Source organism: Ralstonia chuxiongensis (genome assembly GCF_024158925.1).
In the GTDB taxonomy this organism is placed as follows: Bacteria; Pseudomonadota; Gammaproteobacteria; order Burkholderiales; family Burkholderiaceae; genus Ralstonia; species Ralstonia chuxiongensis.
In genome coordinates this window covers 208,035-265,705 of sequence record NZ_JAMYWC010000007.1, presented here as the reverse complement: position 1 = coordinate 265,705, position 57,671 = coordinate 208,035, and the positions used below count along the sequence as shown (strand labels likewise).

At 63.1% G+C, this 57,671-nt stretch carries 48 protein-coding genes (1 of these 48 only partly in view); 15 read left to right on the top strand and 33 right to left on the bottom strand.

All coding sequences use genetic code 11. The annotated features are described in order from the left end of the window. Nucleotides 1–289: 289 nt before the first annotated feature. The 5 genes from NKG59_RS22450 to NKG59_RS22430 all read right to left on the bottom strand — a co-directional run bounded on the left by NKG59_RS22450 (nucleotide 290) and on the right by NKG59_RS22430 (nucleotide 5,230). Nucleotides 290–2,677, bottom strand: a complete 2,388-nt coding sequence (locus tag NKG59_RS22450; protein ID WP_253541599.1) for a heavy metal translocating P-type ATPase — start codon at nucleotides 2,675–2,677, stop codon at nucleotides 290–292. Nucleotides 2,678–2,894: 217 nt separating this feature from the next. Then, on the bottom strand, nucleotides 2,895–3,839 hold the full coding sequence (locus tag NKG59_RS22445; RefSeq protein WP_253541596.1) for a copper resistance D family protein: 945 nt from the start codon (nucleotides 3,837–3,839) through the stop codon (nucleotides 2,895–2,897). Beyond that, nucleotides 3,839–4,207, bottom strand: coding sequence for a copper resistance protein CopC (locus NKG59_RS22440; protein WP_045203377.1), 369 nt, complete (start codon nucleotides 4,205–4,207; stop codon nucleotides 3,839–3,841). The genes NKG59_RS22445 and NKG59_RS22440 overlap by 1 nt, the downstream gene beginning before the upstream one ends. A gap of 57 nt (nucleotides 4,208–4,264) precedes the next feature. Further along, the gene (locus NKG59_RS22435; protein WP_253541798.1) at nucleotides 4,265–4,558 is read right to left on the bottom strand and encodes a copper-binding protein; all 294 of its coding nucleotides are present in this window, start codon (nucleotides 4,556–4,558) and stop codon (nucleotides 4,265–4,267) included. A 372-nt stretch (nucleotides 4,559–4,930) separates the two neighbouring features. Then, nucleotides 4,931–5,230 carry a hypothetical protein gene (locus tag NKG59_RS22430; protein WP_253541593.1) on the bottom strand — a complete coding sequence of 100 codons (300 nt, stop codon included), beginning with the start codon at nucleotides 5,228–5,230 and terminating at the stop codon, nucleotides 4,931–4,933. A gap of 237 nt (nucleotides 5,231–5,467) precedes the next feature. Between NKG59_RS22430 and NKG59_RS22425 the strand changes: the two genes are divergently transcribed. Both NKG59_RS22425 and NKG59_RS22420 read left to right on the top strand, forming a co-directional pair. Beyond that, on the top strand, nucleotides 5,468–6,721 hold the full coding sequence (locus NKG59_RS22425) for an Hsp70 family protein (protein ID WP_253541590.1): 1,254 nt from the start codon (nucleotides 5,468–5,470) through the stop codon (nucleotides 6,719–6,721). A gap of 1,200 nt (nucleotides 6,722–7,921) precedes the next feature. After that, a complete protein-coding gene (locus NKG59_RS22420; RefSeq protein WP_315862607.1) occupies nucleotides 7,922–8,941 on the top strand; it encodes a GGDEF domain-containing protein in 1,020 nt (339 codons plus the stop codon). A 379-nt stretch (nucleotides 8,942–9,320) separates the two neighbouring features. Here NKG59_RS22420 and NKG59_RS22415 read toward each other — a convergent pair whose 3' ends face one another. After that, nucleotides 9,321–9,716, bottom strand: coding sequence for a hypothetical protein (locus NKG59_RS22415; RefSeq protein ID WP_045203380.1), 396 nt, complete (start codon nucleotides 9,714–9,716; stop codon nucleotides 9,321–9,323). A gap of 258 nt (nucleotides 9,717–9,974) precedes the next feature. On the opposite strand from NKG59_RS22415, the gene NKG59_RS22410 reads away from it, so the two are divergent. After that, nucleotides 9,975–10,706: a helix-turn-helix domain-containing protein gene (locus NKG59_RS22410; RefSeq protein WP_253541587.1), complete on the top strand. Its 732-nt coding sequence runs from the start codon at nucleotides 9,975–9,977 to the stop codon at nucleotides 10,704–10,706. Nucleotides 10,707–10,773: 67 nt separating this feature from the next. Here the strand turns inward: NKG59_RS22410 and NKG59_RS22405 are convergent, their stop codons facing one another. Then, on the bottom strand, nucleotides 10,774–11,091 hold the full coding sequence (locus NKG59_RS22405) for a hypothetical protein (RefSeq protein WP_253541585.1): 318 nt from the start codon (nucleotides 11,089–11,091) through the stop codon (nucleotides 10,774–10,776). A 334-nt stretch (nucleotides 11,092–11,425) separates the two neighbouring features. Here NKG59_RS22405 and arsD point away from each other — a divergent pair, with 334 nt between their 5' ends. The 3 genes from arsD to NKG59_RS22390 all read left to right on the top strand — a co-directional run bounded on the left by arsD (nucleotide 11,426) and on the right by NKG59_RS22390 (nucleotide 16,881). Beyond that, entirely contained in the window at nucleotides 11,426–11,794 is a 369-nt protein-coding gene (arsD, locus tag NKG59_RS22400) for an arsenite efflux transporter metallochaperone ArsD (protein WP_045203383.1), read from the top strand. Between the two features lie 12 nt (nucleotides 11,795–11,806). After that, complete coding sequence (gene arsA / locus NKG59_RS22395; protein ID WP_253541583.1) at nucleotides 11,807–13,594, top strand: arsenical pump-driving ATPase; 1,788 nt, start codon at nucleotides 11,807–11,809, stop codon at nucleotides 13,592–13,594. A 626-nt stretch (nucleotides 13,595–14,220) separates the two neighbouring features. Continuing rightward, nucleotides 14,221–16,881, top strand: a complete 2,661-nt coding sequence (locus tag NKG59_RS22390; protein WP_253541580.1) for a diguanylate cyclase domain-containing protein — start codon at nucleotides 14,221–14,223, stop codon at nucleotides 16,879–16,881. Between the two features lie 145 nt (nucleotides 16,882–17,026). Here NKG59_RS22390 and NKG59_RS22385 read toward each other — a convergent pair whose 3' ends face one another. Beyond that, nucleotides 17,027–17,413, bottom strand: coding sequence for a hypothetical protein (locus NKG59_RS22385; RefSeq protein ID WP_045203385.1), 387 nt, complete (start codon nucleotides 17,411–17,413; stop codon nucleotides 17,027–17,029). A 155-nt stretch (nucleotides 17,414–17,568) separates the two neighbouring features. Then, nucleotides 17,569–18,021 (bottom strand): hypothetical protein, encoded by a 453-nt coding sequence (locus NKG59_RS22380; RefSeq protein ID WP_082076019.1) that lies wholly within the window; start codon nucleotides 18,019–18,021, stop codon nucleotides 17,569–17,571. Between the two features lie 690 nt (nucleotides 18,022–18,711). Between NKG59_RS22380 and NKG59_RS22375 the strand changes: the two genes are divergently transcribed. From NKG59_RS22375 to pdeM, 4 genes are read left to right on the top strand one after another with little or no spacing between them, the layout of a single operon-like run. After that, a complete protein-coding gene (locus NKG59_RS22375; RefSeq protein WP_253541562.1) occupies nucleotides 18,712–19,758 on the top strand; it encodes a ligase-associated DNA damage response exonuclease in 1,047 nt (348 codons plus the stop codon). Then, a complete protein-coding gene (locus NKG59_RS22370; RefSeq protein ID WP_253541558.1) occupies nucleotides 19,755–21,401 on the top strand; it encodes an ATP-dependent DNA ligase in 1,647 nt (548 codons plus the stop codon). The genes NKG59_RS22375 and NKG59_RS22370 overlap by 4 nt, the downstream gene beginning before the upstream one ends. Further along, a complete protein-coding gene (locus NKG59_RS22365; protein ID WP_253541555.1) occupies nucleotides 21,398–24,013 on the top strand; it encodes a ligase-associated DNA damage response DEXH box helicase in 2,616 nt (871 codons plus the stop codon). The genes NKG59_RS22370 and NKG59_RS22365 overlap by 4 nt, the downstream gene beginning before the upstream one ends. Then, nucleotides 24,010–24,669, top strand: a complete 660-nt coding sequence (pdeM, locus tag NKG59_RS22360; RefSeq protein WP_253541552.1) for a ligase-associated DNA damage response endonuclease PdeM — start codon at nucleotides 24,010–24,012, stop codon at nucleotides 24,667–24,669. The genes NKG59_RS22365 and pdeM overlap by 4 nt, the downstream gene beginning before the upstream one ends. Nucleotides 24,670–24,711: 42 nt before the next feature. Here pdeM and NKG59_RS22355 read toward each other — a convergent pair whose 3' ends face one another. The 3 genes from NKG59_RS22355 to NKG59_RS22345 form a co-directional block, all read right to left on the bottom strand. Continuing rightward, a complete protein-coding gene (locus NKG59_RS22355; protein ID WP_253541549.1) occupies nucleotides 24,712–24,954 on the bottom strand; it encodes a DUF6566 family protein in 243 nt (80 codons plus the stop codon). Continuing rightward, a complete protein-coding gene (locus tag NKG59_RS22350; RefSeq protein WP_253541546.1) occupies nucleotides 24,954–25,124 on the bottom strand; it encodes a hypothetical protein in 171 nt (56 codons plus the stop codon). The genes NKG59_RS22355 and NKG59_RS22350 overlap by 1 nt, the downstream gene beginning before the upstream one ends. A gap of 100 nt (nucleotides 25,125–25,224) precedes the next feature. Beyond that, nucleotides 25,225–26,094: a manganese catalase family protein gene (locus NKG59_RS22345; protein ID WP_253541543.1), complete on the bottom strand. Its 870-nt coding sequence runs from the start codon at nucleotides 26,092–26,094 to the stop codon at nucleotides 25,225–25,227. A gap of 142 nt (nucleotides 26,095–26,236) precedes the next feature. On the opposite strand from NKG59_RS22345, the gene NKG59_RS22340 reads away from it, so the two are divergent. Continuing rightward, a complete protein-coding gene (locus tag NKG59_RS22340) occupies nucleotides 26,237–27,532 on the top strand; it encodes an Nramp family divalent metal transporter (RefSeq protein WP_253541539.1) in 1,296 nt (431 codons plus the stop codon). A gap of 33 nt (nucleotides 27,533–27,565) precedes the next feature. Here the strand turns inward: NKG59_RS22340 and NKG59_RS22335 are convergent, their stop codons facing one another. Then, a complete protein-coding gene (locus tag NKG59_RS22335) occupies nucleotides 27,566–28,435 on the bottom strand; it encodes an NmrA family NAD(P)-binding protein (RefSeq protein WP_253541536.1) in 870 nt (289 codons plus the stop codon). Nucleotides 28,436–28,560: 125 nt separating this feature from the next. Next, complete coding sequence (locus NKG59_RS22330; RefSeq protein ID WP_253541534.1) at nucleotides 28,561–29,763, bottom strand: DUF2252 family protein; 1,203 nt, start codon at nucleotides 29,761–29,763, stop codon at nucleotides 28,561–28,563. Between the two features lie 190 nt (nucleotides 29,764–29,953). On the opposite strand from NKG59_RS22330, the gene NKG59_RS22325 reads away from it, so the two are divergent. Beyond that, nucleotides 29,954–30,379, top strand: coding sequence for an HU family DNA-binding protein (locus tag NKG59_RS22325; RefSeq protein WP_004631552.1), 426 nt, complete (start codon nucleotides 29,954–29,956; stop codon nucleotides 30,377–30,379). Nucleotides 30,380–30,505: 126 nt separating this feature from the next. Here NKG59_RS22325 and NKG59_RS22320 read toward each other — a convergent pair whose 3' ends face one another. From NKG59_RS22320 to NKG59_RS22305, 4 genes are read right to left on the bottom strand one after another with little or no spacing between them, the layout of a single operon-like run. After that, nucleotides 30,506–31,138: a DUF2894 domain-containing protein gene (locus NKG59_RS22320; protein WP_420804048.1), complete on the bottom strand. Its 633-nt coding sequence runs from the start codon at nucleotides 31,136–31,138 to the stop codon at nucleotides 30,506–30,508. After that, complete coding sequence (locus NKG59_RS22315; protein ID WP_045203396.1) at nucleotides 31,125–31,796, bottom strand: OmpA family protein; 672 nt, start codon at nucleotides 31,794–31,796, stop codon at nucleotides 31,125–31,127. The genes NKG59_RS22320 and NKG59_RS22315 overlap by 14 nt, the downstream gene beginning before the upstream one ends. Further along, nucleotides 31,793–34,099 carry a DUF802 domain-containing protein gene (locus tag NKG59_RS22310; protein WP_253541530.1) on the bottom strand — a complete coding sequence of 769 codons (2,307 nt, stop codon included), beginning with the start codon at nucleotides 34,097–34,099 and terminating at the stop codon, nucleotides 31,793–31,795. Before NKG59_RS22310 ends, NKG59_RS22315 begins: the two co-directional genes overlap by 4 nt. An 18-nt stretch (nucleotides 34,100–34,117) precedes the next feature. Then, nucleotides 34,118–34,852: a DUF3348 domain-containing protein gene (locus tag NKG59_RS22305; protein WP_253541528.1), complete on the bottom strand. Its 735-nt coding sequence runs from the start codon at nucleotides 34,850–34,852 to the stop codon at nucleotides 34,118–34,120. A gap of 299 nt (nucleotides 34,853–35,151) precedes the next feature. On the opposite strand from NKG59_RS22305, the gene NKG59_RS22300 reads away from it, so the two are divergent. Next, nucleotides 35,152–36,297, top strand: coding sequence for a methyltransferase (locus tag NKG59_RS22300; protein ID WP_253541526.1), 1,146 nt, complete (start codon nucleotides 35,152–35,154; stop codon nucleotides 36,295–36,297). Between the two features lie 9 nt (nucleotides 36,298–36,306). On the opposite strand, the gene NKG59_RS22295 is transcribed toward NKG59_RS22300, so the two are convergent. Beyond that, complete coding sequence (locus NKG59_RS22295; RefSeq protein WP_253541524.1) at nucleotides 36,307–37,569, bottom strand: BaiN/RdsA family NAD(P)/FAD-dependent oxidoreductase; 1,263 nt, start codon at nucleotides 37,567–37,569, stop codon at nucleotides 36,307–36,309. Between the two features lie 217 nt (nucleotides 37,570–37,786). Here NKG59_RS22295 and NKG59_RS22290 point away from each other — a divergent pair, with 217 nt between their 5' ends. After that, nucleotides 37,787–38,629, top strand: a complete 843-nt coding sequence (locus tag NKG59_RS22290) for a class I SAM-dependent methyltransferase (protein ID WP_253541522.1) — start codon at nucleotides 37,787–37,789, stop codon at nucleotides 38,627–38,629. A gap of 63 nt (nucleotides 38,630–38,692) precedes the next feature. On the opposite strand, the gene NKG59_RS22285 is transcribed toward NKG59_RS22290, so the two are convergent. Then, on the bottom strand, nucleotides 38,693–40,165 hold the full coding sequence (locus tag NKG59_RS22285) for a sensor domain-containing diguanylate cyclase (protein ID WP_253541519.1): 1,473 nt from the start codon (nucleotides 40,163–40,165) through the stop codon (nucleotides 38,693–38,695). An 83-nt stretch (nucleotides 40,166–40,248) separates the two neighbouring features. Then, nucleotides 40,249–40,437, bottom strand: coding sequence for a hypothetical protein (locus NKG59_RS22280; protein WP_156158365.1), 189 nt, complete (start codon nucleotides 40,435–40,437; stop codon nucleotides 40,249–40,251). Nucleotides 40,438–40,732: 295 nt separating this feature from the next. Between NKG59_RS22280 and NKG59_RS22275 the strand changes: the two genes are divergently transcribed. Then, nucleotides 40,733–42,973, top strand: coding sequence for a M1 family metallopeptidase (locus NKG59_RS22275; protein ID WP_045203403.1), 2,241 nt, complete (start codon nucleotides 40,733–40,735; stop codon nucleotides 42,971–42,973). 116 nt (nucleotides 42,974–43,089) lie between these two features. Here NKG59_RS22275 and NKG59_RS22270 read toward each other — a convergent pair whose 3' ends face one another. The 12 genes from NKG59_RS22270 to NKG59_RS22215 all read right to left on the bottom strand — a co-directional run. After that, a complete protein-coding gene (locus NKG59_RS22270; protein WP_045203404.1) occupies nucleotides 43,090–43,413 on the bottom strand; it encodes a P-II family nitrogen regulator in 324 nt (107 codons plus the stop codon). Continuing rightward, nucleotides 43,410–46,559: an efflux RND transporter permease subunit gene (locus NKG59_RS22265; RefSeq protein WP_253541516.1), complete on the bottom strand. Its 3,150-nt coding sequence runs from the start codon at nucleotides 46,557–46,559 to the stop codon at nucleotides 43,410–43,412. Before NKG59_RS22265 ends, NKG59_RS22270 begins: the two co-directional genes overlap by 4 nt. Continuing rightward, nucleotides 46,556–47,776 (bottom strand): efflux RND transporter periplasmic adaptor subunit, encoded by a 1,221-nt coding sequence (locus tag NKG59_RS22260; protein WP_253541513.1) that lies wholly within the window; start codon nucleotides 47,774–47,776, stop codon nucleotides 46,556–46,558. Before NKG59_RS22260 ends, NKG59_RS22265 begins: the two co-directional genes overlap by 4 nt. Beyond that, nucleotides 47,773–49,119, bottom strand: a complete 1,347-nt coding sequence (locus NKG59_RS22255; RefSeq protein WP_253541510.1) for a TolC family protein — start codon at nucleotides 49,117–49,119, stop codon at nucleotides 47,773–47,775. The genes NKG59_RS22260 and NKG59_RS22255 overlap by 4 nt, the downstream gene beginning before the upstream one ends. Nucleotides 49,120–49,232: 113 nt before the next feature. Continuing rightward, nucleotides 49,233–49,760, bottom strand: a complete 528-nt coding sequence (locus tag NKG59_RS22250; RefSeq protein WP_253541506.1) for a hypothetical protein — start codon at nucleotides 49,758–49,760, stop codon at nucleotides 49,233–49,235. Between the two features lie 64 nt (nucleotides 49,761–49,824). Further along, on the bottom strand, nucleotides 49,825–50,226 hold the full coding sequence (locus tag NKG59_RS22245) for a winged helix-turn-helix transcriptional regulator (protein WP_253541503.1): 402 nt from the start codon (nucleotides 50,224–50,226) through the stop codon (nucleotides 49,825–49,827). A gap of 76 nt (nucleotides 50,227–50,302) precedes the next feature. Next, a complete protein-coding gene (locus NKG59_RS22240) occupies nucleotides 50,303–51,772 on the bottom strand; it encodes an NAD-dependent succinate-semialdehyde dehydrogenase (RefSeq protein ID WP_253541500.1) in 1,470 nt (489 codons plus the stop codon). A 26-nt stretch (nucleotides 51,773–51,798) separates the two neighbouring features. After that, nucleotides 51,799–52,887, bottom strand: coding sequence for a tartrate dehydrogenase (locus NKG59_RS22235; RefSeq protein WP_253541498.1), 1,089 nt, complete (start codon nucleotides 52,885–52,887; stop codon nucleotides 51,799–51,801). 17 nt (nucleotides 52,888–52,904) lie between these two features. After that, entirely contained in the window at nucleotides 52,905–54,542 is a 1,638-nt protein-coding gene (locus NKG59_RS22230) for an ABC transporter ATP-binding protein (RefSeq protein ID WP_253541495.1), read from the bottom strand. Nucleotides 54,543–54,544: 2 nt separating this feature from the next. Further along, nucleotides 54,545–55,450, bottom strand: a complete 906-nt coding sequence (locus NKG59_RS22225; protein ID WP_253541795.1) for an ABC transporter permease — start codon at nucleotides 55,448–55,450, stop codon at nucleotides 54,545–54,547. Between the two features lie 28 nt (nucleotides 55,451–55,478). Continuing rightward, complete coding sequence (locus NKG59_RS22220) at nucleotides 55,479–56,435, bottom strand: ABC transporter permease (protein ID WP_253541492.1); 957 nt, start codon at nucleotides 56,433–56,435, stop codon at nucleotides 55,479–55,481. Nucleotides 56,436–56,477: 42 nt separating this feature from the next. Then, on the bottom strand, nucleotides 56,478–57,671 hold the 3' portion of the coding sequence (locus tag NKG59_RS22215; RefSeq protein ID WP_045203414.1) for an ABC transporter substrate-binding protein. The gene runs 426 nt beyond the window's last position; only the last 1,194 of its 1,620 coding nucleotides appear in the window; its start codon lies beyond the right edge, outside the window — the gene reads right to left on this strand; the stop codon is at nucleotides 56,478–56,480.

The following is a 57,671-nucleotide window of genomic DNA, read 5'->3' as shown; positions in this document are numbered from 1 at the left end:
CTTGATGAGAGTTCGTCGCCCCAAGGCGGTCTGGGTTGGTTGACGAGGGTCAACCTGCGGAATTTCCCAAAGCCAATACTGAGAATTCGAGGTTGTTGCAATGGGCTGGCGGAATGCCAGCCGATCCGACTGACGACAAGCGCGTTGCTCGGCTGACAGTTATCAAGGATATGCTGCACCGCCTCCACTATGCCGGCAAGGACGACAGCTTGGTTCAGCCCCAGGCCGACGTTGTGTTTCCATATGACAAAAGCATCTGCACAGCGGTGCCATCGCCAAATAGCTCGAATCAGATTTCTGTACGCCTCAAGCGCAGGGCGTTGGAGACGACGGATACTGAACTCAGGCTCATAGCAAGGGCGGCAATCATCGGGGACAGAAGCAGGCCTGTCGCACTGTAGAGCACGCCTGCCGCCAGGGGCACGCCCAACGCGTTGTAGACGAAGGCGAAACCGAGGTTCTGCTTCATGTTTGCGATAGTGGCTTCGGACAACTGACGCGCTCTTGAAATGCCTCGCAGGTCGCCTTTGACCAAGGTGACCTGTGCACTGTTCATGGCCACATCTGTGCCGGTCCCCATGGCGATGCCAACATCGGCTTTGGCCAGCGCGGGAGCATCGTTGATACCGTCGCCGGCCATGGCAACCACGCGGCCCTCGCTTTGGAACTTGCTCACCAGCGCCAGTTTGTCCGCAGGCTTGACCTCGCCATGGAACTCGGAGATGCCGAGTTTTTCGGCGACGGCCTTGGCGGTTACCACACCGTCTCCGGTCGCCATCACGACACGGATGCCTTTCTCCTTGAGGTGCTTGAGCGCTTCTTCAGTGGTCGCCTTGACCGGGTCAGATACCGCCAGCAGCCCCGCCAGCGTCCCGTCAACGGCCAGATACATGACGCTAGCCCCGTGCGACCGTAATTCGTCGGCAGGTTGGGTCAACATGGCAGCCGAAACTCTCTCGGCTTCCATCAGTGCGGTATTGCCCAGGGCTAGCTTCTTCCCCGCGACGGTGCCACGCACGCCGATACCAGTGCTCGATTCGAAGTTCTCGGCCTTGTCGAGCGCCAGGTTCTGCTGGCGTGCCGCTTCTACAATCGTGGCGGCCAATGGGTGTTCGCTTCCCTGGTCCAGGCTGGCGGCGAGCCGCAGAACCTCAAGGTCAGAAAACCCATTGGCACCAATACTGCGCTCGAAGGCTGGCTTGCCTTCAGTAAGCGTTCCTGTTTTGTCGACGATGAGCGTGTCGACCTTGCGCAAGTTCTCAATGGCTGCGGCGTCGCGGAACAAGACGCCGTTGGTCGCGCCTTTGCCACTGGCAACCATGATGGACATGGGTGTTGCAAGACCTAGGGCGCAAGGGCAGGCAATGATGAGCACCGCAACGGCGTTGATGAGGCCATATACCCAACTCGGCTGAGGCCCAAAAATGCCCCAGGCGAAGAACGTGAGTACGGCAATGGAAACCACCGCAATCACGAACACACCGGCTACCTTGTCGGCCATCCGTTGCATGGGTGCCTTCGACCGCTGTGCCTGGGCCACCATCTGCACAATCTGGGACAGGACAGTTTGAGAACCGACTTTCTCGGATTCGATCACCAGACTGCCAGAGGCATTCATCGTGGCGCCAATCACATGGTCGCCTACCCGTTTGGTGATAGGGATGGGCTCGCCTGTAATCATGGACTCGTCAAGCGAGCTGGTGCCTTCAATGACGACACCATCGACGGGGACTTTTTCGCCTGGCCGCACGCGCAGTCGGTCGCCAACATGCACGTGGCTCAGGGGAACGTCTTCCTCGCTACCGTCCGGCTTGATGCGGCGTGCTGTTTTCGGTGCCAAACCAAGAAGAGACTTGATGGCGGCGGAGGTTTGGGAGCGCGCCCGCAGCTCGAGTACCTGTCCGACCAAGGTCAGCGAGATGATGACTGCGGCGGCTTCGAAATACACGCCGATACGCCCGTGAGCTGCAAAGGTTTCTGGGAATACGCCCGGAGCGACCGTCGCAACCACGCTGTATACATATGCAGCGCCGGTACCAAGCCCGATGAGCGTCCACATATTCGGACTGCGCTGGATAAATGACTGCACACATCGCTGAAAGAACGGATACCCGGCCCAGAGCACGACGGGCGTTGCCAGTACCAGTTCCACCCAGCTCTGAACAGACGCTTCCATCCAGCCATATCGATGTCCGAACATGGCCAGAATGAAAACGACAGCGGTCAGCGGCAGGGTCCACCAGAAGCGTCGCTGGAAATCCGCGAGCTCTGGGTTCTCTTCCTCATTCAGCTCCGGGATAACCGGCTCAAGTGTCATCCCGCAGATGGGGCAATTGCCAGGGTGGTTCTGCCGGATTTCCGGGTGCATCGGGCAGGTGTAGATGGTCCCGTCTTGGTCTTGCGCTGGTATCGCTGCTCCAGCCGGCGGCGACACATACTTCTGTGGCTCAGCAACAAACTTACCTTCGCATTTTTCGCTGCAAAAGCGATAGGTTTTGCCTTGGTGCTCGACACTGAACTGCGAATTGGCGCTGACCGTCATGCCACACACGGGGTCTTTCTCGGCCTGTTCAGTCGGCTTGGCTTCGTGCTCGTGATATTCGTGCCCGGCGTGCGAATGGCCGCCATGATGCATGTGGCTGTGTCCCTCACCTTGAAGGTGACGATGCTCTTCCATTGCGCGCAACTCCTCTTGGTTTGAAACGCCATCGCATGTGAATCAGCGCCGCATAACGATTATAGAAACGGTATCGTCCGTGCCTTGCTGCCGATTGGGAGGCGGCTTCGTTCTTTGACCCAAAACAGATGATTGACCTTCCTACGCAGGGAAGGTCAAGCCCGGCTGCTGCGCCGCGTCGCACGTACCCTGACAAGTCGCGCCCTCGTGATGAGCGTTACTCGGTTCCCGGCAAAGGGCTCGCGACCAGGACAGCGGCGACGAGAATGGCCGCTGTCAGTACGACCGCTTCAATGCGCAGTACGCCAACAAACCGCTGGTTGGTTCGCGCGGTATCGACGGCGCTTGATTGCTTGAGCGCTGCAAGGAGGTCGGGCATCTCGAAAAAGCGGTTGTGCGCACCGAGCGCCGCCGCGCTGAAAACAAACGCAAGCTTCAACAGCAGCAGTCTTCCGTAGGTTGTGCCTAGCAAGTTGGCGGGTTGGTCAACACTTCTCCACCCGTTATATGTTCCTGTGACAACGAGCACGGCGAGCGCATAAGTGGCCGCATTCGACAGTGCCTGGACATACTTTGCGCCGTTGGTCCGGTCAGCTGCTGACTGGCCAATGAGACGAGGCATCACAATGAACGCCGCAGCATAAACGAGGCCTACCCATGCGCTGATTGCCAGCAGGTGTGCCCAATCTATCCAGACGGGCAGGCTGAATGCGCCAGCATCAACTGGATGGCCGCCGTGGCTGCGCGCTAGCGCTGCACCCAAAAGTGCCATCCACAGTGCACCACGAAGGCTTGGCGATTGGCTCTCCCATGGGAGAAAGGCCAACGCCACCACGGTGAGCAGGAGAAGTGCTGAGGCTACCCACGCGTACCCAAACTCGGTTGCACGCAGCATAGAGACGACGGCCGGCCACGCTTGCCAAAGCGGTGCATCTGCCATCTGGGCGCAGTGAATCCAAAAATAGAGAACGCTGGCTGTGAGCGCCGCAATGGCGGCGACCCGGAACGTCATCGCAAGCGTCAGGGTGACACCCGCTTGCCAGGCGGACGGACTACGCTTAAGCCAGCTATCGCTGAACAGAGTGCCGACAAGCACTGCAAAACCGAGGTTCTGCAGTGCCGTCAACCCAAAGCGCGCTGCGTTCAAGGCGCCTTCATCCATCACTTCACCGTGAAGTTGTACTTGCCCTTCGTTTTGTGGCCGTCGTGCGTCATGACGGCCCAGTCGACTGAATACGTGCCGACTGCGAGCTTCGGTACGCCCAGAGTTAGGGACCGGGGATTGGCGCTATCGACCTTTGCTTTTTCCGTACTGACAGCACTTCCTTTTGCGTCCGTCACACGTGCTGTACTGAAAGCTGGTTCCAACTCCTCGTTAAAGGTCATGCGCAACGGGCTGGTGACCGATGACACCGTGCTGCCGGGGGCGGGCTCGGCGCTTTCAAGTTTCCCGTGTGCGAAAGCGATAGCGGGGGCGATAGCGATGGCAGCGGTCAAGCTGACCAGTGATTTCTTGAAATGGGCGTTCATATTTGTCCTTTAGTTGGTGGCCTTTGGAAGACAGGTCGGCTCGAGCCGGCCTGCCGATTACTTGCTCTTTTGCATCTTGACCACAGTTAGCGCACCGTTGACCTGTTCGGCAACGAAATCAATCTTGTCGCCGACCGAGACCTGCTCAAGCATGGCTGGGTCTTTGACGCGGAAGACCATCGTCATGCCGTCCATGCCCAGGTTCTCCAGAGCGCCGTGCTTAATGGTCAGCTTGCCCGCCGAAGTGTCGATTTTCTTGATTTCTCCGTGTGACATCTTTTCGCTCGCTGGTGCTGCTGCGGTGACGGTTGCGGAGCCGGCTTCAGCAGCGAATACGGGCGTCGCGGCCAAGAGCGCGAGTGAGCCAAGAATCGGGGTGCATTTCTTCGTGATGAGATAACTCCTAATTAGCGAGAGTGCGGTGGACGGAATGGCAGCAATTCGTAGAAAGAACTGGCCCAACCAAACATGAGTTGTTCCCTGGCGTCGGTGACGCCCGCCGCTCTGCCATACCTGCGTTCTGTGCGTTGACGGCACGACTGGGGCCGTTAAGCATAAAGTGACCATCTGGACAGGTTATGGTCGTTTACCTGATCGGCCACGTTATGCTTTATCGGCACGGCGCAACTTGACGGGCAAGTCCTCAAACGGTCACAAAATCGACGGGCAAAAAAGCCGGCCAATTGCCGGCTTTTGTCTTGAACTCTTACTCTCCGGTGACCTTCAGTCCGCCTCCATACGACCCCGCGCTTCCTGCAACAAAGTGATAACGCCTTTAACGCTGCCAAGCACCTCTTGCGGAACACGCTTTCTTATCTCGCGACGATTGATCGCCTTCCTTTCACTGAGGATGTCCTGACATGCAGCATCAATCGCGTCTCGGGCCCTTTCCACGCTCTGCTCGCCCCGGCCTCGCCTATGCTGCCGCCAGCGCTCCGCCAGCACGCGAGCTTCCTTGTTTGCGTTCTGGTAAATCTGACGTACATCGACATTGAGACGCCGCGCCGCCTCAACCACGCTCACGGGTACCAGGTCCCCTGCATCGCAACAAGTCGACTACGAATATCGCCCCAGCCCAACGTTCGACGCGGGGCGCGCTGCGTTGTGCGATGAGACAGCATGGCCACTTGTTTGCAGGTGTCGGCCGGCGGGAATCCGTCGCACAAAACCACTACAATAGCGCCCCTTCACCGGTGGCGCCCGCTCCTGTTATCCCGTGCAGGCGCATGCCTCCGGCTGCACTCGAAAAGCCACAATCCTATGATGTCAAACGCTTGCGGCGTTGATTTCGGCACGTCCAACTCCACCGTCGGCTGGCTGAGATCGGACGCACCCACCCTGCTGCCGCTCGAAGACGGCAAGGTCACCCTGCCTTCCGTCATCTTCTTTCACGCCGAAGACCCGCTGGTCAGCTACGGCCGTGCCGCGCTGACCGACTATCTTGCCGGCTACGAGGGCCGCCTGATGCGCTCGCTCAAGAGCCTGCTCGGCACGTCGATGATGGACGACAGCACCGAGGTCATGGGCCAGGCCATGCCCTTCCGCAAGCTGCTGGCGCATTTCATCGGCGAACTCAAGAGGCGCGCCGAGCGCGCCGCCGGCCATGAATTCCGCCGCGCCGTGCTGGGCCGCCCAGTGTTCTTCATCGACGAAGATCCCAAGGCCGACCAGCTCGCCGAAGACACGTTGTCGGAAATCGCGCGCGACGCCGGCTTCGACGAGATCGCCTTCCAGTACGAGCCCATCGCCGCCGCGTTCGACTACGAGGCCGGCATCAGCGGTGAAGAACTTGTGCTGGTGGCGGACATTGGCGGCGGTACGTCGGACTTCTCGCTGGTGCGCCTGTCGCCCGACCGCGCGAAACGCCTTGACCGCCGCGACGACATCCTCGCCAACGGCGGCGTTCACATTGGTGGCACCGACTTCGACCGCGCCTTGAGCCTAGCCAGCGTGATGCCGCTACTGGGCCTGAACAGCACGCTGCGCAACGGCAAGGCGATGCCGTCCGGCCAGTATTTCGACCTGGCAAGCTGGCACACCATCAACCACGTGTACACGCGCAAGGCGTGGACGGTGGTGATGGACAATTACCGAGATGCTGCCGACACCGAAAAACTCGACCGCCTCATCCGCCTGATTCGCGAGCGCGCCGGCCACTGGCTGGCCATCCAGGTGGAAGCCGCGAAGATCGCGCTGTCGGACGCCCCGGTGGCGGAGATCGACCTGCACCGCATCGCGCCCGAGCTGAAGCAGCCCGTCACGCGTGAGGACTTCGACCAGTCGATTGGGAAGCTGGTCGGCAAGACGGTTTCGACGGTGCAGGCGATGCTGAAGACGGCGGGCGTCGCAGCGGAAACGGTCGATACCATTCTCTTCGCCGGCGGCTCCAGCGGGGTGCCGTTGCTGCGCGAGCAACTGGCGCAAGTGCTGCCGTCGGCGCGGCGCGTCGAAGGCGACCTGTTCGGCGGGATCGGTTCTGGCCTGGCGCGCGATGCGGCGCGCAAGTTTGGCTGACGGGCTGAAAGGCTGAGGGGCGGCGGGACGTTTCGAGCGTAGTCGACATGCTGACTTTGGAACCCCGCAGATGTAGCTCACCTTGAGACTGGGGTGGTCACCGGCGCGGCGAACATCCGCAGCCGGTAGGAGTCATTGATCGGTGGTACGCGGGCATAGCAGACATTGCCTAAACAGTCTGCAAACCGCTTCCGTCACTCGACGGTGTTAGCTGGTGGCTGTAACCCGCATCTAATTGTTCAGCCAATCGGGCAACACGTGTAAGGGCTGGCCACTGGTGCACCTGCTGTCTAATAGACAACGTCACTGTCTATTAGCGAACGCCAAAGTAGACCATTCGGCACCTTCCTACGACCCGAAACTCAATTCATTGGAAGGGTCGGACGCAGCTCGATTAGGGCCAAAAATTTCAGCCCCGCGCGTGGCTCTATGCCCTACCGCCTGATCCGAGCAGCAGCATGCGTCGTCATGATCCGTAGGTAGACGGTCCAATGACGAACTCGCGACTCGGGGAGCTCTGCTACGACCTCCCAAGACCCGCATTGCGCGCGCCTCAACGGGAAGAAATCCGTTTGGACAGGTTATGCCTTATTCCGTCCCGATCGGCCAAGTTATGCTTTATTGGCACGACGGCCCTTAACGTGGCGGGTCCTCAAACGGTCGTAAAACCGACGGAAAAAAAAGCTGGCCGATGGCAGCCTTTTGTCTTGCGCGCTTACTCTTCGGCAACCTTCAGTCCGCCGCGATACGTTCTCCTTCGAAGCCGCGTGCGTGACTGCGCGAACGGCTCGAAAATCATTTCTAGGAGAACTGCGGAATACTGTTCCCCCTGTGGCCGCAGACCGTTTCGAGACAAATGACGGCGCGCCCGATAGCAGAACTTGCCGCTTCGAATTGAACGGCATTTGAATTGTCAGCAGGCACTTCGAGCACGTAGTCCGCGCTTTCTCGCATCTCCTTGCCGCGCTCCCGATCAGACGAAATCGCTGACGAACTCGCACTTCAGAGGAGTCGTACGTACGACTGGACCCGGATAAACAGCGCGCGTCTGCACGCGTGCGCAACCCCACCAATTAACTACGTCGGCAGATGAACTTCAGCGCCCACGCATCAACTACACTCGACTAAAACGAGAAAGGTTGTGGCTTGCGAGTTGATATGAGATGGGCAGACTTACTTGGCGTTAGCGGAGGCCGGCACTTGAGCACCGTTGAAAGGCTGCCGGAATATGAGCAAGCGATGTTGCGGATCTACCTGGGCCCGCTACCCTTCCTGGCCTATGGAGTCGTTGCGCTCATCCAACCAACGCCTGAGGCCTACCGAACGCTATTGGCATGTCTTTTTTATGTCGCATTCAGCGTCGGTACATATTTGGCTGTCAATGCACTGTCTGGCCCATCGCGCACACGGTTAGTCACGACCACCGTCATGGATCAGGCTTCGGTGGTGATGATTCTTGCCGCAGGAGGCCGGATAGCATTGCCCATGCTCTGGGCTTTCTTCTGGTTTTTGGTAGGCGCAGGGTGCCGCCATGGCAAACGCATGTTGGCACTCTCCTGCACTGTCGCGCTTGCTGGCATTGCGGCGCTCATGCAATGGGCACCGTGGTGGGAGGAGAATTTTTCCGCCGCGCTGGGCATCGCCTTTGGCGTTACCGCCACCTCCATATATTTGTCAGTGTTGGTCAACAGGCTTGAGAAGCGAGCCGCTACTGACCCTTTGACTGGTCTGAACAATCGCAAGAGCCTTGAGAAGGCCATCGCGCGCGTCCTTCTTGGTCAAGATGGCGAAGCGGAACGAACGGCTCTGTTACTCATTGATTTGGACGGGTTCAAACAAGTCAACGATGCATATGGGCACGGAGTAGGAGACTTGCTGCTGCAACGTTTTGCCCAAGCCTTGCAAGCTCGCATGCGCCGGGGCAATACGCTCTCCCGCCTGGGAGGCGACGAGTTTGTGATTTTGGCGCGCGACCTTTGTAGCAAGACAGACGCGCAAGCCATTGCAGATGATGTCCAATCGGTACTGAATGCGATTCAAACCGTTGATGGGCATCCTGTTTCTGTGTCGGCCAGCATCGGCATCTATCTGTTCTCAACCGACATGCAGGGCGAGCCGCTCGACATTCCTGCCATCTTGCGTCGCGCAGATAGTGCGATGTATCGCGCGAAGACCTCCGGCAAGAACCAAACCGTGTTCACCGACGAGCGGCTCCTGTGAGATGGTGGGTGAGCGGAAAACGCGCTCGCTTCCAAATGCGATCCGCTGCCGTTGCCTGATCTCTATGGGCCCGAACAGGCGAAGACATCCACCGTCGTAGATTTCAAGTAATCCCATGAGGGAAAGTCTACTGCCCTAAGAGAGGGTGCACTTTTGCACCTGCTGTCAAATAGACAACGTCACTGTCTATTTGACAACGCCGAAGTGGACCATTTGCCGCCTATCTACGGCCCGAAGGTTAATTCACCAGAAGGGTCGCGCGTAGCTCGGACCGTCTACGTACGGATCATGACGACGCACGCTGCTTGTTCCGCTCAGGCACATGAAGCCACGTGCGCAGGAGTGAAATCTTTGGCCCGAATCGTAAGCAAGGCCGGTTCTACTGCAAGGTGTTGGAGCAACCGGACTCGTCGACGAAGAACGCTGAAGGCGCAACGGCGTCAATATCAAAGCCTTTGTCCCAAAGCATGTCCGCAGCCTGCAATTCCAGCCGAATACTCAACCAGTCGGCAACTCGACGACACGCCTCTTCGCGTTTGCGCTCACTGAAATGTGTGTAGGTCGATATCTCTGCGCCCGTGAAATGAAGCGCAAGCGTGCAATTGGCTGTGAGCCCATAAGGACCGCTGGTTTGCCATTCCGCTTCGACGTCGTAGCCGCCGGATTTTGTGCGAAATGTCCTGACAAATGCACTTCGCGGCAACGTTGCTGCGACCACGGCGCCCAACTCCCGTTCGGCGGCGCCTCCAGTCTCTTCCAGTTGTGCATTCAGCATTGCGTTCCCCGCGTTCCGAAGCAGGCAGGTATCGAGCTGTCCGAGCGTACCTGCCACATCTGCTTAGACACTGACGCGGATCAACGCCCCCGATATCTCGACACACCTGCGCAACGAATTTGGGTGCTGCGCCTGATCGATCACACCGAAAGCGCAAATGACCACACGTTTGAGGGCTTTATCCGATATCTGACGTGGCAACATGAAGTTCTGTGAGCGGCGGCCGATAACACTATTCTCATCCCCCAAATGCCCCCCATGTCCGAGAACGCCCCCAATCAAGGCTGTACCACGTGTCGGAACGGTCACCTTTGCCTTTCGCGCGGTTTGAACGCCCGTGAAGCCGCACTGGTAGAAGACATCGCACAGCGAAAAATCCGGGTAAAGAGAGGCGAGTCAATCTTCCGCTCTGGCGATCCCCTGGATGAAATCTACGCGGTGAAATACGGCACGTTCAAGCTGACGCTTGGCACAGCCGAAGGCCGCGAGATGATTGCCGCGTTCTACCTGAGCGGCGACATATTCGGCGCGGACGGTTTCGAATCGGATACCCGAACCTCAACCGCGATTGCATTGGAGGACTCGGAGGTGTGCGCCGTATCGTGGAAGCACCTTGCCGAGTTAGCACAGCAAGAAGGTGCGATTCAAAAACTGGTTACGCAGATCTTCAGCGCGCGCATCGGCCGCAAACAACGGCTGATGCTCTGTCTCGGATCCATGCGCTCGGAGGAACGCGTCGCCAGTTTCTTGCTCGATCTTTCGGAGCGTCTGAAAGAGCGGGGCTTTTCCGATCGGCACATTATTCTGCGCATGAGTCGGGAAGAGATTGCCGAGCACCTAGCCATGCAGCTCGAGACCGTGAGTCGAATTTTCAGTTCGCTCGCGCGCGAGGGCATTTTGCGAGTCAATCATCGCGAAATTCAGATATTGGACATCCAGGCACTGGCGACGGTTTCACAGGCGGGTGTTCAGAAAAATCGTGCTTTCTAAGATCGTTTGCTGGCGGGTTATGCCCCCGGCGCTACCTTCGCCAGCCACTTGGGGGCTGCCCACAGCCTCAATGGTCACGAATCCCTTCCCTTGACTGCCGCCGTTCCAGCGCAGCCCGCGTAGTCAAAACTTCATCAAAGAACGCATCGCTGTATGCGGGCAATGATCCGAACTCAGCAGCCAGCGGGATCGCCTCTTCGAGGCTTTCGTTGAACGCTTCGAGCGCGGCATCCGCGGCTGCAGGAGACAGACAAGGCAATACCGCGTCGCGAAACTTCATCAGCACCACCATGCGCGCCGCAATTGCGCCCGTGGAAGCCAAGTTCCGCCGGAGAACTGCTTTGACTTGAATGAGCTCGTCCGGATTTTCTGGTTCGTTTGTCATAGGTCTCCCCTCCCGCACCACAAAGCTGTACGCCATCAGAGCGCTCGCCAAACGACCGCCTTCAGTCAAGTTAAGTACGACTCGCTCTTTTGGACAGCGGACGGTCGTGCGCGAAGTTGATCCCGCTCAACTGCCGAAGAGGCAATGTCTGCACAGTTCGCTTTGCAGATCGATTGATCGTTGCTGCGTGCTTTAACCAATACATTTGCCGGCATCTTCCAAGGCGATGCACCAGAATTTGTTGCCGCTCAACACCTTGGCGCGTTGGTCGCTCCATGCTTATTTCACTGACGTGTGCCAGTGCCCCAAGACGGCTTCTTGAGATGAGGACATCATGATGAAACTGGAAATTTTTGATCCGGCGATGTGTTGCTCGACCGGCGTCTGCGGCGTCGACGTCGACCCGGTGCTGGCGCAATTCGCCGCCGACCTGAAATGGGTTGAAGGACACGGCGTGACGGTGGCCCGCTACAACTTGGGCCAGGAACCGCAAGCGTTTGCGGCAAACCCCGCCGTCGTCAAGGAGATGGAAGGTGGCATGGACCGCCTTCCGATCGTTGTCATCGATGGCCGCATTGTCTCCTCCGGCATGTACCCCTCACGTCAACAACTGGCGCAGAAGCTCAACATTGCGCTATCGACGCAAGAGAAGCCGCGCGTCAAAGCCGGAGGTTGCGGCTGCGCGCCAGGCTCTTGCGGCTAAAGCGGTGGCGTCATGACATTGCCCTCGATCCGTACCCGTTATCTGTTCTTCACCGGCAAAGGCGGTGTCGGCAAAACCTCGCTGTCCTGTGCCACCGGCCTGGCACTGGCAGAGTCCGGACGGTCGGTGCTCATCGTCAGCACCGACCCTGCGTCCAACCTCGACGAAGTGCTGGGTGTCAGCCTTGGCCAGGTACCGACGGCCGTACCAGGCGCAAGCGGTTTGTTCGCGCTGAACGTTGATCCAGAGGCGGCTGCGCACGCTTATCGTGAGCGCATGGTGGCGCCTTACCGCAGCATCCTGCCGGCGGCAGCGATTCAGAGCATGGAAGAGCAATTCTCCGGTGCGTGCACTGTCGAGATTGCGGCGTTTGACGAGTTCTCGAAGCTCCTGGGTGACCCGGCTTCTACCGCTGAGTTCGACCATGTCATTTTCGACACGGCGCCAACCGGCCACACGCTGCGGCTGCTGACCTTGCCTTCTGCATGGGATCAGTTCATTTCCTCATCGACAGGCGGTGCCTCTTGCCTTGGCCCGCTGGCTGGTCTTGAAAAACAGAAGGCGCTGTATGCCGCAACCGTCCAGCGGCTCTCCAGTTCGGACCAGACCACCGTTGTTCTGGTCGCTCGCGCCGACGCCGCGTCGTTGCGCGAAGCGAATCGAACACGCGGCGAACTCGCCGACCTCGGGATACAGAACCAGACTCTGGCGATCAACGGATTGTTCACGGATACCACCTCCGATGACCCGATCGCGAATGCGATGGCGCAGCGCTCGGCCGAAGCATTGGCGAACATGCCTGCCGAGCTGGCTGTGCTACCGCAGACACGCATTCCCTTCCTGCCGCGCGGCACCGTTGGACTGGACGCGCTGCGGGAGATGGCGCACCCCGAGACTGTCGCGTTGCCGACCCGCCGCGACATGCCCAAAACCCGCTTGCCGCCCGGTTTGAGCAGATTGGTCGAAGACATGGCAGCCGCCGACCACGGCGTCATCATGACAATGGGCAAAGGCGGTGTCGGCAAGACCACCGTTGCTGCGGCCATTGCCGTGGCGTTGGCCCAGAAGGGGCATCGAGTCGTCTTATCAACCACCGACCCGGCCGCGCATATCGCCGCCACCATTGACGGCGTCGTACCAGGCCTGACCGTGACCCGCATCGACCCATCCCAGGAAGTGCGGCAATACACCGAAGACGTTCTCGCCAAGGCTGGCCAGCAGCTCGACGCCGGCGGGCGCGCAATGTTGGAAGAAGACCTGCGCTCGCCGTGCACCGAGGAGATCGCCGTCTTCCGAGCGTTTGCCCGCACCGTGGACGAGGGCAAGAGCGGTTTCGTGGTGCTGGACACCGCCCCCACGGGCCACACCATCCTGCTGCTTGATGCTGCCGAGGCTTATCACCGGGAAGTCATGCGTACGCAAGGAGACATGCCCGAGGCGGTGCGGCAGTTGTTGCCCCGGCTGCGCGCCGCCAGTTTCACGCGGGTGCTCATCGTCACCCTGCCGGAGGCCACTCCCGTTCACGAGGCGGAGCGCCTTGCCAAAGACCTGGTCCGCGCGGGCATCAAGCCCTATGCGTGGGTCATCAACCAGTCGCTTCTGGCGAGCGGGACAACCCATCCCGTGTTGAGCGAGCGCGGGGCCTACGAGGTGCCCTTTATTCGCCACGTCGCCGACGACCTTGCACATGACTGCGCACTGATCCCGTGGCTCGCAGAGCCCCCCGTCGGCGTCGCGGGTCTCACGCATCTGATCGCCCAGAACCCTCCTGTCGAAACGGATTCATCCGCTGACGATTAACACAAGGACGACACGTCCCGTCGCTTGGCTGCGGCGCGTTTCAACAGGGCAAGCCTGCCCAGAGCGCCGCCCCAATGCTGTAGGCCCGTTCAAACTGCATGATCAGTGAGACGGTCTTGGGTTGTCATGATGCATCGTGCTGGGGAAGTTGGAACAGCATTGCTGGATACATACGCTGATCGACTTCCTGGTTGACCGGTTCGCAGTACGGCCGCTCAGAAGTGAAAGTGCACAGGCTGGCAAAAGCCAGTGAGTGGCTGCTTACCGCCAGCGAACACGCTCGCGCGACTTGACGCAGATCAAACAATTCGCTCGCCCTGCTAAGGTTTTCGTTGCTTGCGTCGATTGAAGCAGGGGCACACCACAAGCACGAGTTGTGGTGCCCGCCACCATGTCGAGGTGCAGGCAGATCTGGCGAAGAATCCATCGAGGGCCCATTCCTCTCCGCAACGGAAGAACCGCTGGCGCAGTAAATCTAGGCGCCAATCTGCACATCTGACGCAACGCGCGACCCGCGCGTATGAGTGGTGCCAGACCGAAGTCCATCGGGTCCGCAGTCGGACAGAGCCCTTGAGCAAGAAGCACTACGCATGATCCGGCCCACTCTCAAATTTCAAGCCGCGTTCTTGGCCACCATCCTCGTGGCGGCCCTGCTCTGCATCGCTTTCCTGGCCGAACGGACGAAGTTCCGCTCAGACATTCAGGTACTCATCCAGAAGCATCAACAGGCGCTGGTAAAGGATGCCGCGACTGACCTCAGGCAGCGCATGGACGATTACCTCGACATCGTTCAACGCACTGCAGCTCAGACCCGCACGGTCCACTTCGGATCTCTGCAAGACGCTCGCCGATACTTTGCGTCCATAGCGCCGACTGCCGGAATGTTTGACAGCGTGTTCCTTGTTGGCATGGACGGCAAAGTCACGGCCGTCTCCCCATACGTAGAACAGGTGGTCGGCGTCGACGTTCATGACCGCGACTACTTCAAGCAAGTCGTTGTGGTAGGACAGGCCGCCGTCTCGGCGCCGTTGCGTAACCGTATCGGCGGCGCGCCAAACATCGTGTTTGCGGCACCGGTCTCTGACGACGCAGGCCACATGGTCGGCGTGCTCTGCGCATCGTTGGGCCTGCTTCGCCCGAACTTCCTTGGCGACATGCGGACCACCCGTATCGGTGAGCACGGTTATCTATTCGTCGTTCAGCGCGGCAATGCCCCGGTATTCGTCATTCACCCGGATGACGCAAAACTCTTGGCCAATACCAGTGCGGAGCCGGACATCGAAAAGGCGCTTGCCGGACAGCCACTGGACGAGACAGCCCCGATGATCACGCTGGAGAACGTCATTGCCACGGGGTGGACGCTGGGTTCGGTCATCCCGAGAAGCGAAGTCGATGCCCCCTTCGCCGTGATGCGGCATCGACTGGGATGGGCCTCGCTGTTCCTGATTGCCCTGGTCGCATGTTCCGTCTGGGGTGGCATGCAGTTGCTGCTGCGTCCATTGCATCGGCTGCACGTGGCTTTGCGTCGGGCCGATCACTGCGAATGGGATGGGCTCACCACGCTCGACGTCGGACATGCATCCCCTGAAATCGACTCTATCGTGCGCGGCCTGCGCGCCCTCATGAGACAGGTCGTACAGCAGCGGGCGGAACTCGAAGCAGTCAACGACGCGTCACCGCTTGGATTTTTCCGAACACGCAACGATGGCCGCACGACATACGTCAACAATGCTTACTGCCGCATCCTGGGCCTGTCCAAGGAAGACGCGCTTGCAGACTCATGGCGTGACAGGCTCGCTCCAGAAGACAAAGAGCGGGCAGAGCGCGCATGGGATGCTTCCAGGGAAGCCGGCCTCGTCTTTCGCGACCTGCAGCGCTTCTCCATACCGGGCGAGCCAGAGCGCCAGATATCGGTGACGGCTGCACCTGTTGTGGTTGACGGGGCAGCCCAAGGATATGTCGGGGTCATCGAAGACATCACACAACGTGTCCGTGCCGAACAAGCAATCGGCGCACTGATGTCGATTCTGGAAGCCACGCCGGACTTCATCGCCCAAACAGACCGTTACGGGCAGCTGACCTACATCAACCCCGCTGGGCGGGCCTTCGCAGGCATACCGGCCGACAAGGCCATCAGCGAAACAACCATTACCGACTACCACCCGCCAGAAACAGTACAGTTCCTGAAGGACGTCGTGGTTCCCACCGCCCTGAGATCCGGCATGTGGATGGGGGAAACGCTTGCATACAACGCCAAGCGTGAATTGGTTCCCGTGGCCCACACCGTCATCGTTCATCGAGACTCCGCCGGCAAGCTAGACCACTACTCCGCCCTCATGCGGGACATTCGTGCCGAAAAAGCGGCGAAAGAAGCCGTCCAACGCAACGCGGAGACTTTGCAGACCGTCACAGACGCAATGCCGGGGCAAGTGCTGTTCGTGGGCGCTGACGGTCAATACGAGTTTGTGAACGCCGCCTATGCGAGCGAGATGGGCATGTCACGTTCGAGTCTTGTAGGTAAGACCGTTGCCGAGGTCGTGGGCCTGGCCGCGTACGAGCGCCTGCGCGAGCCATTGGAAAAGGCGCTGGCGGGTAACCCTCAAAGATTCGAGCGCGAGGAGCGCATCGGTTCCTCGCTCACGTACCAGGAGGTTCAGTATGTTCCACAGTTCCGGGCCGACGGCACTGTCATCGGCGTGCACATCCTTGTCACGGACATCACCGCCCGCAAAGAGAAAGAGGTCCGCCTGAAAGCCCTGTCGATGACGGACCACCTCACGGGTCTGCTGAACCGGGCCGGTTTTGACAACCAGATGGAGAAAGCACTTTCTTCCGACAACCGCCGCGAACTGGGCGCCCTGCTCCTCATCGACCTCGACGGGTTCAAGCGCGTCAACGACACTTACGGGCACGCAACAGGCGATGAGGTGCTGCGTGCATTTGCCGATCGCCTGCGCACCGTCACACGTCCATCCGATTTTGTTGCGCGCTTCGGCGGCGACGAATTTGCCGTCATCGTCGGGCCGGTGAACGACGACGCGTTACATAAGCTCGCCGGCCGAATCGTTTCAATTGGCGCACGGCCCTACAAGTTTGGCGAGGTCGTCATTGAACTCGGCTGCAGCGTTGGCGTGGCACGGCTGAGCCACAACGTCGATGGGGCCGTGGTGTTTTCGGCCGCAGATGACGCGCTCTATCGCGCGAAGGGCCACGGCAAGGGTCGTTACGAATTCTCCGACGACGTTGCTGTCACGGAAACCGCATCAGAGAGCAGCGAGGCTCCATAGCAACGGCGAATCTGGGTTTTTACCGCAGTCACGTGCTTCCGCTGGTGGGAAAAAATTGCCCTGCCAACGCCTGGAAAAAGCGATTCAACCTGCACGGTGGACACGGCTGCAATGACAAAGCCGGTATCGCCCTCCAATCGCGCCATCAGGACCGCTGTAGATCAACGCTCGGACGAAAGATGCCTCCCGGTACAAGCGCGCAGATATCGAAGCCCATATCGTTGTCGCCAGTCTCTTCTGCGCCCTCGAGCGCCCAGTTCGCCCAATCCTTCAATCGCCCGCAGGTACTTGCTCGAGCGTCGCTGGACTGGTGAAAGTAGACCTGCAACATCAACTCCGTCAGGTGAAATGAAAATGAATTGACCTGCTTGTCGCCTCGCGGGCCTTCTACTATCCACCACGCGTGTACATCTATTCCGCCCAGTTCGTCGCCTTCAAGCCGCAAGACGGCCCGACGAGGCAGCGTTTCTGTTAGCGCATCTTGGAGTTCACGTAGACAAGTCCTTTCGGCTTCGTTGATCCGCTCGCGCATAAGGCCTCCGCATTTCCGCGCGCCCACACTCACGGGCCGCTATTCGAAGGTAGCCGCTGCGCGCTCCTATGCCTTGACGGCGCACAATCAACCGGCGTTTAGAAAGCCGATCGGTGGACAGACACACCTCAAAAACCTGTCGATAGAACTGCCGCTCAAGTCAACGGCGGCAGGGATGCGCCCCGATGGAGGGAAAAATCGTGTTCTCGGTCCTGCCGCCCCACACGAATGGCGTCTCTCTCATCAAGAAAGAAGGCATTTGGCACGGTGAGCACCAGGTCGTAGCCCGTGTCTGCGCACTGTTCTCCGCCCTGGAATTCCAACTGGACGGACAGCCATTCGCTGACCCGCCGACAGATCTCTTCCCGTCTGGGATGATTCAGTCGGCAGTACGCCTTGGCCTCAGCCACACCGAAATGCACCGCTAACGTGCATTCCTGCCGATTGCCACGGACTGTCGACATCGTCCACTTCGCTGCCACATCGTAGCCACCGCAATTGGCACGAGCCGAATTGACGAGCGCCCCTCTGGGTAATGCACGGGACACTGAGGACTCCAGTTCCCAAAGCGTGGCGGCGACCACTTCGTCTGGTTGTTGTTCAAGCATGACGTTTCCCCGTTTTCAGCCTATTGGATGGCTTTTTCTAATAGCCCTCCACGGTAAGCCGATGCTGCCCTTCGCTGGCTGATACAGATCAACCTCTAAATCTGTCGCGCAGCACGTGAGAGATGACGCTCACGGGTTTTCCAGCGCTCCAAGGCCGCCGATCGTCCTTTTTTCCCCCTCCATTGAAGAAATGGCCAACCGCCGCCGCTGCCTGGCAGCCAACCGCTCCGCGCCACCGGCGAGGAACCCTGGCATGCCGGCTGCTTCCGCCCACGGAGCGCAACGGAGGCCACGCATGCATCACGCATTACGAGTGACAAAGCGAACTGCAGCAGGTTGGCTGTTCTTCCTGGCATCGACGGGCGGCAGCGGACTTTCGCTTGCGCAGCCTACTGAGCCGCGCCCGGCATCGCCAGACGTCGCTCCAGCGGCCCTAGCGAAGACCGCAAAACGCTCCTTGTCGCGATATCCGGACACCATGCCGGCCTCAGCGCCTGATCTGTCTACGCCGCAGGCCGCGTCTCCTTCCCCAGGATCGGGCGGGGCTGCGGACATCACTGGGCCTTCGGGCAACAGTGCCGCCGCAGGCCCCGGCGGCCCGGCCGACATGCGTGGCGAGCCTGCGCATAAGCAGCCATTGCGTTAATGTTGTCGCCAAAACCTGATAGGGGTCTCAAATGAGAGCGAGTGATGACCAGCGCAGCAGAACTGATCGTGACAACGCCCAAAGGCCTGTACTGCCCAGTAGGCGACTTCTACATTGACCCTTGGCGGCCGGTTGACCGAGCCGTCATCACGCACGCCCACAGTGACCACGCCCGCATCGGGCACCAGCATTACCTCGCTGCCGCCCCTGGTGCGGGTGTGCTGCGTGCGCGCCTGGGTGACGACATCCCCCTGCAGACGCTGCCGTACGGGGAATCCATCGTCCATCACGGCGTCCGGTTGAGCTTTCATCCGGCGGGGCATGTACTCGGGTCCGCGCAGGTGCGGCTGGAATACGGCGGCGACGTGTGGGTCGTGTCCGGCGACTACAAGGTCGAGGCGGATCGCACCTGCACGCCGTTCGAGCCGGTGCGCTGCAACACATTCATCACCGAATCCACATTCGGACTGCCGATCTACCACTGGCGGCCACAGACCGAGATCTTCGCGCAGCTCAACGCATGGTGGCGCGGCAATGCCGAAGCTGGCCGCGCGAGCGTCGTGTTCTGCTATGCGTTCGGCAAGGCCCAGCGCATTCTGTCGGGGCTCGATACCGGCATCGGGCCGATTGTTTCGCACGGCGCCATGCTGCAGTTAGACACCGCCTATCGGCACGCGGGCGTGGCGCTCCCACCCACGCAACTGGCGACCGACGTGCCCCGCACTGAATTGCGACGCGCGCTCGTGCTGGCGCCACCCTCCGCCCAACGCACGCCGTGGATGCGCCGTTTTGGCGACTATGCCGATGCCTTTGCCAGCGGCTGGATGCAGCTTCGCGGGGCACGCCGGCGGCGCGGCGTCGACCGCGGCATCGTGCTGTCCGATCACGCAGACTGGCCTGGCTTGCAGCAAGCCATTGATGCCACGGGCGCCACGCGGGTCTATGTCACGCACGGGCAGGTGGCGCCGATGGTGCGCTGGCTGTGCGAGCGCGGCCTGGATGCGCGCGCCTTCGCCACCGAGTATGGCCACGAAGGCGAAGAAGCCGATGCAGCCGAAGCAGTCGAACCAGCGGACCCGCCCGCGCCATGAAAGCCTTTGCCGATCTATACGCGCAGCTCGACGCCACCACATCGAGCAACGGCAAGTTGGCCGCACTGGTGGCCTACCTGCGCACCGCGCCCGATGCCGATGCCGCCTGGGCGGTCTACTTCCTGGCCGGCGGCAAGCCCCGCCAGTTGGTGCCCGTGCGTGTGCTCGCCAGCTTTGCCCAGACCACATCCGGCCTGCCCGAATGGCTGTTTGACGAGTGCTACCAAGCCGTAGGCGACCTGGCGGAGACGATCGCCCTGGTCCTGCCCGATGCGGATCATGCAGACGACACCAGCCTGGCCGAGTGGATGGAAGCGCGCCTGCTGTCATTGCGTGGTCAGCCGCCCGAGCAGGTACTGCCTCGCCTTGCCGAACTGTGCCGGGGCCTTCCGCTGCAAGCGCGGCTGGTGTTGATGAAGCTGATCACGGGGGCGTTTCGTGTAGGGGTGTCAAAACTGCTCGTCACGCGCGCGCTGGCCGAAGTGGGTGGCACCGATCCCAAGCACGTGGCGCAACGGCTGATGGGCTATACCGACATCGGCCAGGCACCCACCCCCGAGCGCTATCGCGCACTGCTGGCCGATGCCAGTGCCGATGGCCATGTGCTCGATACCGGGCACCCGTATCCGTTCTTTCTTGCGCATCCGCTGCAGGCCGACGCGCAAGCCTTCGACACACTGCTCGGCCCTCCCACTGAATGGCAAATCGAATGGAAGTGGGATGGCATCCGCGCGCAACTCGTTCGCCGCGCCGACAGCGCATGGCTGTGGTCGCGTGGCGAGGAACTCATCACCGACCGATTTCCCGAACTGTCCACCATGGCGGGGGTATTGCCCTCCGGAACCGTCCTCGATGGCGAGATCGTGGTGTGGCAAGAGGGCCGCGTGCAGCCCTTTGCTCTGCTTCAGCAACGCATCGGCCGCAAGACGCTGAACGCGCGCGTGCTGCGAGAAGCGCCGGCAGTGCTGCTGGCGTATGACCTCCTCGAATGGCAGGGGCAGGACCTGCGCGAGCGCACGCAAAGCGAGCGGCGCGTGCAACTTGAACGCGTGATTGCCGAATACATTCATCCGGCGCTGGAGCTGTCTCCGCTGCTTCACGGCGAAGATTGGCACCACCTTGCACGCCAGCGCGAAGCCTCGCGCGAGCTGGGCGTCGAAGGGCTGATGCTCAAGCGGCGCGACGCGCGCTACGGCGTGGGCCGCACCAAAGACGTGGGCGTGTGGTGGAAATGGAAGATCGATCCGTTCTCGGTCGATGCCGTCCTCATCTATGCGCAGCGCGGCCACGGCCGGCGCGCGAGCCTGTATACCGACTACACCTTTGCCGTATGGGACGCGCCGCCCGAGGTGCCCGAGCGCAAGCTGGTGCCCTTTGCGAAGGCGTACTCCGGCCTGAGCGACGCAGAGATCCGACAGGTCGACGCGCTCATCCGCAAGACCACGGTTGAAAGTTTTGGCCCCGTGCGCAGCGTGACCCCGACGCTGGTGTTCGAACTCGGCTTTGAAGGCATAGCGCGCAGCACGCGCCACAAGAGCGGCATCGCGGTGCGGTTTCCACGCATGCTGCGCTGGCGCCATGACAAGCCGGTCGCAGAAGCCGATACCTTGCAGACACTGGAAAGCCTGCTGCCGCCGTCATGAACGAACCCGCAATGCCCGATCTTGATGCATGGTTTGCCGCGCGCGGCTGGGCGCCAATGCCGTTCCAGCGCGCCGTGTGGTCGGCCATGGCACGCGGTGAATCGGGCCTGCTGCACGCCACCACGGGGGCGGGGAAAACCTATGCCGTCTGGCTCGGTGCGCTGCAACGGTTGGCGCAAGTGCGCGGGCGCAGCGGCGCGCCGCCTTTGTCCGTGCTGTGGCTCACGCCCATGCGTGCGCTGGCGGCCGACACCACGCGCGCATTGACCGACGCCGCACAGGCATTGGCGCCGCACTGGACCCTCGGGCAGCGCACCGGCGACACCGGCAGTGCCGAGCGCGCCGCGCAATCGCGCCGTTTGCCCACCGCCCTGGTGACAACGCCCGAAAGCCTGTCGTTGCTGCTCGCGCGCGCCGATGCGCGTGAAGCCCTGGGCTCTGTGCGGGTGGTCGTCGTCGATGAATGGCACGAACTGGTGGGCAACAAACGCGGCGTGCAGGTGCAGTTGGCGCTGGCGCGGCTGCGCACGTGGTCACCGGGGCTAGTCGTGTGGGGCCTCTCAGCCACGCTGGGCAACCTGGCGGAAGCCATGGACGCGCTGGGCGATGCGACGACGCCCGCCGCCGGCACGCTGGTGCAAGGCCATCTGCCCAAGCGCATGGAGATCGATACGCTGCTGCCCGACGGTGTAGGGCGGTTTCCATGGGCCGGGCACCTGGGTATGGCGATGCTGCCCCACGTGCTGGAAGAGCTGGAAAGTGCCACCACCGCGCTGGTGTTTCTCAACACGCGTTCGCAAGCGGAGCTGTGGTACCAGGCCGTCATCAATGCGCGGCCGGAATGGGCGGGGCTGATTGCGTTGCATCACGGCTCACTGGACCGCTCAACGCGCGACTGGGTCGAGACCGGGCTCAAGCAAGGCATGCTCAAGGCGGTGTTCTGCACGTCAAGCCTGGATTTGGGCGTCGACTTTCTGCCGGTGGAACGCGTCCTGCAGATCGGCTCACCCAAGGGCGTGGCGCGGCTGTTGCAGCGTGCAGGGCGATCAGGCCACGCGCCGGGCCGGCCCTCTCGCGTGACGGTGGTGCCCACGCACAGCCTTGAACTCGTGGAAGGCGCGGCCGCGCGCGCGGCCGCCATGTCGGGCCACGTGGAAGCCCGCACCTCGCCGCATAAACCGCTTGATGTGCTGGTTCAGCATCTGGTGACGGTGGCACTCGGGGGCGGCTTTGTGCCCGAGGCGCTGTTGCAGGAAGTGCGCCGCGCATGGGCCTACCGAGATTTGCGCGACGACGAGTGGCAATGGGCGCTCGACTTCGTGCGACAAGGCGGCCACTCGCTCACCGCATATCCCGACTACCACCGCGTCACACCAGACGAGCACGGGGTCTGGCGCGTGCCCGATGCTCGGCTCGCGCGGCGGCACCGCATGAGCATCGGCACCATCGTCAGCGATGCAACGATGACCGTGCGCTGGTGGCGTGCTTCCGGCGGCGGTGCCCTGGGGTCGATCGAGGAAGGTTTCATTGCCCGGCTGCGCCCTGGCGACAACTTCCTGTTTGCGGGCCGCTTGCTGGAGCTGGTGCGCGTGCAGGACATGACAGCCTATGTGCGGCGTGCCACCGGCAAACGTGCTGCCGTGCCCCGCTGGAACGGTGGTCGCATGCCGCTTTCCACCGAGCTGGCGCACGCGGTGGTGGCGCAGCTTGATGCGGCGGCACATGCGCGTTTCGACAGCCCCGAAATGGAAGCCGCGCGCCCGCTGCTGGAGCTGCAGGCGCGCTGGTCTGCGCTGCCCACCACCGCAACGCTGGTGGCCGAAACCCTGCACTCCCGCGAGGGCTGGCATCTCTTTCTCTACCCGTTTGCGGGGCGGCATGCCCACCTGGGGCTGGCAAGCTTGCTGGGCTGGCGCGCCGCCAATCGCACGCCGGCCACGTTTTCCCTGGCGTTCAACGACTACGGCCTCGAACTCCTGTCGGCCACGCCCATCGACTGGCCCGCGTTGCTGGCCAGCGGCGAACTCTTTTCCACCCACACGCTCCTGCAGGATGTGCTGGCCAGCCTCAACGCCGGAGAACTCGCGCAGCGTCGCTTTCGTGAGATCGCACGCGTAGCGGGGCTCGTCTTCCAGGGCTACCCCGGCGCGCATAAAAGCACCCGCCAGTTGCAGGCTTCATCCGGCCTGTTCTATGAAGTCTTCCGGCGCCATGACCCGGGCAACCTGCTGCTGTCGCAAGCGGAAACCGAAGTCTTGCGCCAGGAGCTGGACCTCGACCGCATTGAATCCGCCCTCATCCGCATGCGCGGTTTGCGGCTTGAACTGCGCGCGCTGACCCGGCCTTCGCCGTTCGGCTTTCCGTTGATGGTGGAGCGTTTTCGCGAACAGCTCTCGACCGAGAAACTGGCGGATCGGATCGCACGCATGCTGGCCGAAGCCGAGCGCGCCGCAGGCCCCGAGCCGACCGATCCGGATGCCGCAACACGGCCAGAAATCGAGACAGACGTACAGGCCGCGTTGCGCTTGACTGAATCGTCCGACACAGCGGGCAAATCCAGCCGCCGCACGCGCCGGCCACGCAAGACATCGAAGCCACTCCCACTGCTATGAGCGCTCCCCAAAACCTCGTCATCCAGTGCGCGGGCGAGACCGTATGGCTTCTGCCCGAACGCGCGCTCTGGTGGCCCGCGCGACGCATGCTGATGGTGGCCGATGCGCACTTCGGCAAGGCGGCGACGTTCCGCGCGCGCGGCGTTCCGGTGCCTGCCGGAAGCACAGTCCAGGCTATCGCCCGCCTGGATGCCATGCTGGCGCGACTGCCCGTCGGACATATAGCGTGGCTGGGCGACCTTCTCCACGCGCGCGAGGCACAGGGTGCAATCGACGCGCTCGTCGCCTGGCGCATACGGCACGCCGACATAGCCTGCACGCTGGTCCGCGGCAACCACGACCGCCACGCGGGCGACCCGCCTGCTGGCCTGCACTTCAACGTGGTGGAAGAGCCTTGGGCGATTGGCCCATTCGCGCTATGCCATGAGCCGCAAGTGGTGCCCGAACGCTACGTCATTGCCGGCCACGTGCACCCGGGCGTTTTCATCAGCGGACGCGGAAAAGATCGGCTCCGGCTACCGTGCTTCCGCTTTGGGCAAAGCGGCGCGCTGCTACCCGCATTCGGCGAGTTCACAGGGTTGTGGACCGCACCTGTTGCGCCGGGCGAAGCGCTCTATGGGGTGGCTGACGACCGGGTCTGGCCACTGCTCAGCTAGACGACGCAATTTGGCTGTAGGCCCAGCGCCCAGACTCAAAACTCAAGGCCGCTCATGCGTGAGCAGCAGGCGGGCCTGTTCCATGCCGTCGCGAATGGCTTCGCCTTCGGTATGCCAGCCGCGCCACGTCTGGGATATTTCCCGGATTTGGAACTGCCGCTCGCCGTTTGCGACAGCAATGCGCGGCACCCACACGCCTTGTGCGTCCTGCTCCGCGCTGACTGTGACGGTATGGCCGGCACACTCGAACCGCTCCTCGCCTTCGTGCGCTGTATTGCTCGTCATCATCGCCTTCCGTTCAAGAAAGGATGCGGCGGATTGACGCCCGAATACATCAGCGCGAGTGGTTGCGCGCCTGTCCCGAACACGCCGGCGGGCAAGCCACGGGCGAGGGAATACATTGCAATCACGGCAAGAGTGAGCGCCGCGATCGCAAGCAGTTCTTGCATATGCATGAGCGTCTCCATGTTTGTTCAAGCCTTGAAACGGCCAGTGACTGACGCAGACGCAATGCCCAGGCCCGAGTGACGAAGCACCCGAGCCCGGGCGCGGCTGTCACGCCTTCTTTTCGCCAAGCTCCGCACCGGTGGTGGGATCGACAGCCGGGTCCGAAGCCAGACGCGTCTTCATGGCTTCGAGCGCTTCCAACTCGGCATCGGTCAAATTGACCGATGCATTGCCGTCGCCACCGTCAACGGGCACCGGCGGGTCCGCGATCAGCTCAAGCCCCGTGCCGCTATTCCACGGTGCCTGCACGATGGGGCCGCCGCGCGACATTTTGAAATACGCATCACTGAACTCCGGTACCGGCGGCAGCTTGCCCGGAGGGAAGTTGCCGTTGATGGCGTAGAGCGCCTTCTCGAACGACTTCTGGTGCGACACTTCGCGCGTCATGAGAAAGCCGAGCGCATCGCGCACACCGGGGTCATCGCTCACGTTGATCAACCGTTCGTAGATGATCTTGGCGCGTGCTTCGGCGGCAATGTTCGAGCGCAGATCGGCCGTGGGCTCGCCTAGCGAATCGATGTAGGCCGCCGTCCACGGCACGCCCGCCGAGTTCGTCAACGACGGGCCGCCGCCATAGAGCACCTGCGTCACATGGCTGTCATTACCGGCGCCATTGAGCTTTCGATACAACTCCGCCTGCTCGTCCACCGCTTCCGCCAATTCTCCTTTCGCACCGCGATTGAGCATGGCGACGATGGTGCCGATGATCTCAAGGTGGCTCAGTTCCTCCGTCGCGATGTCGTAGAGCATGTCCTTGCGGCCTGCATCTTCTTCTGCCACGGCTTGCGTGAAGTAGCGCATGGCGGCAGCAAGCTCGCCTTGCGGGCCACCGAACTGTTCCAGCAACAGGTTGGCCAAGCCTGGATCGGTTTCGCTAACCCGAACGGTGTACTGCAATCGCTTGTTGTGCATGAACATGGGTGTTCTCCGGGAATGGGTGGGTGCCTTCATGGCGCGTCCCTTCTCCGCAACACCCGTTCCATCGCACGCCGCACGCTTGCCCTGCGCGATCAGGTACGCGCGTTGCGAAGGGCCCTGCGCCACCTATCCCGGAGATTCCATGGACGACACTCTCGCGCTGGAACGCGACACCTCTTCTGCATCGCGATGCGTCGTCGCCCACGCGCGCGAAGCGCTGGAAGGCCGGCGACGTGGCTGGCGCACGTTCATCCCGTTTGTCGGGCCGGCTGTGGTGGTTTCAGTGGCGTATACCGACCCGGGCAACATCGCCACGGGCATTGAAGCTGGTGCGCGATACGGGTATCAGTTGCTCTGGGTTGTGCTCGCATCCAGCCTGGTGGCGATGCTGTTCCAGATGCTCTCTGCACGGGTGGGCATTGTGACGGGCCAGAATCTGGCGCAGCTCTGTCGCACGCATTTGCCGGCTCCTGCCGGCCTCGGCATGTGGCTGATCAGCGAGCTTGCGGCCATGGCGACCGACCTTGCGGAGTTCGTCGGTGCCGCGGTCGGCATCGCGCTCCTGACAGGAATGCCGTTGCCGCACGCCATGGTTATCGCCGGAGTGCTGACCTATCGGCTGCTGACGTTACAGGCGCGCGGGTTCCGCCATGTCGAGCTGATGATCGGCGCGCTGGTGGCCGTGATCGGTATCTCTTACATCATCCAAGTGTGGATCTTGCCTGTTTCGTGGGCGGCCGCGCTCCGGCAAACCCTGGTGCCTACAGCGCTGCCGCCCGATGCGTGCATGTTGGCGGCGGGCATTGTCGGGGCCACGGCGATGCCGCACGCGCTCTTTCTGCACTCGGGGCTGGTCAATGCGCGTGTGCGCCCGCGCTGTGCGTCGGAGACGTCGCAACTGCTTCGGTATTCCAACCGCGAGGTGGTGGCCACGCTAGCCGCTGCCGGCTGCATCAACCTGGCCATGGTGGTGGTATCAGCAGGCGCGTTTCACGGCGCACATGCGGAGGTGGCGGGCATTGAGGATGCCTATGTCACGTTGGCGCCGCTGTTCTGGGCATCGGCCGGGCTGGTGTTTCTGGTTGGGCTGATCGCGTCGGGGTTGTCCAGCTCAGTGGTCGGCACACTGGCGGGGCAGATGGTGCTGCAGGGTTTCCTGCGTGTGCGCTTGCCGGTGTGGATGCGCCGGCTGATCACCATGGTGCCTGCGTTCATCGTTATCGGGGCGGGTATGGATGTCACGCGCGCCCTTGTGCTCAGCCAAGTCATTCTGAGCATGGTGGTGCCGTTTCCCATGGCTGCCCTGATCTGGTTAGCGCGCCAGCCCGACTTGATGGGACAACATGCAGCCGGTCACGGTCTGGTTGTGCTGGCTACGGTAGGCGCCGTGCTGGTGGCGGGGTTGAACCTTGCGCTTCTCGCCCATCTCGTCGCATAGCAATGTGCGACGGTGCTCATTTCGGCGGTCTGATCACGCGTGCGCCGCCTGCACTGCCGCCGCTGCAATGAAATCTGCCAACGAGACATGGCCGCGCACAACGTCGCCCGACATGTCGAAACCCTCGTCCAGAGTCACGGCGGTCATCCGTACGTAGGCGCGGGCAGCTTCATCGGAGAAGCCGAGCCCTTTGTAGATCGCGTCCCAACGGTCGCGCGGTGCAACCTCCACCGCCACGCCACGGCCAAGTGTGCGCGCCATGGCCTGTGCGACATCCCGCGGTGTGTAGCGCTGCGGGCCCTCCACATAGCGCACACCTGCGTCGTCAACTGGTGTCAGGAGCCGCGCCGCCGCTACTTCGCCCAGGTCGCTCGGGGCCACCATCGGCATCGGCATGTCTGCGGGGAACATGCTCGGCAGCTTGCCCGTCTGCGCAACTGTCTGAAGCAGGCCGGCCCAGTTGGTCATGTAATAGGCGCCGCGATTGATTGCGGCCGGAATTGACTGGCGACGCAAGCCCTCCTCCAACTCCCACAGCGTCGTCAGATCGCCGATGCCCTGCCCGGGGCGCGCGCCATAGGTTGACGCGGCCACCACCTTCTCCAGCCCTGAATCCTCCAGCGCGGCGAGGATGTTGGCGATCGTCCGGCGCTCCGTCGCGTCGGTGTCGCCGGCAACATCCGCAGGGGGGTTGAGCAGAAATGCGCGCTGCCCGCGCCGGAATGCCGCCCTTAACGAATCGACGTCATCCACGTCGGCCATCGCGACCGCCGCGCCTTTTTCCCGCCAGTGATCTGCGCGCTCCGGCCGCCGGGTCAGGATCGTCACCTGCTCCCCCCTCGCCAGCAGCGTTTGCGCAACGGCGGCCCCCACGTGTCCGGTTGCACCCATTACCACGTACATCGCGCGTCTCCTTGAAGTCTTGGCTGCGTACCGGAGCAGCCCATTGCCGTCGATAACTTGCGATGGTCCGAATGCGTCGCCAGCAGCGTTTGTGCCCGCCAATGGATGCGTGGCAGCAAATCAGATCAATTAGCCCAGGCGCGACAGTGCTCAAGATACTGGCGCTCGTGCAGCCCAAGCAGGTCGACAATCGAAGACCACAGCCAGAACGGCGCATTGATGGACCGTCCGTGACGCGCCTTCAACTCACGGTGCCAGGCCATGGCGATATCCCTCGGCATCTGGCTGCCGTGTGCGAGGCCCACGATGTTGCCCAGATAAGCAGCCAATACCGTGGCGTCCTTGTGCTCCAGCTTGTCGACAGACAACTTCATATCTTGCGGTTGAAGCTCGCGCATGAAAAAGCTGCTGCCGAGCATGCGTCCCCATGCCATGCGATCGCCCAGGTCGGGAGAGAGACGCCGCGCGCCCGTGACCACGCGCTCGCCGTTGATCCGGGGCATATCGCCTGCGGAGGCACTGGGCGCTGCGGCTTTTCCCGCCTCCTTGATATCAATCAGCCGATACCGCGGCCCGCGATCCTGGTCGACCGCAAGCAAGACGGCATAACGCCGCTGCCCGAGCGAGCTGCAACCTTTAACCCAGTAGGCCGCATCCACGATGCTGACCGAGGCTTCCCCAGGCATCTCGTAAAGGCGCGCCACCAGGGCAAGCACTTCGTGCTGGCCCACGAGTTGTTTCAGTTCGCGCCGTTCCTCGCGAGAGAGCGGCCAGAAATGGCGCCCGAGAGGAATGGTGGGGGACGTGCCGTCGAGCCGGTCCTTGGCCAGTTCTTTCCACGTGCGCGCTGTCGCTGCCTTCATGGCGGTGCGCACGGATGCGGGGCGCGGCGGCAGGTGCAGCGCCGCATCCGGATCGATGCCGTGCAGGTAGCCCGCCATCAGCGCTTCCACCATTCGAGCGGTCACGATGCCCGGGAGGTCGGATCCGCGAGCGGCCGTCGCCAGTGACACGCCAAGCCGGATCAGATCGTGTGCGGGATTGCCCAGTACCGTCTGGTCTAGATCCCGGATTTGTATGCGCGTGGCGCCAGAGGCATCGCCAATAGGGCCGAGATTACCCACATGGCAATCGCCGCAAATCCAGATGACGGGCCCCTCCGGGAACGTGTGCGGCTGCACCTCGCTCAGCCACTCGTAAAACTTCACGGTGCTGCCGCGAACGTACGCATGAGTCGAACGCGTCATCTTGGATTGACGCAGCCGGGCGAGCACGGGCGCGCGGTTTTTGGGGCTCACCACGCTCCGCGATGATTTTCGTTGGGCCATGCTTGTGCCGCCTTGGAGTGTCTCAACTGGTTGATGAACGACCAAACCGCATGCAATAAGCGTTCCCTGGCCCCCGAACAGGCTAGATAACGCCTCCACGACGCCGAACCTTTGCTATGCTTGCTCGAAGCGCGCTGCACAGCGTTGCTTCCATTGAATGGTCAACTTTACTCAACCATCTATTCTCACTATGGCCACCAAAACCAAGACCGCTGCCAAGACCGCTGCAAAGAAGGCCTCGCCGGCTAAGAAGGCCGCTCCGGCTAAGAAGCCTGCCGCAACGACGCCGACACTCAAGCCTTTGAAGGACACGTTCACCAAGGCGAGCCTGGTGAGCCATCTGGCTGAACAAGCTGCCGTCGACGCCAAGGCGGTGAAGGCGGTGCTGCTCCATCTGGAGAACACCATCGTGGCTTCGCTGCACAAGAAGGGCGCTGGTGAATTCACGCTGCCGGGCCTGTTCAAGGTGACGTCGGTCAAGGTGCCGGCAACCAAGCGCCGCTTCGGCAAGAACCCCTTTACCGGCGTCGACCAGTGGTTCGAAGCCAAACCGGCAACCGTGCGCGTGAAGGTCCGCGCGCTGAAAAAGGTCAAGGACGCAGCGGTCAACAGCTAATAATCGCAGCGAGAAACCGCCGCAAAGAAAAAGGGAGCCTCGGCTCCCTTTTTTGCGTGCCTGCTGGTCAAAAGAACCAGCAGTGATATCGATGTCACATCTCCGACTGATTGACCGCTGGAATTCCTAGCGCGCCTTGCCCCGTGCCTTTCCGCCACTGCGAGCAGCCTCGTGGCCACCGGCAGCCCCGTCCCCGCTCATGCGCTCCAGCCAGGAAAGCGCGTCGACATACGACAAAAACTGCCGCAGATAATCGGGTGACACCTCGCGCATCAATAGCAGTGACCGCCGCACCAGACTGCTCGAATTCAGCGGACCGGCATTCACCGGTACCTTATCCAAGGCGTCGCGCAGCTGTTTCTCGGCGCTCACGCGGGACCAGGTGTCCCGCACGTCTTCAAGAATCTTCAGCTCCGGCAATGCTTGCAGATGACGTGCAGAACGGCCTTCTGCAACGCTGCCGACATTCGTGCGTTCACGGCTGGCAATGTCACGCAGCAGTTCGGCCAACGCGCTGCCGGCAGGCGCATCTGAGTCGGTCGCATCGGCCGTCGCCGCCGCCCGATCGACGTCTTCTGCATAGGCAGCGACCAGCTTGACCAACCGCGCTTCGAGCATGCGCCGCGCCTCGCCGGTTTGACCGGACGTGCGCCGATGAAGCGCCTCGATGAAGCAAAAGCGCACGCGGTTCAGCCGATCCGCGCCGCTTGCGCGCCAACTGTCGAGCGTGGCTTGCGTAGACAAATCAGTGCGGTTCACGGCGTCCACCGTTGGAAGCGGCCTGCCTTGGGACAGGCGCGATCTCCACACGCCGGTTCTTCGCGCGGCCGACGTCGTCCGCGTTGGAACTCACAGGCTGCTGCGAGCCAAACGCTGCTGCAAACACGCTGGACGCGGGAATGCCTTCGTCAATCAGCGCGCGTGTCACGGTCAAGGCGCGCTTGGCGGACAGCTCCCAGTTATCTGCAAACAGGCGGTTGCCGGCACGCACCTGCTGATCGTCGGAGAACCCGCTCACCATCAGGATCTCTTCACGCGATGTGAGATACGCGGCCAGCGGCCCCGCCAGGCTCTTCATCAGCGCACGGCCCTCGGGTTGCAACTGGTCGGAATTGATCGCGAACAGCACATTGCCATTGATGCCGATGCGCCCGTTGACAAGCGTCACGCGCCCGGCCGCCAGCGGGCCAGCAAGCGCCTGCTCCAGCGTCTTGCGGCGCTGCGCCTCGGCCTCGCGCTGCTTGACCTCGCTCTCCAGCTTGGACGACAGCTCCAGCTGCACGCCGATCACGCCCACCAGGATCAGCACGAACGCGCCCAGCAACACCGACATCAGGTCACCAAACGCGGCCCAAACCGGTGCGGCGGCCTCAATGCCGCCTGCGCCATCTACGCCGCCGTCAATCTCGTCGCTCATGCCGCGTCGGCCCCGGCCAGTGCGCGCTGGTCACCCAGCCGTTGCAGGTCTTCCAGGATCTGCTTCTGAGACAGCATGCTCAGGTCGATCACCTCGCGCGCCTGCGCCACGTAGTAGGCAAGCTGTTCGTCGCTGCGCGTGAGCGACTTGTCCAGCGCGGCTTCAATGCGCTGCAACTGGGCAGCAAGCTTGTCGTTCGATTCGCCAAACAGCTGCACAGCCGCACCAAAGGCCTCGCCCAGGCTCGCCACCTCGACCGCGCTGCCGGTCACCTGCGCGGCCACCGCGCCGAGCTTGCCGGTCTCGGCCTCCACCCGATCGGTAAATCGCACGCCCACGCGCTCCAGCAGATCCGCCGACGTTGCCACCAGCGCATCCACCGCCGTACGCTGCTCGGTCGACGCATGGTTGACGGCGTCGAGCAGCGTTTCGAGCGTGCCCAGCAGGCGCGCACGCTCGTCCAGCATGGCGGTATCGCGCACCATGCTGTCGGACAGCTTCTGACGAAGCTCGGCCACCACTTCCGCTGCCGCTTTGGGCGCTTCCGATGCGGCCTGCACCAGGCGAGAAATCTCGCTGATCGTGTTGTTGGCGTGCGCCTGCGTTTGCGCGGAGATGTCGCGCGCGGTTTGCGCCAGCGCATCGCAAATCTGTTGCTGACGGCTCGCGGTATCGGTGCCTGTTTTCTCCCACGCCTCGCTCAGCTTGGCGGCCATCGTGCCGAGCGCATCGGTCCAGGCCGCCAGACGCTGCGTGTCGCGCGCTTCCAGCGCAGCTTGCAGCGTGGCATGCGATTGGCGCGACGCCTCCTGCTGCGAAGCGATATCGCGCGCGGTCTGCGCCAGCGCATTGCAGATGTCTTGCTGGCGATTTGCCGTATCGGCGCCCGCTTTCTCCCAGGCTTGGCTCAGCTTCTCACCCGTGGCGCCGAGCGCCTCGGTCCAGGCAGCGAGACGTTGCGCGTCTCGTGCTTCCAGCGCAGCTTGCAGCGCGGTATGCGACTGGCGCGCCGCGTCTTGCAACGACACGGCGTGTTGCTCGAACGTGGCGGCAGCGGCCTCCAGCGCGCGCTGGTTCTGGGCGGCCAGTTCGGTGTGTGCCTGTTCTTGGCGGGCAAGCGCATCGCGCCAGGCAGCGGCCAAGCCGCCTGCCGTGGCGTCCAGTCGGTCGGTAACGCCATCGAGCAACCGCACCGAGCGTTGCTCGAATGTTTCGGCAAACCGGTCGAGCGAGGTGCCGACCTGGCCAACCAGGGCTTCGCTGGAACGTTGATGCGCCGACAGGGCGTTGTTCCAGATGCCGGAAACCGTCTCGGCCGTGGTTTCAAAGCGGGTCGACAGGCCGTCGAGCTGACGCTGCACCGCGTGGGTGACCGTTTCCTGCAGCGCAGCCGATTCACGCGCGAGCCCAGCCATCGTCGTTTCCACCACAGGCTGCAGCGCGGCGCTGGCAACGCGTGCGCTCTCCGCTGCGCTGTCCTTCAACGACTGGCCCACGGAAGACGCAAGCTGGCTGTATGTGGCTTCCGTCTTGTCGAGAAATGCCTGCTGGGCGGCGATCTGTCGCTCGCTGCTGGCCGCGCCCTGCTGCTCCAGCGACGCCATCATCGCCTGCAACCGGTCAACCAGCGCGGGCATCACATCGGATTGCCGCTGCAGAAGCTTGAACGTCTCTTCACGCTGATGCGCGTGCGAATAGATGCGCAGCGTGGTCGCGATCTTTGCGTCGAGCGCCTGCACGGCCTGCAGCCGCTCGCGCCGGCACAGCGCCGAGAGCAACCCCAGCATGGCGGACGTCGCCACGCCGGCAATCGACGTCCCGAACGAGAACCCCAACCCCTTGATCGGGGCAGCAAGCGATGCGCGGATCGCCTGCAAATCCGTCGCGCTCTCCAGCGCCGCGCCCGTGCCCTTGAGCGTCACGACCATACCGAGCAGCGTGCCCAGCATGCCGAGCAGCACCAGCAGGCCCACCAGATACGGCGTCAATGCGGGCGCAGGCAGCGCAACGCGTTCGCCTTCCACGCGCAGGCGCACGGCATTGCGCAGGCTCGGGTGCAGTTGTTCGAGCCAGGTGGCCAGATTGGTGGGTGCCTCGGACAGCCCTGCCACGGCCTGCATGACCGTGCCCGTGGCGTGGCGATAGCGGCGCAGCTCCAGGGCGCCGGCCACATAGGCGGCACCAATCACGAGCGTGACAGCCAGCGCCAGCAAGTTGCCACCAACGAGGTAACCGCCGGCGATCCACCCCAAGGCCGCCAGCCCGACAAAGAAAACGATGAGATTCAGGTGAAGTCTGGACATGAATGGTGTCTGTCCCGCTTAGCGGGGGCGAAGGGCTGCAAGCAACCCGTCGACCGGTTGAAAACGAACATCGAGCTCGGCCAGGAGCACGCTCTGCATATCTTTGCGGAACGCATCCAGCCAGGCGCGGGATGTGGATTGGGTGGCCTGGCCCTCTGCAGGGAACTCGGCCTGTCGCTGCTGTTCGGCCGCGCGCAAGCGCTCGAAGTACGGCCCCAGCATCGACGGAATGGTCCCCAGCAACGAACGTTCGCGGCCCGCGAGCGCTTGTTCCATGCTGGCGTCCAATATCGCGAGGCGCGCGAGGTCGGGCGTCCTGGCTGCCAGCAGGCGTCGCAGGCGGCCACGCAGGTCGCCAATTTCCAGTTCCATCGTCTGCTGCATCAGCACGTAGCGCTGCCGGAAATCGGCATAGTCGACCACCAGCGGCGCCGAGGGGCTCTGGATCGGCGCGCGCGGGCCCGTCCTGGCATCAGGCGCACAGCTGGACGCGATGGATTTCGCCAGCGCTGCACGGACACGGCTACCGATCGTCTCGGCGTCCGGGCCGACGGGCCGCGTGCTGGAGGCAATGGCGGGCGGCGCTGCGCTCAGTGCCGACGAAAGCGTGATGGCATCCGTCCAACTGAGCCATTGGCTCAACCGGTCGGAAAGTGGCTGCGCGGATGCGGAAACGTCGACGTCCGTCAGGCGAGCAAGAATGCGGATCAGCGCAGGGCCGCTGAGCGCCCTGCGTTGCTGGACGTGCGCCATGCTACGAGTGCCGAAAAAAGGCTGGAGTTTACACTGCTCGCCCCGTCGGACAGCCGTCTTCGGGTGGCAAAAGCATCACTTCTCAAGAAGAATCGCAGCGATCAGTCGGCTCGCCGGCGATATAGGGCCGCATCCTCCAGCGCATAGCGCGGCATTGGGCCTTTCCTGACATGGGTCTCCGCCGAAACCGCGTCAGTCCAGCGCTGCTCCGGTCACCGGTCCGCATTTGTGCGATCACGCCGACAGCGGTATCGTGTCGCCCACTACCGCACCCTCCCCCGCATTCCTCCCATATCCCCGTGACCGATCACCCTACCCTCACCTGGACCGACGACCGCCCTGACGCCACCAGCGACGCCGTCCATACCGCCGTCTGGCACTCCGAGGCCGGCAATCCGCCGCCCAAGCGCGTGGTCATTGCGGACGATCGCACCACCGCCGATGCCGCCTACCGCCTCGCCTGCGAGGGCACGGCACTGCTCTGGCAGGGCGATTTCCAGAACGCGCGCCAACTGCTGCAGGCCATGTCCCGCCGCACAGACCGCAAACCACGCAAGGAAGCCACCTCGCCCATCGATGCGTTCAACCTGCACCGGCAGGCGCAATCGCAGCGCGCACGCACGCTCGGCATGCTGCTGATTCCGCTGGATGCGGACTACGCCATCCCACTGCGCCGCGCGCCCGACATGCGCGAAGCCTGCACGGAGGCCTACGGCACGGGTAGCGCCGCTTCCGTCGTCTCGCTGCGTGAGCTGCTCGGCCTGATCGGCGCACATGAGTGGCGCAAGAAAGGTGTCGAGATTCCCGCGCTCGGCGGTGAGCGCATTCACCCGCACTACGGCGTGTTCTCGCCGGTGCGTGGCGAATACGTCGATCTGGTGGCGAAGGCGCCGTTGCCTTCAAAAGCGCTGGCATTCGACATTGGCACGGGCACGGGCGTGCTCGCGGCGGTGCTGGCCAAACGCGGCGTGAAGCGCGTCATCGGCACGGATCAGGACCCGCGTGCCCTGGCCTGCGCCCGTGAGAACGTGGCGCGCCTTGGGCTGCAAACCCAGGTCGACATTGTTGAGGCCGATCTGTTTCCCGAAGGGCGTGCGCCGCTGATCGTGTGCAACCCGCCGTGGCTGCCGGCACGGCCAAGTTCGCCCATCGAGCGCGCTGTTTTCGACCCAGACAGCCGCATGCTGCGCGGCTTTCTGGATGGGCTGGCCGCGCACCTGGAGCCCAACGGCGAAGGCTGGTTGATCCTCTCGGACTTTGCGGAGCACCTGGGCCTGCGCACGCGCGATGCGCTACTGGCGATGATCGACTCCGCCGGCCTGCAGGTCGTGGGCCGTGAAGACATCAAGCCGAAGCACCCGAAGGCGAGCGATGAAAACGACCCACTCTATCAGGCCCGCGTTGCCGAAGTGACGTCGTTGTGGCGCCTGAAGGCGCGCCAATAGGCCAGCAATTCAGCGCGCCATCGTCGCCAGGTAGTCGAGCGCGCCCTGCCCCGCAGCGGCGCCGCTCGCAAAGCACGCCGTCAGCAGATAGCCGCCCGTCGGCGCTTCCCAATCGAGCATCTCGCCCGCGCAGAACACGCCGGGCAGACGCTCGATCATCAGCTTCGCATCCAACGCTTCAAACGCGACGCCGCCTGCGGTGCTGATCGCCTCGTCGATCGGCCGGGTGCGTGTGAGCCGCAACGGCAGCGCCTTGATGGCTTTGGCCAACTGGGCAAGATCGGCAAATGCTTCCTTGCTCAGGCACTCGCGCAGCAACCCGAGTTTCACGCCCGTGATGTTCAGCTTGCTTTGCAGATGGCTCGACATCGAGCGCGCGCCGCGCGGGCGCATCAGTTCATCGCTCACGCGTTGCGCGCTCCAGCCTGGCGCAAGGTCAAGCCAGATCGTCGCGCCGCCATCCGCAGCCACAGCATCACGGATGGGCGCTGACAACGCATAGACGAGACTGCCTTCAATGCCCGTCTGCGTGACCACAAACTCACCCTGGCGGAATTGCAGCGCGCCGCCATCGCCCGACGGCAAGCCGATGGCGACCGACTTGACCGGCTGCCCCGCAAAGCGCTCCTGGAAATGCGCGCTCCAATCAGCATCGAACCCGCAGTTGGCGGGCTGCAATGGCTGTACCTGCACGCCGCGCGCCTGCAACAGCGGCACCCAGGCGCCGTCGGAGCCCAGGCGCGGCCAACTGCGGCCGCCCATGGCCAGCACCACGGCATCGGCTTGCACGAGGCGTTCAACATCGGTGGTTGCAAAACGCAGCACCTGCGCGTGGTCCGACGGCTCCGCCCACCCCACCCAGCGATGCCGCATGTGTAACTGCACGCCTGCGTCGCGCAGCCGGTGCAGCCATGCGCGCAGCAAGGGCGCGGCCTTCATCTCGGTCGGAAACACACGGCCCGAGCTGCCAACAAACGTGTCGATGCCAAGCCCATGAATCCATGCGCGCAGCGCATCCGGGCTGAAGCGGTCAATAAGCGGCGCCAGCGCATCGCGCCGCGTGCGATAGCGGCCGAGAAACGCGTCGATCGGCTCGGAATGCGTGATGTTCATCCCGCCGATGCCCGCCAGCAGAAACTTGCGCCCGGCCGAAGGCATGGCATCGAACACCTCCACACGCACACCGTTGCGCGACAGGACTTCAGCGGCCATCAGCCCGGCAGGGCCGGCGCCGATGACGGCAACGAGAGGGGCGTTAGGTGTTTCAGACATGCGGGGTGGATGGGTTCATGCGGGGCAGACAAGCGGGGCGCTATTGTCACATCCTGACTGGGCGCGGGCAAACGAGGTCATGCATGACGCCCCTTTAGGGTGCGCTTGCCGTCGCCCGCCCCGCTTTTCGGTAAACTGACGCCCTCTTTCCGCTTTTTCTCCGCGCCGCCGCACCGAATCCCCTTCCGTGCGACATGTCGCCCAGGCTGTCCTGACGATGTCCAACAAGACCCACGAAATCCGCCCCAACCAGTCGATCGAACTGCTCAAGGAACTGCACATCCTGACGCGCGACGGCAAGATGAACCAGGACAGCCGGCGCAAGCTCAAGCAGGTCTATCACCTGTTCCAATTCATCGAGCCGCTGATGGCCGACGTGCAGCAAGCCAAGGGGCATGTCACGCTGGTCGACCACGGCGCGGGCAAGTCTTACCTCGGCTTCATCCTGTACGACCTGTTCTGCAAAGAGCAACCCGGCGATGGCACCTCGCACATCTATGGCATTGAAACGCGTGAAGAGCTGGTCGCCAAGTCGACCGAGCTTGCCACGCGCCTGGGCTTCGAGGGGATGTCGTTCCTGAACCTGTCGGTAGCGGAGTCGATCACGTCTGACCGGCTGCCGGCGACCATCGACATCGTGACCGCACTGCATGCGTGCAATACCGCCACGGACGATGCAATCCGCTTTGCGCTCGAAAAGCATGCGCAGTACATCGTGCTTGTGCCGTGTTGCCAGGCGGAGGTGGCCGGCGTGCTGCGCAAGAACAAGGGCAAGTCGCTCGGCAATGCGCTCACGGAAATCTGGCGCCACCCGCTGCACACGCGCGAATTCGGCAGCCAGGTCACCAACGTGCTGCGCTGCCTGCAGCTTGAGGCGCACGGCTATCAGGTGAGCGTGACGGAACTCGTCGGGTGGGAACACTCGATGAAGAACGAGCTGATCATCGCGCAGTACAAAGACCTGCCGCGCCGCCGCCCGACCGAGCGGCTGAACGAGGTGATCAGCACGCTGGGGCTGGGGGAACTGCACGAACGGTTTTTTGCGCCGGCTGGCGCCTGAAGAGAGGCGCGGCGGCAGCGCAATCTGTCAGTACATCGGCGCCGGGGCCAGATCCCGTGGCGGTTATGCCGGGCGTCTGCCTTCGTGCTGGATCCGCTTGTCTTCGTACATCGCGACATCGGCTTCGCGCAGCGTTTCTTCCAGACGCCCGCCTTCGTGGCAGGTGGCGCAGCCCATGGAAAAGCCGAGCACCGCGCCCGGATAGAACTGGTTGTTGAGTTCGACCAGCTTACGCAGGCTTTCCACCAGCGCCGCACCAGCCTGTGCGTCGGCGCCGGGCAGCAGCACGGCAAACTCATCGCCGCCAATGCGCGCGGCGTGTGCGGGCTTGTCGATGGCCTTGCTGAGCACTTCGCCGGCGCGGCGCAGTAGCGCGTCGCCGGCGGCGTGGCCGAGCTGGTCGTTCACGCGCTTCAAGTCGTTCAGGTCGATCATGATGACCGTGACCGGGAAAGGGCCCTTGCGCTCCAGCCGGTTGATCTCGTCTACGTAGAACGAGCGGTTCTTCAGCTTGGTCAGCACGTCGTGCTTGCCGAGATATTCGAGGTACGACTCAGCCTTCTTGCGCGCGGTGATGTCGGTGAGCGCCAGCAGCACCATGTCCCAATCCTTCTCGCGCCCGGGGAAGACGGAGAACTGCAGGTGGATGTTCAGCGTGTTGCCATCGAGCCCATAGTTGATGACCTCGCGCTGCTGGAAGAGCCTGCCGTCCCACAGGTCAATCAATTGCTCGCGAAAGTGCGAGCGCATGTCGTCGCGAAAGATTTCCGGCAAACGGGCAAGCAAGTCGTTGCGGTTGCGTGCCTTGAACATCTCCAGCGTGAAGCCGTTGACGTCGAGCACCTGGATCTCCTGCATACAGCGCTCGACAAACTCGGGATGCACGTCGGTAAAGGTCCGGAAATCGGTGATGCCCTGCATGCGCACTTCGTCCAGCAACATCTTGATGGTGCTGAAGTTCTCCACCCACAGCGACACCGGCGCGTGCTCGAACACGCCGCGCGCATAGAGCTGGCTGGCCGCGGCACGGCGGCGGGCATCTTCGAGTTCGGTGATGTCGTCCACGGCCACAAGCACGCGGTCCCATGGCTGATCGTGATCGGGCAGGACGACGCCCTTGAGCAGGATGTCGAGGCGGCGGCCGTCGAGCGTGTAGTTGACGCTGCGGCTCTCGAACGACGGCTCGCCAGACCAGAGCTGAACGAGTTCGCCCACGTGGGCTTCGAGCATGTCGTCGCGCAGCACGTCGGCCAGGCGCGCGGTCAGGGTTTCGGCATCCGGGGCGGCGTACATGGACAACGTGCGCCGGTTCACGCGCAGCACCTTGATGCAGGCGGAACACGCCGCCACGCGTGATGCGTCCTCTTCCAGAAAGCGCTGCAGATCGGTCACGCCGGCGGCGCGCCATTGGGCAAAGAGGCGGTGCAGGTCGCTGTAATCCTCCAGCCACAATGACGTGGGGGTGACATCGAAGAAATCGATCAGGTTGACACCCACAGCCGCCGGGCTGCTGACGCTATCGGACGCGGATTGCATGAATCGCTCTACGGAAAACAGAAAACACTTTGCAAACCTTGCAAGCGTAACGGCTTTGTGTAACACCGCGCACAGCACCGGCCTCATCCGGAAGGATTACCCCCAGGCAGGCGATCCTCATTCAACTGCTGCAGCGCAATACCTTGCCGAATACCGAGAAAGTTCCCGTGCGGGATTTTCCAATCCCGCCCCGTATTTAGTTTTGCTTTATCTGACGTTGTAAAAATAGCCGCTTCAATTTTTAAGAAATTTTCACGAAGAGAGAAACGCATTTCATTTTTTCAACGCGCTTTGCAGAAGTCACCCAGCGCCCCGGGAAGTAGCCGCAGCTTTGCGCATGCGCATGCCAAAAACTGCAAATTCTCCGGCATCTTCCCTTGCACGTGATTTAAAAAACTTCGTCTCGATTCGCAGGCCGTTTCCTCCAGAATCCGTGCATCCCGTGCGCGGGTTGTGATTTGCACCGCGCAAGAAACGGGTAATTCCTTGTCCCGATTCTGCGGCCTGCCCCCACATTTTCTTTTGAGCCCTGGGCCGCCGATTCGTTTCCACCTCAGGAGAAATGCAATGCGGGATTCGACAACCCACCGTCGTACGGCCACGACACACGCCGGAAGCGCCCACGGCGCCCGGACACGTCGCTCGTTCAAGCTGGCACTTGTGGCCCAGGCTGCGGCCGCGCTGATTCTGGCCGCGTGCGGCGGCGGCGGAGATGACGCGCTCACCCCGTCCGGCGGCAAGCTGGACGCAAACGGCTCGCAGCAGCAGGGCAATACCAATACGGGCAACACCAACGCGCCGGCGCCCGCCGTGGATGCAACGGTGCCGCCGGTGGAACTGCCGGACTACATCAGGCCCGTCAACTACAAGCTGTGGTTCCGCCCGAGCGCAGACCTGAACAGCTTCTCGGGCCGGGCCGACGTGGAGATCAAGGTCACCAAGCAGACCGGCGCCGTGACGCTGGCCGTGCGCGACCTGAAGCTCGACGCCTCGCGCCTGACGCTCACGCCCACCTCGGGTAACGGGGCATCGCGCGTGCTGGTGCCGATTCCGCAATCGCAAGGCGCGTTCTACGATCTGCGCGACCCGACCGGCGACATCAAGCCCGGCAACTACGTGCTCCACATGGAATGGACGGGCACGATCAACTTCACCAAGGCTGAAGGCATCTTCAAGCTGGGCCTGCAGGCCGCAACGGGCGAGAGCTCTGACGCCATCGTCACGCAGGGCGAATCGAACTTCGCGCGCGAATGGTTCCCGAGCTGGGATGAGCCGGCCTTCCGCAACACGTTCGAGGTGACGGCGGAAATTCCGGGCGACTGGAAGGCCGTGGCCAACGGCAGGCAGACCGGCGCGACCAAACTTCCGGATGGCTATCAGCAGGTGTCGTTTGCCAAGACGCCGTCGATGCCGGCATACCTGCTGTTCTTCGGCGGCGGCAAGTTCGACATCCTGGAAGACCAGTTCACCAACCCGCTCGATGGCAGCAGCATGCGCCTGCGCTGGTGGGTACCGCCTGGCGAGGCGCACTCGGCGGTGGCCGGCATGCAGTTTACGAAGGAAGCGCTGAACCACTATTACAACTACTTCCAGATCCCGCTGCCGTTCGACAAGATGGACACCATCGTCGCCAACGACAGCTACGACAACAAGAATGCCGGCTTTGGCGGCATGGAGAACTGGGGCGCCATCTTCGAGTTTGCCGACCAGGTGCTGGTGCCGCCCGATGGCGCGCCGACGACCGTCCACTCGATGGGCAAGGCGCGCTCGTTCGTTGTCGTGTCACATGAACTGGCGCACCAATGGTTTGGCGACCTCGTCACGCTGGACTGGTGGGACGACATCTGGCTGAACGAATCCTTCGCCAACTGGTTCGAGAACGTCACCAAGATCACGCTGCATCCTGAGTTCCAGGGCAACACGTGGGCCAACTACGCGGCGGTCAAGCAACGCGTGATGACGCTGGACCTGCAGCCGACGGCCGTGCCCGTTCAGCACAACCTGAGTGACAACGGGTCGATGGACTTCCTCGACAGCTTTGCCTACAACAAGGGCGGCCATGTCTTGCAGATGATCGAGAACTACGTCGGCAAGGACGCCATGCGCAAGGGCCTGCAGAGCTACCTGAACAAGTACAAGTTCGGTAACGGCACGCCGCCGCGCCTGTGGGCAGAGCTGGAAGCGGCCAGCGGCAAACCGGTGGGCAAGGTTGGCGACAGCTTCGTGCGCCAGACCGGCATGCCACTCGTGACCATCGATGCACAGTGCAATCCGGCCACAAACCAGAACGTGCTGACGATCACGCAGAAGGCCTTCCCGAACAAGAACGTCTATTCGGGCTACCAGTGGAACGTGCCGCTCACGCTGGCCTATGGCGACAACTTCGGGCAGACGCAGACCATCGTGCTCGACCAGCAGACCGCGCAGGTCACTCTGCCGACGTGCTCGGCCGTGCTGGCCAACCCGTCGGGCCTGGACTACTACGTGACCAACTACAGCCCGACGCTGTGGAGCACGCTGCTGGCGCAGGCCGGTGCCATCAACAACGACGCCGCCAAGACCAACATCGCGGGCGATGCCACGCAACTGTATAACGCGCAGCTCATCACCAAGGCGCAGTACGACCAGATCGTCGGCATCAAGAACTTCCAGCCTGCGGTGGCAACACTGGCCGCCCAGTCTGTGAAGCCGACCGGCTCGCTGCGTCCGCAAGCGGTGCAGTTGCAGGAAATGCAGTCGATGGATCGCCCAATCCACAAGTTCCGCTACGAAGGTCTCATGAAGCATCTGACCGACATCAAGCGGTAAGCGCCAAAGCAAACGGGCCGCTTCCCGTGTCTGTTGGGAAGCAGCCCGTTGCATCGTTGGCTCCTGATTTCCGGCGGACAGAGTCCGCCGTTTTTCATGCGCGCGTTACACGATTCTCAACCGGTGCGATGCAGGAAAGTGGCCTGAATCACGTCGGTCATCCAGATCGCGCTGTCGCCGGTTTGGCCGTGCTCCAGCACCTTGACGGCGCTCTCGAACAGCACGCTGGCGAGCGCGTCCGACGCAACGATATCGATGCGCACGCGCGGCACGAACTCCGTCAGGTCTTCCTTGATGGAATGCGCGCCCGCCTGGGAAGCCGCCGGTGGATAGGCGTTCACCTCGCCCACCGTCATGCCCGGAAAGCCCGGGCAACTGCGCAGCGCTTCATGCATGCGTTCCAGCAGTTGCGGGCGCACTACGATGCGAATTTCCTTCATGCCTTCGACTCCTCATCAAACCATTTGTACAGCGTGGGCAGCATCACCAGCGTGAGCAGCGTGCAGGTCAGCAGACCGCCGATCACGACGATGGCCAGCGGCCGTTGCACTTCAGAGCCAGGCCCCGTGGCGAACAGGAACGGGATCAAACCCAGCATGGCCACAGTGGCCGTCATCATCACGGGGCGGAAGCGCATGCGAGAGCCCAGCCGCACGGATTCCTCCACCGACATGCCCTGCTCGCGCAAGCTGCGGATCGTGCTGACCAGCACCACGCCGTTGAGCACCGCGATGCCCCATAGCGCCACAAAGCCGACCGATGCCGGCACGGACAGGTATTCACCCGTGACAAACAGGCCGATGATCCCGCCCACCGAGGCGAAAGGCAGCACCAGGATGATCAGCGTGGCGTAGCGCACTGAGTTGAACAACAGGAAGAGCAGGAAGAAGATGGCGGCCACCGTAATCGGCACGATCACCTTCAGGTGGCCCATGGCGCGTTCCATGTTCTGGAACTGGCCGCCCCACTCCAGGTAATAACCCTCGGGCAGCTTGACCTTCTGCGCCACCGCAGACTGCAGCTCGGCCACGAAGCCACCCAGATCGCGGTCACGCACGTTCACGCCCACCACCACGCGGCGCTTGCCCAGTTCGCGGCTGATCTGCGCGGGGCCGTCGGTCACATCAATGCGGGCGATGCTTTCCAACGGCACCTGCGCCCCGTTGGGTGCAGCCACGATCAGGTTGCGGATGGCCTCCACGCTGCCGCGATATGTCTCCGGCAGGCGCACCACCGCGCTGAAGCGGCGCTCGCCTTCAAAGATTTCCGTGGCTTCCTTGCCGCCGATGGCGGTCTCGATCACGTTGTGCACGTCGGCCGCGTTCAGGCCGTGACGCGCAATCGCCTGGCGGTCGATTGCGATCTGCAGATACTGCTGGCCGGTAATGCGCTCGACACGCATGTCCTGCGCGCCCTGGATGCCCTGCGCCACCTTGGCAATCGCCTCGGCCTTTTCGCGCAGCATGTTCAGATCGTCGCCAAACACCTTGATGGCCACATCCGAACGCACGCCGGTCACCATCTCATCCACGCGGTCGGAGATCGGCTGCGCCATGACGATCTGCACGCCGGGCAGCACCTGCAGCGCCTTGCGCATCGCTTCGGCAATGTCGTCCTGGTTCCAACCCTTGGGCCACTCGTCGCGCGGTTTCAATGACACGATCGGCGTCGATTCGTTCTGGCCCTGTGGATCGGCGGGCGATTCGCCACGGCCCACGCCCGAGACCGCCGACTTCACGCCCGGCACCTGCATCACCAGGCGCATGGCTTCCATCTCCATGCGAATCGACTCTTCCAGCGAGATATTCGGCGCGCGGTTGATGCCAGGCACCACCGAGCCTTCCTTCATCTCCGGAATGAACGCCGTGCCCAGGAATGGCATCAGCGCGCCGGTAGCGAGAAACACCGCCACAGCCACGATGACAGTCTTGCGGCCGTTATTCAGGCTCAGTTCCAGCAACCGCAGATACGGCTTTTTCATCTTCCGAATCAGCCACGTATCGTGTGCATCGTGCTCGGCGTGCGGGTCATCGCTGTGTTCGCCCTCTACGTGTTTGTGCGCCTTGGGCTTGAGCAGATACGACGACAGCACCGGCGTCAGCGTCAGCGACAGCACCAGCGAGAAGAACAGCGCAATCGCAATCGTGAAGGCCAGGGGCGCAAACATCTTGCCCTCCATGCCCTCCAGCGTCATCAACGGCAGGAACACCAGGATGATGATGCCCACGCCAAAGATCACGGGCGTCGCCACTTCCGTCACAGCATGCAGGATGATGCGCGCGCGGCTCTCGTTCGGATCACGCGGCTTGGCGAGGTGGGCGAACGCGTTTTCCACCACCACCACGGAGCCGTCCACCATCAAGCCAATCGCGATGGCCAGCCCGCCCAATGACATCAAATTGGCCGAGATGCCGAGCTTGTTCATTGCTATGAACGTCAGCAGCGGCGTGAGGATCAGCGTGCCGACCACGATGAGCGACGAACGGATATCGCCCAGAAACAGCAGCAGCACGATCACCACCAGCACCACGCCTTCGGCCAGCACCTTGATGACGGTCTGCAATGCCGAATCCACCAGGTCCGAGCGCTCGTAGTACGGTACGATCTTCAGCCCATCGGGCAACATGCCGTCGTTGTTGATCGCCTTGACGCGATCCTGGATGCGAGCGACAACTTCCTTGGCGTTGCCGCCGCGCATCATCATCACGACGCCGCCAACAGATTCCGTCACGCCGTTCTTGACCACTGCCCCTGCGCGCACCGCCGTGCCGATCTTCACCTCAGCCACATCGCGGATCGTCAGCGGCGTGCCGTTGACCTCCTTGAGCACAATGGCTCCGATGTCGTTGGTGTCACGCACCAGGCCCACGCCGCGGATCAGGTATTGCTCGGCAAAATGCGGCAACACACCGCCGCCCGAGTTGGCGTTGTTGGCGGCAAGCGCCTCGAACACCTGCTTGACCGTCACGTTGTGGTGGCGCAGGCGTTCCGGGTTGACGAGCACCTGGTATTGCTTCTCGTAACCACCCTGCGAGTTGATCTCGGCCACGCCCGAAATCGAGCGCAGCAGCGGACGCACCACCCAGTCCTGTGCGATGCGGCGCTGGGTGAGTTCTTCGACCGAGAGTTCCTTGTCGCCGTCATCCGGTTTGTCGAGCGTGTATTGGTACACCTCGCCCAGGCCCGTAGACACGGGGCCGAGCACCGGCGTCACGCCTGCGGGCATGCGGGATTGCACCTCGATCAACCGCTCCATCACAAGCTGGCGCGCGAAGTACACGTCGGTCTCATCGGTAAAGACGAGCGTGATGAGCGACAGGCCCGGCTTGTTGAGCGAGCGCATCTCAGTAAGCGCCGGCAAGCCGGTCATGGCCATTTCCACCGGCACGGTCACAAAGCGTTCAACCTCTTCCGGCGAGCGCCCCGGCGCCTCCGTGGCGATCTGCACCTGCACGTTGGTCACGTCCGGAAACGCGTCAAGCGAGAGCTTGCGTGCGGCGTCAAACCCGAAGAACAGCAGCACGGCAGCGATCACGGCCACCACGAGCCGCTGCTTGAGCGCGCCGCGAATCAATGCGTCGATCATGCGCCCTCCATCTCGGCGCGCTTGCGCTCGTTGTTCAGATGGAAGCCGCCTTCAACGACGATGGGCTGACCGGCCTGCACGCCGGAAACGACCGGACGCACGCCGTTCGATTCATCGCCCAACTTGACCGGCGTGAGTTGGTAGTTCGTATCGCTGGTGCGCACGAACACGTAGTCGCGGTTGTCTTCGCGCACCACGGCGGAGGTCGGCACCACCACGCGTTCTTCCGGGCGCGACTGGATGATCAGCGTGGCGAGCATCGACGGCTTGAGCGCGCGCTCTGCGTTGTCGACTTCGGTACGCACCGTGACCGTACGCGTTTGCGGGTCAACTATGTCCGACACCCAGATCAGCTTGCCGACAATGCGGTCACCCGCGCCGGTGTCGATCTCCACGGCCTGGCCCGCACGCACGCCGGCGGCAGCGTTCTCAGGCACTTCACCCACCACCCACACGCGCGACAAGTCGGCCACGGTAAATAGCTCGTCGGCCGGCTGCACCACCTGGCCGCGCGTCACCTTGCGCTCCACCACCGTGCCGCTGATGCTCGCCACCACGGGCGAGATCGACGACATGCCGCCCGTGCGCATCTTCGCCAGCGTCCCAGGCGACACACCCATCACGCGCAGTTGGTCGACGGCCGCGCGCACTTCGGCATCGGCCATCGCCAGTTCGCTCTGACGCTTCTGCAGCTCGGCCGAGCCGATCACGTCGGCGGCCAGCAGCAGCTTGGCGCGTTCCAGCGCACGTGCCTGCAAATCGCGCTGCGCAGCGGCCTTCTGATAGGCGAGCTGCGCGGCGCCCAGCTCGGTGCTGTGCAGTTGCGCGAGGATGTCGCCCGCCTTGACGCTCTGGCCCGGCGTGGCAACCAGCTCGGTCACGCGACCCGTGACGGTGGCACCGATGCGCGCCACCCGTTGTTCGTCAAATGCGATCTGCCCCGGCACCCGCAGGCGCTCAGCAATCGGCTGTTTGCCCACCGGCGCGACTTTCAGGCGCTGCACCAGCGTGGGTTGTGCAACCACGAGATTCGGATCGACGGCCTGTTGCGCGGCCTTGGCATCGTTGCCGGCGTCTTTACCGCAGGCGCCCAGCAACAGCATCGCCGCCAGGGCAACGCCGGCCAGCCGGATCGAAGAAGAGAAGGAAGAAGGTGCGTTCATGGTGAGGCTGGATTCGTGGGTTCGGGAGGCAACGCGGCAGATCGGGCGTGTCATTGGGCCTCCGGGCGCAGGCGGTCAAGTTCGACAGCGGCGGTGCGCAGGTCTGCGCGTGCGGCAATCAGGTCGTTACGTGCCTGGCGAAAAACGCGCTGGGCATCGAGGTAATCGAGAATCCCGCGCTCGCCGTGGCGGTATGCGGCTTCGGCCACGCGCAGCGCCGATTCAGCCTGCTTGATGACGCCGGATTCGAGGGCGCTGACTTGCGACTCCGCGATCTCGTATTGGCGATAAGCGGACTCCACCGCCTGGCGCACACGCAACTCGCGGTCGCGCAACATGGCGCGAGCGCGTTCACGGGCAGCCACGGCTTCGCCCACTGGGCCTTCACGTCGGTCGAAGAGCGGAATCGACATCACCAGGCCCACGCGGCTGTCCTGCAGATCGGGCTGCCGATCGACCGACCCGCGCAATGCGAGTGATGGCCAACGCTGGCTGCGCTCGTGCGCCAGCCGGGCTTCGGCCTCGCGCACGGCGGCGCGGTCGGCTTCCAGCTCCGGATGCGTGGAGAGGACCGTACTGACCAGATCTGCAAGAGGCGGCAGATGCGCCACGGAGGGCGTCTCCGCTCCGGCATCGACATCGAACGTCAACGGCAGATCGGCACCCACGGCGCGGCGCAGTTCCGCCAGCGCCTGTTGCACGCGCAGCGCAGCGGCCTGTTCGTTGCGCTGCGCGTTGAGCAGCTCCGCGTCGCCACGGATGAGTTCGTAGCGCGGGGCCTCGCCGGTTTCCACACGCACGGCCACGCCACGGCGGATCTGCTCGACCAGCGTCACGTCTTCGCGCGCGTTGCGTTGCTCGGCCTCGCGGCGCACCACGTCGTAGAAACGCAGCTTGAGATCGGCTTCCACGTCGCGTGCCTGCGATTGAGCCGTGGCCTGCGATGCCTCGTACGCAGCATCGGCGGCTTGCGTGCGAGCGGCGCGCTGCCACGGCAAATCGAGCTTTTGCGTGATCGACACGCTATTGGTGCGGCCTTCCGCCGCACCCGGCATGCGGGCACGCTGGCGGCCGGCCATCGCTTCCACCTCGGGGTTGGGCCAGGCGCGCGCGGTGGCAATGCCCGCCTGCGCCGCCTGCACCTGGGCCTGCGAAGCGGCGAGCGCCGGGTGGTTGGCGCGGGCCAGCTCCAGCAACTGCGGCAAGGTGTAGCGCGGCTGCGGGAGCGCCTCGTCAGCCCGTGCGGTGCCGGTCTGGGCACCGCGTGGCGAAGGTGCCGGGGGCGCGGCGTTGGCGTGAACTGCAATTGCAGCCAGCACAGCGGAAAGAACAGCACGTCGCGACACGCGCGCACCCGCTGCGGGGCGCGGGGTGGCCGCATCCTGATTGGACAACATCCGAAATCATCCTGAAAAAGAAGAACAGGCAAGCGCGAACGTCCAGCCGGTCAACAGACCGGTTGGCGCAGCACTAGCAACTCAAGGGGATGGTTTCCGGCGAATGCCGGAGATCAGGCGCGTGCGGGAGGACGCAGCATGGGAGCCGGCGTGGGGCCAGCCTGGAACGGGGGAAGAGAGACACGGACGCGCGCGACACGCAGGCCGGGCGTCAGCGCCATGGGCGGCGGCGGCAGCCAGAGTTCTGGTGCGTCGCTGGGGTGGTCAGGGGCGGCGGCGCTGGTCGAGGGCACATCGGGCGCATCGGATGCGTGCGCAACCCAGTGCTCAGCGCTGAAGCACTGGCTGGGCTGCTTGACCGCCTTGCCGAGCGCAACCTTGATGGCACGCTCGAAACCCTTGCTGTGCTTTGCAACAGACAGCGCATCACCCGGCACGTCGTCGACCACGGCTTCGATGGCTTCCAGCGCGTCGTCCGCAGCCTGGCCATCGGGGAAATGCGTGGCCGAGAACACCGAAACCGTAAACAACAGGCACCAGATCGTGACGAGCCAGCGTACGCCGCGCACGCGCGACAGCACGCCCCGCGCGGTGGCGCGAGACAACGTCGGCAAGGCGGTGGAAAGATTCGTCACAAACATGGGCCCCGAATACTATCGGAAAAATGCTGCATCCGCACACAACGTCCGGCAGATCGCGCAGATGTCAATCGGAATCGACCTGACTTTTTCGAATCCGTTCCATTTCGGGCCAATGCGCGCGCACCCAGTCGTCCAGGCCGACCAGCGTGCGGTTGAGCGACTCGCCTAGCGGGCTGAGCCGGTATTCCACGTGCGGCGGAACGCTGTCGTAGATGGTGCGCAGGATGAGGCCGTTGGCTTCCAGCTCGCGCAGCGTTTGTGTGAGCATTTTCTGCGAGATGCCCTCGCCCACGCGGCGCAGGAGTTCGTTGTTGCGCACGGGGCCGTTTTCCAGCGCGGGGAAAATGCGCAGCGCCCATTTGCCGGCCACCAGTTCCAGCGCGCGCGTGGACGGGCAAGCGCCAGCGGTGCCTTCAGGGCGGCCTTCCGGCGATGGAGATGAGGACGGGGCCATGTTGTCGTCCATGGGGCCTCCGGGGCACGATTGGGATACGCGTGACCGTACCGCCAATCGTGGTGGCCTGCAACGCGCCCCGGTCAGCTCAGTCGAGCTGCCCCTGGCAGACGTACTTGGTGTGGAGGTAGTCGTCCAGCCCGTGAACGGAACCTTCCCGGCCGTAGCCAGATTCCTTCACGCCCCCAAACGGTGCGGCCTCGGCGGCCAGCGCGCCTTCGTTGATGCCGACGATGCCGGTCTCCAGCGCTTCAGCCACGCGCCAGATGCGACGCACGTCTTGGCTATAGAAGTAAGCGGCCAGCCCAAACGGCGTGTCGTTGGCGGCGGCAATCACCTCATCTTCGGTGGTGAAACGCGTGAGCGGCGCTACGGGGCCGAAGGTTTCTTCGCACGCGCAGGCCATGGTGGCGTCCGCGTTGACCAGCACCGTCGGTGCGTAATAGTTGGCACCAAGCGCGGTCAGGCGTGCGCCGCCGGTCAGGACCTTGCCCCCCCTGGCGACGGCATCCTGCACGTGCCGGTCGATCTTGTCGACCGCGCGCGCGTTGATCATCGGGCCAATCTGCGAAGTCGGGTCTGTGGCCGGCCCGACGTTGAGCGCCGCAACGCGTGCGGCCAACTTGGCGGCAAACACATCGTGCACGGCGTCGTGCACGAACACGCGGTTCGGAGACACGCAGGTCTGCCCGCCGTTGCGGAACTTGGCTGCCATGAAGCCTTCGACAGCCGCATCGATATCAGCATCTTCGAACACGATAAAGGGCGCATTGCCGCCAAGTTCGAGCGAGAGCTTCTTGAGCGTATCGGCACTGCGGCGCGCCAGATGCTTGCCGACCGGCGTGGAACCCGTGAAGGTGATCTTGCGCACGCGGGCATCGTCCAGCCAAACGTCCACCACTTCAGGCGTTCGCTCGCGCGAGGCGGTCACGATATTGAGCACGCCCGGCGGAACGCCGGCTTCCTGTGCCAGCTGCACCAGGGCGAGTGAAGTCAGCGGCGTATCTTCCGCGGGCTTGCAGACAACGGTGCACCCCACAGCCAACGCAGGCGCGATCTTGCGCGCGATCATCGCCGCCGGAAAGTTCCACGGTGTGATGGCCGCCACCACGCCCACCGGTTGCTTGAGCGCAAACATGCGCCTGCCCGGCACGGGTGCGGGAATGACTTCGCCGTTCATGCGCGTGGCCTCTTCGCCAAACCATTCGATGTAGCTCGCGGCGTAGGCCACTTCGCCCTTGCCCTCGGCAAGCGGCTTGCCCTGCTCCAGCGAGATCAGCTTGCCGAGATCATCCTGATGCACGAGCACCAGATCGTTCCATCGCTTGATGATCTGCGCACGCTGTTTGGCGGGGACCTTCCGCCACGCCGGGAACGCGGCATGCGCAGCATCCAATGCAGCACGCGCCTCGGTTGCGCCCGAATCAGGCACGCGGGCGATAACGTTGCAGGTGGCGGGATCGGTTACATCCAGCAGCGGGCCGGCGGCAGCGGTCCATTCGCCGGCGATGTAGTTGGCGTTGCGGATCAGGTCGGTGCGGGTCAGCGTGAGAGACATGGTTCAGATAGAGGGAATGTCGGCGATCAGGCAGCAGCAACCAAAGAGGCAATTGCCTCGCCCACTTGCGTGGTGTTGGCCGTACCACCCAGATCTGGTGTGCGAGGGCCTTCCTTCAACACGGTTTCGATGGCCGTGACGATAGCGTCGTGCGCGGCGCGTCCGGCACCTTGCCCTTGCGTCAGAAAATCGAGCATCAGCGCACCCGACCAGATCATCGCGATCGGGTTGGCGATGTTCTTGCCGTAGATGTCCGGTGCCGAGCCATGCACCGGCTCGAACAGCGACGGGAACGTGCGATCGGGGTTCAGGTTGGCCGACGGCGCTAGGCCAATCGTGCCGGTGGTGGCGGGGCCAAGATCGGACAGAATGTCGCCGAACAGGTTGGTGGCGGCCACCACATCAAAGCGACCCGGCTGCAGCACGAAGCGCGCGGTCAGGATGTCGATGTGCTGCTTGTCGAGCGTGACATCGGGATAGCTTTGCGCGACTTCATCCGCGCGCTTGTCCCACCACGGCATGCTGATGGCGATGCCGTTGCTCTTGGTGGCGAGCGTCACATGCTTGCGCTCGCGGCTCTGTGCGAGGTCAAAGGCAAACTTCAGCAGCCGCTCTGCGCCCTTGCGCGAATAGACCGATTCCTGGATGACGATCTCGCGGTCGGTGCCTTCGTACATGATGCCGCCGAGCGACGTGTATTCACCTTCGGTGTTCTCACGCACGACGTAGTAATCGATGTCGCCCGGCTTGCGATTGGCCAGCGGGCACGGCACGCCTTCAAACAAACGCACGGGGCGCAGGTTGATGTATTGATCGAACTCGCGGCGGAACTTGAGCAGCGAACCCCATAGCGAGACGTGATCGGGCACCGTGGCCGGCCAGCCGACCGCACCGAAGAAAATCGCATCCATGCCCTTGAGCTGCGCCTTCCAGTCGTCAGGCATCATCTGGCCGTGCTGCTGGTAGTAATCACAGCTGGCCCATTCGATGGTGTGGCACTCCAGCTCGAAGCCAAAGCGCTCTGCCGCGGCCTGGATGACGCGCAGGCCTTCGGGCATGACCTCCTTGCCAATGCCGTCTCCGGGGATGATCGCGATGCGGAATGCGGGAATCATGTCGTTCCTTTCTTTTGTTAGACGGAGACCGCCACGGACTGAGCCGTCGTACGGTCTCGCTCATCAAGCCAGCCTTGGCGCAATTCGGGCACCGAGTTAGCAAGTTGTTCGTAGTACGGATGGTGCGGGCCACGATCGAAATCGGCACGCGCCACCTGCGTGAGCTTGCGGCCGTTCTGCATGACGACGATCTCGTCGCACACCGCGCGCACCGTGTGCAGATCGTGGCTGATGAAGAGGTACGACACGCCCAGGTCGCGCCGCAGGTCGGCCATGAGGTTGAGCACGGCTGCACCCACTACGGTGTCGAGCGCGGATGTCACCTCGTCGCAGAGGATCAGATCCGGCTCAGCCGCGAGGGCACGCGCAAGGTTCACGCGCTGCTTCTGCCCGCCCGAGAGCCCACCCGGCAGCCGTTGGGCCACGCTGTGCGGCAAGCGGACGAGATCGAGCAGCTCGCGAATCCGCCGCTGCAACGCCTCGCCCTTCAACCCCTTATAGAACTGCAGCGGCCGCGCCAGAATGCGCTCGATGGTGTGTGACGGGTTGAGCGCCGTGTCGGCCATCTGAAAGACGATCTGGATGCGGCGTAACGCGTCGGGCGAACGTTTTGCCAGCAATGGTTCAAGCGCCTTCCCGCGAAACGTCATGCTGCCCTCGCACGGCGCAATCAACCCAGCAATGGCACGCGCCAGCGTGGTCTTGCCCGAGCCCGATTCACCGATCACGCCGATGGCCTGCCCGCGATAGAGCTTGAAACTGATGTCGTCGAGGATCCGCGTGGCGGGTTGGCCCTTCGCATCAAGCGGGCCATAGCCGGCGCTGAGGCCATCCACGTCGAGCAGCAATTCGCCTTCGCCCATGCAGTGCTCCGCCGGGCGCGCCTTCGGACGCGCCGCCGCCAGCAAGCTCTTGGTGTAGTCGTGATCGGGCGTGGAGAGGATGCGCGCGGTCGGGTTGATCTCCTGCATCTGGCCGTCACGCAGCACCAGGATGTGGTCGGCCATCTGTGCCACCACGGCCAGGTCATGGCTTACGTAGACGGCCGTGGCGCGGCGCTCGCGCACGACACGACGAAACGCGCGCAGCACTTCGATCTGCGTGGTCACGTCCAGCGCGGTGGTCGGCTCATCCAGAATTACCAGATCCGGATCGATGATGAGCGCCATGGCGGCCATGAGCCGCTGCAACTGCCCGCCCGACACCTGATGCGGATAGCGCTCGCCAATGCTCTCGGGGTCGGGCAACGCCAACTCACGGAACAACTCCACGGCCTTGGCCTCGGCTTGCGCGCGAGACATCGTGCCGTGAATGCGCGCGGGCTCCACCACCTGATCCAGGATCGTGCGCGATGGGTTGAACGACGCCGCTGCACTCTGCGCGATATAGGCGACGGTGCGCCCGCGCAACGCACGTTGTTCAGCGGCTGACAGGTGCAGCACGTCAATGTCTCCAATGCGCACGCTGCCCGATGCAATCTCACAACCCCGGCGCGCATAGCCCATCAGCGCCAGCGCGGTGGTGGTCTTGCCGGAGCCCGACTCGCCGATCAAGGCGAGCACTTCGCCAGGCTGAATGGCAAAGCTGAGATTGTCTACGAGGGTCTGATCACCTGCGGTGATGCGCAGGCCTTCCACGACGACGGACGCGCCCATGTTCAACGCCCTCCGCGTTGGCGGGCCCAGGAACGATCCCGGCCCGGCAGGTTGTCGATGACGATGTTGACGGCGATGGTCAGGCTTGCAATGGCCAGCGCTGGCACGATGACGGAAGCGCCCGCATCAGGGAGCGCGCCGATGTTCTCGCGCACGAGTGAGCCCCAGTCGGCCGACGGTGGCTGAATGCCGAGGCCGAGGAAGCTCAGGCTGGCCAACAGCAGTACGACGTACACAAAGCGCAGGCCCAGATCGGCCAGCATGGGCCCGAGGATGTTCGGAAGAATCTCGCGCAGCATGATGTAGAGCGTGCCCTCGCCGCGCGTGCGCGCCACGGTCACGTAGTCCAGCGCGTTGATGTTGACCGCCAGCGAGCGCGCAATGCGATACGCACCCGGCACGTAAATGATCGCAGCTGTCATCACCAGCATCGTCACCGAAGAACCGAAACCAGCCACCATGAGCAGCGCAAACATCTTGCTGGGGATGGCGGTCAGCGTATCGAGCACGCGGCTCAGCGTGGCATCGACTAGTCCACCCATGGCCGCGGCAAACAGCGCGAGCACCGTGCCCGTTCCGCTGGCCAGCACGGTCGCCACGAGCGCGACGCCCACCGTGTAGCGAGCGCCTTCCACCACGCGGACGAACATGTCGCGGCCGAGGTAGTCGGTGCCGAACCAGTGGGCCGCGCTCATGGGCCCGAACACGTCGCCGTTGCCGTCACCGCTGGTGATCAGATGCGCGGGCAGCAGTGTCGGGCCGACCGCGGCCGCGAGCAGCCAGAACACCAGCACCGCCAGGCCGATAAGGCCCGCGACACCGAAGCCGCCCAGCAGGCGCCGTATGGAGTGGCGCGGCGCAGGAGGCGTGCCGGCGGGCAACGTTGGGGAAGTTGGCGTGGGTTCCATCGTCAGGCTCTTGTTCATGGGATCAGCATTAGCGATGGCGCAGGCGCGGGTTGGCGACAATGCCCAACACATCGGCAGTGGTCACGAGCAGCAGATAGCCCGCGCAGAAGATCATGGCGCATGCCTGCACCAGGGGCATGTCACGCTGCGATACGCCGTCGACCATCAGCTTGGCAATGCCGGGGTAGTTGAAGATCGTCTCGATGATGATCACGCCGCCCAGCAGGTACGACAGGGATAGCGCTACCGCATTGGCGATCGGCCCCACCGCGTTGGGCAACGCATGCGCAAGCACCACGCGCATCGGCGAAGCGCCTTTCAGGCGGACCATCTCGATGTACGGCGCTTCGAGCTGGTCGATGACCGCAGCGCGGCTCATCCGCATCATCTGCGCGACGATTACGCAGCACAGGCTGAGCACCGGCATGGCGAAGGCCTGCAGCATCTGGCCAAGCGACTCGATGTCGTTGACATACGACAGCGCGGGCAGCCAGCGCAGCTTGACGGCGAACACCAGCACCGCGAGCGTCGCCACCAAAAACTCCGGCACCGACACCACGGCCACAGAGGCAGTGGAGGCCAGCCTGTCGAACCACGAGCCGCGCCACACCGCCGAGGCAATGCCAAGGCTGAGCGCGATCGGCACCGAGAACAGCGCCGTCACCGCCGCCAGCAGCAGCGAGTTTGGCAAGCGACTTGCCACGAGTTCGGCCACCGGCATCTGCGTGGTGGTCGATTGCCCGAGGTCGCCGCGCGCAATGCCGGCCAGCCAGTGCACATAGCGCTGCGGTGCCGGCACGTTCAGGCCCATCTGTGTGCGCAGTGCAGCCAAGGCTTCAGGCGTGGCGTCCTGCCCCAGCTGCTCTTGCGCAGCGTCGCCCGGCAGCACAGCAGTGATCGAGAAGACGATGACCGACACCGCCAGCAACGACAGCAGCGCCAGCAGGACACGCCGCATCAGCAGCTTGAGGATGACTCGATTCATGGCAGCACCTTCATCACCTTGTGCAAGAACGCCGGCACCACGTCAGGCTTCAAGCCAGACGTTTTCCGCAAACGAGTAACCCATCAGGCCACCCAGCGGGATCGGCGCCAGGCCCTTGAGCTTGGTCGTATGCCCGTCGATGCTGGCCAGGAACAGCGGAATGCCGATGCCGGCCTCATCGTGGATCATCGTCTGCATGTCTGCATACATCTGCTTGCGCTTGGCGACGTCCGTCTCGGCACGGGAAGCCGTGAGCAACTGATCGAACTTTGGGCTCTTCCAGCGTGATTCGTTCCAGGCAGCGTCGGATTTAAAGAACTGCGTGAGGATGGTATCGGCGCTCGGGCGCGGGTTGACGTTGCCGAAGCCCACCGGGCTGCTGAGCCAATGGTTGGACCAGTAACCATCGGCCGGCATGCGCTTGACGTCGAGATCCAGACCGATGCGCTGCCCGGTCTGCTGCAGCACCAGGGCAATCTCCACGGAATACATGGCCGCCGGCGATGCCACAACAGGAATCCTGCCGGTCACGCCCGACTTTTGCAGGTGGAACTTCGCCTTCTCGATGTCGAACGCCCGCTGCGGCAGCTCCTTGAAATAGAAGCGGTTGGTCGGGTCGATCGGCTGGTCGTTGCCAAGCACCGCGTAGTCCAGCGCGATGGTCTTCTTCATCTGTTCGCGGTCGAACAGGTACTTCATCGCCATCACGAAATCGGGGTTCGCACCCGGGCCCGTATCCTTGCGCATGATCAGGTCAGAGTATTGGCCCGATTGCGTCGCGAAGATCGCGTAACCCGGCGTGCTCTTGACGCGCGCCACGGCACGCGGGTTGACGGAGGCCACCAGGTCCATCCCGCCCGATAGCAGCGCGTTGACCCGCGCGCTTTCGTCTCCGATGCCGACGAACTCGATTTCATCGAGATACGGTTTGCCCGGTTTCCAGTACCCCTCGTTGCGTACGACGACCGTACGGACGCCGGGCTTGAACTCCTTGAGCTTGTAAGGCCCGGTGCCGATGCCGGCGTTGAAATCGGTCGTGCCGTCCTTGACGATATGGAAGTGGAAGGTGCCCAGGATCACCGGCAAATCGGCGTTCGGGGCGGTCAACACCACCGTGACTTCGTTCGGGCCGGTTGCCTTGACGCTCTCGATCTGGTCGGCCAGCACCTTGGCCTTCGAGGCGGTGGCCGGATCTTTGTGGCGCATGACGGAATACACCACGTCCGCCGGGGCCAG

Excerpts from the sequence above, each read along its gene's own strand:
- NKG59_RS22345 (WP_253541543.1), bottom strand. The coding sequence starts at position 26,094 with ATGTTCATGCACAACAAGCGATTGCAGTACACCGTTCGGGTTAGCGAA.
- NKG59_RS22275 (WP_045203403.1), top strand. The coding sequence starts at position 40,733 with ATGCGGGATTCGACAACCCACCGTCGTACGGCCACGACACACGCCGGA.
- NKG59_RS22270 (WP_045203404.1), bottom strand. The coding sequence starts at position 43,413 with ATGAAGGAAATTCGCATCGTAGTGCGCCCGCAACTGCTGGAACGCATG.
- NKG59_RS22295 (WP_253541524.1), bottom strand. The coding sequence starts at position 37,569 with ATGTCTGAAACACCTAACGCCCCTCTCGTTGCCGTCATCGGCGCCGGC.
- NKG59_RS22225 (WP_253541795.1), bottom strand. The coding sequence starts at position 55,450 with ATGGAACCCACGCCAACTTCCCCAACGTTGCCCGCCGGCACGCCTCCT.
- NKG59_RS22255 (WP_253541510.1), bottom strand. The coding sequence starts at position 49,119 with ATGTTGTCCAATCAGGATGCGGCCACCCCGCGCCCCGCAGCGGGTGCG.
- NKG59_RS22410 (WP_253541587.1), top strand. The coding sequence starts at position 9,975 with ATGTCCGAGAACGCCCCCAATCAAGGCTGTACCACGTGTCGGAACGGT.
- NKG59_RS22315 (WP_045203396.1), bottom strand. The coding sequence starts at position 31,796 with ATGAGCGACGAGATTGACGGCGGCGTAGATGGCGCAGGCGGCATTGAG.
- NKG59_RS22230 (WP_253541495.1), bottom strand. The coding sequence starts at position 54,542 with ATGGGCGCGTCCGTCGTCGTGGAAGGCCTGCGCATCACCGCAGGTGAT.
- NKG59_RS22340 (WP_253541539.1), top strand. The coding sequence starts at position 26,237 with ATGGACGACACTCTCGCGCTGGAACGCGACACCTCTTCTGCATCGCGA.
- NKG59_RS22305 (WP_253541528.1), bottom strand. The coding sequence starts at position 34,852 with ATGGCGCACGTCCAGCAACGCAGGGCGCTCAGCGGCCCTGCGCTGATC.
- NKG59_RS22380 (WP_082076019.1), bottom strand. The coding sequence starts at position 18,021 with ATGCTTGAACAACAACCAGACGAAGTGGTCGCCGCCACGCTTTGGGAA.
- NKG59_RS22350 (WP_253541546.1), bottom strand. The coding sequence starts at position 25,124 with ATGCATATGCAAGAACTGCTTGCGATCGCGGCGCTCACTCTTGCCGTG.
- NKG59_RS22385 (WP_045203385.1), bottom strand. The coding sequence starts at position 17,413 with ATGCGCGAGCGGATCAACGAAGCCGAAAGGACTTGTCTACGTGAACTC.
- NKG59_RS22245 (WP_253541503.1), bottom strand. The coding sequence starts at position 50,226 with ATGGACGACAACATGGCCCCGTCCTCATCTCCATCGCCGGAAGGCCGC.
- NKG59_RS22335 (WP_253541536.1), bottom strand. The coding sequence starts at position 28,435 with ATGTACGTGGTAATGGGTGCAACCGGACACGTGGGGGCCGCCGTTGCG.
- NKG59_RS22265 (WP_253541516.1), bottom strand. The coding sequence starts at position 46,559 with ATGATCGACGCATTGATTCGCGGCGCGCTCAAGCAGCGGCTCGTGGTG.
- NKG59_RS22235 (WP_253541498.1), bottom strand. The coding sequence starts at position 52,887 with ATGATTCCCGCATTCCGCATCGCGATCATCCCCGGAGACGGCATTGGC.
- NKG59_RS22365 (WP_253541555.1), top strand. The coding sequence starts at position 21,398 with ATGAACGAACCCGCAATGCCCGATCTTGATGCATGGTTTGCCGCGCGC.
- NKG59_RS22280 (WP_156158365.1), bottom strand. The coding sequence starts at position 40,437 with ATGCGTTTCTCTCTTCGTGAAAATTTCTTAAAAATTGAAGCGGCTATT.
- NKG59_RS22285 (WP_253541519.1), bottom strand. The coding sequence starts at position 40,165 with ATGCAATCCGCGTCCGATAGCGTCAGCAGCCCGGCGGCTGTGGGTGTC.
- NKG59_RS22405 (WP_253541585.1), bottom strand. The coding sequence starts at position 11,091 with ATGACAAACGAACCAGAAAATCCGGACGAGCTCATTCAAGTCAAAGCA.
- NKG59_RS22250 (WP_253541506.1), bottom strand. The coding sequence starts at position 49,760 with ATGTTTGTGACGAATCTTTCCACCGCCTTGCCGACGTTGTCTCGCGCC.
- NKG59_RS22290 (WP_253541522.1), top strand. The coding sequence starts at position 37,787 with ATGTCCAACAAGACCCACGAAATCCGCCCCAACCAGTCGATCGAACTG.
- arsD (WP_045203383.1), top strand. The coding sequence starts at position 11,426 with ATGATGAAACTGGAAATTTTTGATCCGGCGATGTGTTGCTCGACCGGC.
- NKG59_RS22375 (WP_253541562.1), top strand. The coding sequence starts at position 18,712 with ATGACCAGCGCAGCAGAACTGATCGTGACAACGCCCAAAGGCCTGTAC.
- NKG59_RS22220 (WP_253541492.1), bottom strand. The coding sequence starts at position 56,435 with ATGAATCGAGTCATCCTCAAGCTGCTGATGCGGCGTGTCCTGCTGGCG.
- NKG59_RS22445 (WP_253541596.1), bottom strand. The coding sequence starts at position 3,839 with ATGGATGAAGGCGCCTTGAACGCAGCGCGCTTTGGGTTGACGGCACTG.
- NKG59_RS22330 (WP_253541534.1), bottom strand. The coding sequence starts at position 29,763 with ATGGCCCAACGAAAATCATCGCGGAGCGTGGTGAGCCCCAAAAACCGC.
- NKG59_RS22355 (WP_253541549.1), bottom strand. The coding sequence starts at position 24,954 with ATGACGAGCAATACAGCGCACGAAGGCGAGGAGCGGTTCGAGTGTGCC.
- NKG59_RS22440 (WP_045203377.1), bottom strand. The coding sequence starts at position 4,207 with ATGAACGCCCATTTCAAGAAATCACTGGTCAGCTTGACCGCTGCCATC.
- NKG59_RS22310 (WP_253541530.1), bottom strand. The coding sequence starts at position 34,099 with ATGTCCAGACTTCACCTGAATCTCATCGTTTTCTTTGTCGGGCTGGCG.
- NKG59_RS22325 (WP_004631552.1), top strand. The coding sequence starts at position 29,954 with ATGGCCACCAAAACCAAGACCGCTGCCAAGACCGCTGCAAAGAAGGCC.
- arsA (WP_253541583.1), top strand. The coding sequence starts at position 11,807 with ATGACATTGCCCTCGATCCGTACCCGTTATCTGTTCTTCACCGGCAAA.
- NKG59_RS22240 (WP_253541500.1), bottom strand. The coding sequence starts at position 51,772 with ATGTCTCTCACGCTGACCCGCACCGACCTGATCCGCAACGCCAACTAC.
- NKG59_RS22415 (WP_045203380.1), bottom strand. The coding sequence starts at position 9,716 with ATGCTGAATGCACAACTGGAAGAGACTGGAGGCGCCGCCGAACGGGAG.
- NKG59_RS22370 (WP_253541558.1), top strand. The coding sequence starts at position 19,755 with ATGAAAGCCTTTGCCGATCTATACGCGCAGCTCGACGCCACCACATCG.
- pdeM (WP_253541552.1), top strand. The coding sequence starts at position 24,010 with ATGAGCGCTCCCCAAAACCTCGTCATCCAGTGCGCGGGCGAGACCGTA.
- NKG59_RS22425 (WP_253541590.1), top strand. The coding sequence starts at position 5,468 with ATGATGTCAAACGCTTGCGGCGTTGATTTCGGCACGTCCAACTCCACC.
- NKG59_RS22260 (WP_253541513.1), bottom strand. The coding sequence starts at position 47,776 with ATGACACGCCCGATCTGCCGCGTTGCCTCCCGAACCCACGAATCCAGC.
- NKG59_RS22450 (WP_253541599.1), bottom strand. The coding sequence starts at position 2,677 with ATGGAAGAGCATCGTCACCTTCAAGGTGAGGGACACAGCCACATGCAT.